At 59.1% G+C, this 57,671-nt stretch carries 48 protein-coding genes and 1 tRNA gene (1 of these 49 running past the window's edge); 20 read left to right on the plus strand and 29 right to left on the minus strand.

Features of this window, described 5'->3' with window-relative positions:
* The first annotated feature begins 179 nt into the window (after positions 1–179).
* The gene (locus HMPREF3098_RS03395) at positions 180–1,223 is read left to right on the plus strand and encodes a pseudouridine synthase (RefSeq protein ID WP_141739650.1); all 1,044 of its coding nucleotides are present in this window, start codon (positions 180–182) and stop codon (positions 1,221–1,223) included.
* Between the two features lie 33 nt (positions 1,224–1,256).
* Positions 1,257–3,599 (plus strand): bifunctional cytidylate kinase/GTPase Der, encoded by a 2,343-nt coding sequence (gene der, locus HMPREF3098_RS03400; RefSeq protein WP_070434007.1) that lies wholly within the window; start codon positions 1,257–1,259, stop codon positions 3,597–3,599.
* A 28-nt stretch (positions 3,600–3,627) separates the two neighbouring features.
* Here the strand turns inward: der and HMPREF3098_RS03405 are convergent, their stop codons facing one another.
* Positions 3,628–5,301: a formate--tetrahydrofolate ligase gene (locus tag HMPREF3098_RS03405; RefSeq protein ID WP_070434035.1), complete on the minus strand. Its 1,674-nt coding sequence runs from the start codon at positions 5,299–5,301 to the stop codon at positions 3,628–3,630.
* A gap of 238 nt (positions 5,302–5,539) precedes the next feature.
* On the opposite strand from HMPREF3098_RS03405, the gene HMPREF3098_RS03410 reads away from it, so the two are divergent.
* From HMPREF3098_RS03410 to HMPREF3098_RS03420, 3 genes are read left to right on the plus strand one after another with little or no spacing between them, the layout of a single operon-like run.
* Complete coding sequence (locus tag HMPREF3098_RS03410) at positions 5,540–6,991, plus strand: glyceraldehyde-3-phosphate dehydrogenase (RefSeq protein WP_035112776.1); 1,452 nt, start codon at positions 5,540–5,542, stop codon at positions 6,989–6,991.
* A gap of 51 nt (positions 6,992–7,042) precedes the next feature.
* Positions 7,043–8,326: an alpha/beta fold hydrolase gene (locus HMPREF3098_RS03415; RefSeq protein ID WP_070434008.1), complete on the plus strand. Its 1,284-nt coding sequence runs from the start codon at positions 7,043–7,045 to the stop codon at positions 8,324–8,326.
* A gap of 25 nt (positions 8,327–8,351) precedes the next feature.
* On the plus strand, positions 8,352–9,704 hold the full coding sequence (locus tag HMPREF3098_RS03420; protein ID WP_070434009.1) for an alpha/beta hydrolase: 1,353 nt from the start codon (positions 8,352–8,354) through the stop codon (positions 9,702–9,704).
* Between the two features lie 27 nt (positions 9,705–9,731).
* On the opposite strand, the gene HMPREF3098_RS03425 is transcribed toward HMPREF3098_RS03420, so the two are convergent.
* Positions 9,732–11,183 (minus strand): DUF5129 domain-containing protein, encoded by a 1,452-nt coding sequence (locus HMPREF3098_RS03425; protein WP_070434010.1) that lies wholly within the window; start codon positions 11,181–11,183, stop codon positions 9,732–9,734.
* 153 nt (positions 11,184–11,336) lie between these two features.
* On the opposite strand from HMPREF3098_RS03425, the gene HMPREF3098_RS11490 reads away from it, so the two are divergent.
* Positions 11,337–11,483 (plus strand): hypothetical protein, encoded by a 147-nt coding sequence (locus HMPREF3098_RS11490; RefSeq protein ID WP_168155980.1) that lies wholly within the window; start codon positions 11,337–11,339, stop codon positions 11,481–11,483.
* On the opposite strand, the gene HMPREF3098_RS03430 is transcribed toward HMPREF3098_RS11490, so the two are convergent.
* From HMPREF3098_RS03430 to HMPREF3098_RS03445, 4 genes are all read right to left on the minus strand, one after another.
* Entirely contained in the window at positions 11,480–12,226 is a 747-nt protein-coding gene (locus HMPREF3098_RS03430; RefSeq protein WP_141739651.1) for a phosphatase PAP2 family protein, read from the minus strand. The two genes, HMPREF3098_RS11490 and HMPREF3098_RS03430, sit on opposite strands and share 4 nt — an antisense overlap.
* 12 nt (positions 12,227–12,238) lie before the next feature.
* Positions 12,239–12,312: transfer RNA gene (locus HMPREF3098_RS03435), tRNA-Pro, on the minus strand.
* Positions 12,313–12,369: 57 nt separating this feature from the next.
* Positions 12,370–12,870 carry a ribonuclease E activity regulator RraA gene (gene rraA, locus HMPREF3098_RS03440; protein WP_035112771.1) on the minus strand — a complete coding sequence of 167 codons (501 nt, stop codon included), beginning with the start codon at positions 12,868–12,870 and terminating at the stop codon, positions 12,370–12,372.
* Entirely contained in the window at positions 12,867–13,712 is an 846-nt protein-coding gene (locus HMPREF3098_RS03445; protein WP_070434012.1) for an alpha/beta hydrolase family protein, read from the minus strand. The genes rraA and HMPREF3098_RS03445 overlap by 4 nt, the downstream gene beginning before the upstream one ends.
* Before the next feature lie 102 nt (positions 13,713–13,814).
* Here HMPREF3098_RS03445 and secA2 point away from each other — a divergent pair, with 102 nt between their 5' ends.
* The 5 genes from secA2 (at position 13,815) to HMPREF3098_RS03470 (ending at position 19,184) form a co-directional block, all read left to right on the plus strand.
* On the plus strand, positions 13,815–16,214 hold the full coding sequence (gene secA2, locus HMPREF3098_RS03450) for an accessory Sec system translocase SecA2 (protein ID WP_035112769.1): 2,400 nt from the start codon (positions 13,815–13,817) through the stop codon (positions 16,212–16,214).
* Between the two features lie 215 nt (positions 16,215–16,429).
* Positions 16,430–16,858, plus strand: a complete 429-nt coding sequence (gene odhI, locus HMPREF3098_RS03455) for an oxoglutarate dehydrogenase inhibitor Odhl (RefSeq protein WP_035112767.1) — start codon at positions 16,430–16,432, stop codon at positions 16,856–16,858.
* 14 nt (positions 16,859–16,872) lie between these two features.
* The gene (locus HMPREF3098_RS03460; protein ID WP_070434013.1) at positions 16,873–17,613 is read left to right on the plus strand and encodes a transcriptional regulator FtsR; all 741 of its coding nucleotides are present in this window, start codon (positions 16,873–16,875) and stop codon (positions 17,611–17,613) included.
* Complete coding sequence (locus HMPREF3098_RS03465; RefSeq protein WP_070434014.1) at positions 17,613–18,383, plus strand: hypothetical protein; 771 nt, start codon at positions 17,613–17,615, stop codon at positions 18,381–18,383. Before HMPREF3098_RS03460 ends, HMPREF3098_RS03465 begins: the two co-directional genes overlap by 1 nt.
* A gap of 264 nt (positions 18,384–18,647) precedes the next feature.
* The gene (locus tag HMPREF3098_RS03470) at positions 18,648–19,184 is read left to right on the plus strand and encodes a MerR family transcriptional regulator (RefSeq protein WP_035112762.1); all 537 of its coding nucleotides are present in this window, start codon (positions 18,648–18,650) and stop codon (positions 19,182–19,184) included.
* 45 nt (positions 19,185–19,229) lie between these two features.
* Here HMPREF3098_RS03470 and HMPREF3098_RS03475 read toward each other — a convergent pair whose 3' ends face one another.
* The 6 genes from HMPREF3098_RS03475 to gndA all read right to left on the minus strand — a co-directional run bounded on the left by HMPREF3098_RS03475 (position 19,230) and on the right by gndA (position 26,734).
* Positions 19,230–20,438: a vWA domain-containing protein gene (locus HMPREF3098_RS03475; protein ID WP_070434015.1), complete on the minus strand. Its 1,209-nt coding sequence runs from the start codon at positions 20,436–20,438 to the stop codon at positions 19,230–19,232.
* A 53-nt stretch (positions 20,439–20,491) separates the two neighbouring features.
* Positions 20,492–21,445, minus strand: a complete 954-nt coding sequence (locus HMPREF3098_RS03480) for a 3-methyladenine DNA glycosylase (RefSeq protein WP_246815830.1) — start codon at positions 21,443–21,445, stop codon at positions 20,492–20,494.
* Positions 21,435–22,499, minus strand: a complete 1,065-nt coding sequence (locus HMPREF3098_RS03485) for a hemolysin family protein (RefSeq protein ID WP_070434016.1) — start codon at positions 22,497–22,499, stop codon at positions 21,435–21,437. Before HMPREF3098_RS03485 ends, HMPREF3098_RS03480 begins: the two co-directional genes overlap by 11 nt.
* Complete coding sequence (locus HMPREF3098_RS03490; RefSeq protein WP_070434017.1) at positions 22,496–23,866, minus strand: hemolysin family protein; 1,371 nt, start codon at positions 23,864–23,866, stop codon at positions 22,496–22,498. The genes HMPREF3098_RS03485 and HMPREF3098_RS03490 overlap by 4 nt, the downstream gene beginning before the upstream one ends.
* Positions 23,866–25,026 (minus strand): DEAD/DEAH box helicase, encoded by a 1,161-nt coding sequence (locus HMPREF3098_RS03495; RefSeq protein WP_070434018.1) that lies wholly within the window; start codon positions 25,024–25,026, stop codon positions 23,866–23,868. Before HMPREF3098_RS03495 ends, HMPREF3098_RS03490 begins: the two co-directional genes overlap by 1 nt.
* A gap of 217 nt (positions 25,027–25,243) precedes the next feature.
* Positions 25,244–26,734 (minus strand): NADP-dependent phosphogluconate dehydrogenase, encoded by a 1,491-nt coding sequence (gndA, locus tag HMPREF3098_RS03500; protein WP_070434019.1) that lies wholly within the window; start codon positions 26,732–26,734, stop codon positions 25,244–25,246.
* 132 nt (positions 26,735–26,866) lie between these two features.
* Between gndA and HMPREF3098_RS03505 the strand changes: the two genes are divergently transcribed.
* Entirely contained in the window at positions 26,867–27,364 is a 498-nt protein-coding gene (locus HMPREF3098_RS03505; protein ID WP_070434020.1) for a PaaI family thioesterase, read from the plus strand.
* A gap of 64 nt (positions 27,365–27,428) precedes the next feature.
* Here the strand turns inward: HMPREF3098_RS03505 and HMPREF3098_RS03510 are convergent, their stop codons facing one another.
* Positions 27,429–28,856 carry an NAD(P)/FAD-dependent oxidoreductase gene (locus tag HMPREF3098_RS03510; RefSeq protein WP_070434021.1) on the minus strand — a complete coding sequence of 476 codons (1,428 nt, stop codon included), beginning with the start codon at positions 28,854–28,856 and terminating at the stop codon, positions 27,429–27,431.
* A gap of 264 nt (positions 28,857–29,120) precedes the next feature.
* Between HMPREF3098_RS03510 and HMPREF3098_RS03515 the strand changes: the two genes are divergently transcribed.
* A complete protein-coding gene (locus tag HMPREF3098_RS03515) occupies positions 29,121–30,407 on the plus strand; it encodes a class I SAM-dependent methyltransferase (RefSeq protein ID WP_070434022.1) in 1,287 nt (428 codons plus the stop codon).
* Positions 30,408–30,420: 13 nt separating this feature from the next.
* Here HMPREF3098_RS03515 and HMPREF3098_RS03520 read toward each other — a convergent pair whose 3' ends face one another.
* The gene (locus HMPREF3098_RS03520; RefSeq protein WP_141739652.1) at positions 30,421–31,824 is read right to left on the minus strand and encodes an MFS transporter; all 1,404 of its coding nucleotides are present in this window, start codon (positions 31,822–31,824) and stop codon (positions 30,421–30,423) included.
* A 156-nt stretch (positions 31,825–31,980) separates the two neighbouring features.
* Here HMPREF3098_RS03520 and HMPREF3098_RS03525 point away from each other — a divergent pair, with 156 nt between their 5' ends.
* From HMPREF3098_RS03525 to HMPREF3098_RS03545, 5 genes are all read left to right on the plus strand, one after another.
* A complete protein-coding gene (locus HMPREF3098_RS03525) occupies positions 31,981–33,729 on the plus strand; it encodes an FAD-binding dehydrogenase (RefSeq protein ID WP_070434023.1) in 1,749 nt (582 codons plus the stop codon).
* A complete protein-coding gene (locus HMPREF3098_RS03530; protein ID WP_070434024.1) occupies positions 33,722–35,101 on the plus strand; it encodes an amidase family protein in 1,380 nt (459 codons plus the stop codon). Before HMPREF3098_RS03525 ends, HMPREF3098_RS03530 begins: the two co-directional genes overlap by 8 nt.
* Positions 35,102–35,297: 196 nt before the next feature.
* A complete protein-coding gene (locus HMPREF3098_RS03535; protein WP_083284036.1) occupies positions 35,298–36,767 on the plus strand; it encodes a lipase family protein in 1,470 nt (489 codons plus the stop codon).
* A 338-nt stretch (positions 36,768–37,105) separates the two neighbouring features.
* A complete protein-coding gene (locus HMPREF3098_RS03540) occupies positions 37,106–38,476 on the plus strand; it encodes a TrkH family potassium uptake protein (RefSeq protein ID WP_070434025.1) in 1,371 nt (456 codons plus the stop codon).
* Positions 38,477–38,510: 34 nt separating this feature from the next.
* A complete protein-coding gene (locus tag HMPREF3098_RS03545) occupies positions 38,511–39,152 on the plus strand; it encodes a potassium channel family protein (protein WP_246815831.1) in 642 nt (213 codons plus the stop codon).
* A gap of 523 nt (positions 39,153–39,675) precedes the next feature.
* Here HMPREF3098_RS03545 and mgtE read toward each other — a convergent pair.
* Genes mgtE through HMPREF3098_RS03560 form a run of 4 tightly spaced genes read right to left on the minus strand, consistent with a single transcriptional unit; the run spans position 39,676 to position 42,421 of the window.
* On the minus strand, positions 39,676–41,061 hold the full coding sequence (gene mgtE / locus HMPREF3098_RS03550) for a magnesium transporter (RefSeq protein WP_083284038.1): 1,386 nt from the start codon (positions 41,059–41,061) through the stop codon (positions 39,676–39,678).
* Positions 41,062–41,064: 3 nt separating this feature from the next.
* Positions 41,065–41,229 carry a hypothetical protein gene (locus tag HMPREF3098_RS11495; RefSeq protein ID WP_168155981.1) on the minus strand — a complete coding sequence of 55 codons (165 nt, stop codon included), beginning with the start codon at positions 41,227–41,229 and terminating at the stop codon, positions 41,065–41,067.
* 23 nt (positions 41,230–41,252) lie between these two features.
* Positions 41,253–41,951 (minus strand): YceI family protein, encoded by a 699-nt coding sequence (locus tag HMPREF3098_RS03555; RefSeq protein ID WP_035112750.1) that lies wholly within the window; start codon positions 41,949–41,951, stop codon positions 41,253–41,255.
* 59 nt (positions 41,952–42,010) lie between these two features.
* Complete coding sequence (locus HMPREF3098_RS03560) at positions 42,011–42,421, minus strand: hypothetical protein (RefSeq protein ID WP_083284040.1); 411 nt, start codon at positions 42,419–42,421, stop codon at positions 42,011–42,013.
* Between the two features lie 110 nt (positions 42,422–42,531).
* Between HMPREF3098_RS03560 and HMPREF3098_RS03565 the strand changes: the two genes are divergently transcribed.
* Entirely contained in the window at positions 42,532–42,903 is a 372-nt protein-coding gene (locus HMPREF3098_RS03565; RefSeq protein ID WP_035112746.1) for an RNA polymerase-binding protein RbpA, read from the plus strand.
* Between the two features lie 139 nt (positions 42,904–43,042).
* Here HMPREF3098_RS03565 and HMPREF3098_RS03570 read toward each other — a convergent pair whose 3' ends face one another.
* From HMPREF3098_RS03570 to HMPREF3098_RS03580, 3 genes are read right to left on the minus strand one after another with little or no spacing between them, the layout of a single operon-like run.
* The gene (locus tag HMPREF3098_RS03570) at positions 43,043–43,837 is read right to left on the minus strand and encodes a polyprenol monophosphomannose synthase (protein ID WP_035112744.1); all 795 of its coding nucleotides are present in this window, start codon (positions 43,835–43,837) and stop codon (positions 43,043–43,045) included.
* A 22-nt stretch (positions 43,838–43,859) separates the two neighbouring features.
* Complete coding sequence (lnt, locus tag HMPREF3098_RS03575; RefSeq protein WP_083284042.1) at positions 43,860–45,581, minus strand: apolipoprotein N-acyltransferase; 1,722 nt, start codon at positions 45,579–45,581, stop codon at positions 43,860–43,862.
* Positions 45,581–46,036, minus strand: a complete 456-nt coding sequence (locus HMPREF3098_RS03580) for an FxsA family protein (protein ID WP_070434027.1) — start codon at positions 46,034–46,036, stop codon at positions 45,581–45,583. The genes lnt and HMPREF3098_RS03580 overlap by 1 nt, the downstream gene beginning before the upstream one ends.
* A 407-nt stretch (positions 46,037–46,443) precedes the next feature.
* Here HMPREF3098_RS03580 and HMPREF3098_RS03585 point away from each other — a divergent pair, with 407 nt between their 5' ends.
* Positions 46,444–46,758, plus strand: coding sequence for a hypothetical protein (locus HMPREF3098_RS03585; RefSeq protein ID WP_070434028.1), 315 nt, complete (start codon positions 46,444–46,446; stop codon positions 46,756–46,758).
* Here HMPREF3098_RS03585 and HMPREF3098_RS03590 read toward each other — a convergent pair.
* From HMPREF3098_RS03590 to dop, 8 genes are all read right to left on the minus strand, one after another.
* Positions 46,755–47,495 (minus strand): SDR family NAD(P)-dependent oxidoreductase, encoded by a 741-nt coding sequence (locus tag HMPREF3098_RS03590; RefSeq protein WP_070434029.1) that lies wholly within the window; start codon positions 47,493–47,495, stop codon positions 46,755–46,757. The two genes, HMPREF3098_RS03585 and HMPREF3098_RS03590, sit on opposite strands and share 4 nt — an antisense overlap.
* A 52-nt stretch (positions 47,496–47,547) precedes the next feature.
* Complete coding sequence (locus HMPREF3098_RS03595; protein WP_070434030.1) at positions 47,548–50,301, minus strand: DEAD/DEAH box helicase; 2,754 nt, start codon at positions 50,299–50,301, stop codon at positions 47,548–47,550.
* Complete coding sequence (gene tatC, locus HMPREF3098_RS03600) at positions 50,288–51,430, minus strand: twin-arginine translocase subunit TatC (protein WP_083284044.1); 1,143 nt, start codon at positions 51,428–51,430, stop codon at positions 50,288–50,290. The genes HMPREF3098_RS03595 and tatC overlap by 14 nt, the downstream gene beginning before the upstream one ends.
* Positions 51,431–51,474: 44 nt before the next feature.
* The gene (gene tatA / locus HMPREF3098_RS03605; RefSeq protein ID WP_035112738.1) at positions 51,475–51,777 is read right to left on the minus strand and encodes a Sec-independent protein translocase subunit TatA; all 303 of its coding nucleotides are present in this window, start codon (positions 51,775–51,777) and stop codon (positions 51,475–51,477) included.
* 179 nt (positions 51,778–51,956) lie between these two features.
* On the minus strand, positions 51,957–54,293 hold the full coding sequence (locus tag HMPREF3098_RS03610; protein ID WP_070434032.1) for a WYL domain-containing transcriptional regulator: 2,337 nt from the start codon (positions 54,291–54,293) through the stop codon (positions 51,957–51,959).
* A 72-nt stretch (positions 54,294–54,365) separates the two neighbouring features.
* Positions 54,366–55,811 carry a Pup--protein ligase gene (gene pafA / locus HMPREF3098_RS03615; RefSeq protein ID WP_035112736.1) on the minus strand — a complete coding sequence of 482 codons (1,446 nt, stop codon included), beginning with the start codon at positions 55,809–55,811 and terminating at the stop codon, positions 54,366–54,368.
* Complete coding sequence (locus tag HMPREF3098_RS03620) at positions 55,808–56,023, minus strand: ubiquitin-like protein Pup (protein WP_035112734.1); 216 nt, start codon at positions 56,021–56,023, stop codon at positions 55,808–55,810. Before HMPREF3098_RS03620 ends, pafA begins: the two co-directional genes overlap by 4 nt.
* Before the next feature lie 166 nt (positions 56,024–56,189).
* Positions 56,190–57,671: the 3' portion of a depupylase/deamidase Dop gene (dop, locus tag HMPREF3098_RS03625; protein ID WP_035112732.1), read on the minus strand. The gene runs 165 nt beyond the window's last position; only the last 1,482 of its 1,647 coding nucleotides appear in the window; its start codon lies beyond the right edge, outside the window; its stop codon occupies positions 56,190–56,192.

Genomic DNA, 57,671 nt, shown 5'->3' on the forward strand with positions numbered 1-57,671 from the left:
CGGGGGCTGGGCTAGCATGGCGGGGGCGGGGACAGAGGGGGGTGGCGTAGGAGCTGGATGGGAAGCGGCCGGGGGACAAGCAGTGGAGAAGGGGGCCCAGCTGCAATGGTTCACTATGGCTGCCCACCTGCTAGGATTTGGGAGGATATATAACACACTTCTCATGTGAGGAAACACAGTTGAATAGAACCGCTCGCCGAGACGGCACACCGGAAAATGATCGTCAACGAAATCAAGATAATTCCCGAAATGGGCAGCAGGGGTGGGGCTCGGCTGCACGCAACGGTGCACGCACCAATCCGCGCGGTGCTGCGCGGGGTGCGGGACGCGGTGCGGGACGGAACAACGCACGCAAGGCACCCGTGCCCCAGCCAATCGACAGCAACTCGCGCGACGTGGACCGCTTTGTGCCCAACGTGAACCCAGCCAAGCACCAGCATGTGTCGGAAGCTGAAGCGGCGCAGATTTTGGCGTCAGAAAAGAAAGAAAAGCAGCAGGTCAGGCTACAGAAAGTTCTTGCATCCGCCGGAGTGGCAAGCCGGCGCATGAGTGAAAAACTGATCGCTGCGGGCCGAGTCGAGGTCAACGGCGAGGTCGTGCGGCAAATGGGGTTGCGGATTGATCCGAGCGTCGATGTAGTTCGGGTGGATGGCACCCGCGTGCAGGTCAACGAGGAAATGGTGTACTTCGTGTTGAATAAACCACGCGGTGTGCACTCGACGATGCACGACGATTTAGGGCGCCCGCACGTGGGAGAGCTCGTGGAGGCGAAGTTCAATCAGGGGCAGGGGTTATTCCACGTGGGTCGATTGGATGCCGCGACAGAGGGGCTGTTGCTGCTCACGAACGACGGTGAACTGGCCAACCGACTGATGCACCCGAAGTACGAAGTCCCGAAGACGTACATGGCAACGGTGCTCGGCGAGGCGGACCGGGCGCTCATTCGTACGCTCAAAGAAGGCGTGGACCTGGAAGACGGCATCGCTAAGGCTGACTACGTGCAGATCGTGGACGTGTGGCAAGGCAAATCGCTGGTCAAGATTGAGCTGCATGAGGGGCGTAAGCACATCGTGCGTCGCATGCTGAAAGCCGCTGGTTTCCCCGTCCAAGCGCTGGTCCGCACCAAGATCCACACCGTGCAGCTAGGTGAGCAAAAGCCCGGCACCGTACGCGCACTCAATAGCTCTGAGCTGCAAAGTCTTTACAAGGCCGTGGGGCTGTAGGCCTCCCCAGAAGCATCCTGAAAGGATCGTTGAATGACTATTAACCCCACTCACGCCCTCGCCACCCACGAAAACACTGCCGGTGGCGGGTTCATCGTTGCAGTTGACGGCCCTAGCGGCACGGGTAAGTCTACTGTTTGTCGACGCCTCGCTGAGCTCGCCAACGCAAAATACTTGGACACAGGCGCGATGTATCGCGTCGCTACGCTGCACGTTCTGCGGCAGCGAATCGACCCCACCCACGCGGACGCTACGAACGCGATCATTGCCGCCACCCAGAACCTGCCACTGGAGGTCAACGAAGATCCCCGCAGCACGGAAGTCCTGCTGGACGGCCAGGACGTATCCGGGGAAATCCGCGGGCCGGAAGTCACGGCGCACGTTTCCGCCGTCTCGGCAATCCCAGAGGTACGCGAGAACCTCGTGGGGTTGCAGCGCGAGTTGGCCGAGAGGGCCAGGCGATGCGTGGTTGAGGGGCGCGATATCGGTACGGTCGTGCTGCCCGATGCACCCGTGAAGGTGTTCATGACCGCCAGCGCAGAGATTCGGGCGCGACGTCGGTTTGACCAAGACGTTGCGGCCGGACGCGACGTGGAGTTCGACGCGGTACTCGCCGACGTGCAGCGCCGCGATGAAGCGGACTCTTCCCGCGCAACGTCGCCATTGCGCCCCGCGGACGATGCCACGGTTCTGGATACCGGAGAGCTCAGCATCGACGAGGTGTTGGAGGTATTCCAAGACCTCATTCTGAGCGAGAATGGGGACGGCGAGGGGCGTCGGGAAGAAGAGGCAGTAGAACTCGACGACCTAGTGTTCCGCACCACTGACGGCGACGTGATCGGCGACGGCGAGAGCTATAGCGACGGCGAGAGCTATGAGATTGACGAAGAGAACTTCGACGAGGCCGAGTTCAGCGAAGCCGACTTTGGTGAAACTCAATTCTTCGTCGCGGGCCAGGATGCCGAGGAATTTGACCTGCTGAGCAGCGGTGAAGACCAGACTGACTGGGATGCCGTTGAGGAAGCGTTCGGGGTGTTCGGCGATGATGAAGCCGAACGCGAGGCCCTGTGCACCGTTGCCATCGTGGGGCGCCCCAACGTGGGTAAATCCACCTTGGTGAACCGCTTCATCGGGCGTCGCGAGGCAGTGGTGGAGGACTTCCCGGGTGTCACCCGCGACCGCATCAGTTACTTGGGTGAGTGGACCGGGCGTCGATTCTGGGTGCAGGATACCGGTGGCTGGGATCCCGACGCGAAGGGTATCCACGCGGCCATTGCTCGTCAGGCGGAAACTGCAATGGATACGGCCGATGTGATTGTGTTCGTCGTGGACACCAAGGTCGGCATCACTGCGACCGACGAGGTGATTGCGCGCAAGCTACAGCGCTCCAACATCCCGGTGATTCTGGTGGCCAACAAGTTCGATTCCGATTCGCAATACGCCGATATGGCCGAATTCTGGGGCTTGGGTCTGGGCGAGCCATTCCCGGTCTCCGCGCAACACGGCCGTGGCGCAGCCGATGTCTTGGATCAGGTTCTCAAGGATTTCCCTGACCAGCCACGGCAGACGTCGATTGTTTCTGGTCCGCGGCGCGTTGCGCTGGTGGGTCGTCCCAACGTGGGCAAGTCCAGCCTGCTGAACAAGGTCACGGGCGAAGAGCGCTCGGTTGTCGATAATGTCGCCGGTACCACGGTCGATCCCGTGGACTCCATCGTTGACCTGGATGAGAAGACCTGGCGCTTTGTGGACACCGCCGGAATCCGCAAGAAGACTAAAACCGCACGCGGTCACGAGTTCTACGCTTCATTGCGCACCCGGGCTGCTATTGATGCCGCAGAGGTCGCTATTTTTCTGGTTGACGCCAGCGAGCCCATCGCCGAACAGGATCAGCGAGTTCTCCGATTGATCCTCGACTCCGGTCGTGCCCTAGTGGTGGCATACAACAAGTGGGATCTCGTTGACGAGGACCGCAGGTGGGAACTGGAGCGCGAGATTGATCTGCAGTTGGCGCACGTGCCCTGGGCGCGACGCGTGAACATTTCCGCGAAGACGGGGCGCGCGCTGAAAAAGCTGGAGCCTGCGATGATCGAGGCTCTGGAGAGCTGGGATCAGCGCATCCCAACGGGCCAGCTGAATACGTGGTTGCGCGCCGTTATCGCGCAGACCCCGCCACCTATGCGCGGCGGTCGACTGCCTCGCGTATTGTTCGCTACCCAGGCCTCCACCAAGCCTCCGGTGATCGTGCTATTTACGACCGGATTCTTGGAGCACGGCTACCGGCGCTTCTTGGAGCGCAAACTGCGTGAGGCATTCGGCTTTGAAGGATCCCCGGTCCGCATTGCGGTTCGTGTGAGGGAGAAGCGCAAGCGGAAGTAGGGGTCCAAGCTCAATAGCCCTACCAAGTCTAGAAAAGCCCGCGGATCTGGCCCGACTCGTCGAGGTCGATGCCTTCCGCAGCTGGGCGCTTAGGCAGGCCGGGGAGGGTCATAACATCCCCGGTCAGGGCGACGATAAAACCCGCCCCAATGCGGGGCACCAGTTGTCGTACATGCAAAGTGTGACCACTAGGTGCACCGAGGGCCGCGGGGTCGTCGCTGAAGCTGTACTGGGTTTTCGATACACACACGGGGAGCGTGTCCCAGCCGTTGTCGCGCAGGAACTGCAGATCCTTGCGTGCTGCGTTCGATAGTTCCACGCCCTCCGCGCCATAGATCTCGGTGGCGATCGTGTGCAAGCTAGCCTCGATCCCCGCGGCTGGGTCGTACAACTGCTGGTTTTGGGTGGGCTGAGTGAGGACTTCCGCCACCGCGTCGGCCAAGTCCAACGCGCCGTCGCCGCCCTCAGACCACACTCGGGTTTCCACAACACGCACGCCGTGGTTTTGTCCCCATGTGCGCAGAATTTCGCGTTCGGCATCAGTGTCGCTGGCAAAGGAGTTCAGTGCCACCACGGGCTCCACATTGAACTTGCGGGTATTATCCACGTGACGCTCTAGGTTGACCAGCCCGGCCTCCAACGCGGCGAGGTTTTCCTCCGTGAGAGAATCCCGGGCAGCACCGCCGTTGTACTTCAGCGATCGAATGGTTGCCACCACAACCACGGCACCGACGTTGAGGTCGCCAGCGCGAGCCTTGATGTTGAAGAATTTTTCTGCTCCCAAATCAGAACCAAACCCAGCTTCGGTGAGCACCACATCGGCCAACCCCAAAGCGGTTTTGGTAGCAACGAGAGAATTGCACCCGTGCGCGATATTTGCGAAAGGCCCGCCGTGAACCAAAGCGGGTGTGCCACCCAGTGTTTGTACCAAGTTGGGATTGATGGCGTCGCGAAGCAAAACAGCCAGAGCGCCGGTGGCCTTAAGATCGGCGGCGGTGACAGGCGTGCGATCGTAGGATTGCCCAACTACTATGCGACCTAGACGCTGCTTAAGATCAGCAAAATCGCTGGCCAAACACAGGATCGCCATGATCTCGCTGGCGGCGGTGATGTCGAATCCGGCCTCGCGTGGAACTCCTTGAACGGGGCCACCTAGGCCAGTGACAATGTTGCGCAGTGCGCGGTCGTTGACGTCCAAGCAACGGCGCCACGTCACGCGACGGGGGTCGATGTTGAGCGCATTGCCGTGGTGGACATGGTTGTCGACGATGGCCGCCAGTGTGTTGGTTGCCGCTGTGATCGCATGCATATCACCGGTGAAGTGAAGATTGATGTCCTCCATGGGCACAACCTGCGCAAAACCGCCGCCGGCCGCGCCGCCCTTGATGCCCATGACGGGGCCTTGGGAGGGTTCGCGGATGGCAACGATGGAGTTGTGGCCACGCATATTCATCGCGTCGGCCAAGCCAATCAACACCGTGGATTTGCCCTCGCCCGCTGGGGTGGGGCTCATGGCGGTGACCAGCACCAGCTGACCACGTTTCTGGGGTTCTAGTGCAGCGATATCGATTTTTGCCTTCGCACGTCCAAACGGCAGCAACGCTTCAATGGGGATGTTTGCCCGGGACGCGATCTCTTCGATCGGGGTCACGTTATGCGCCTGAGCGATCTCTACATCAGTAGGTTGCGATGCGACTGACATCTGTTGTGCGGGGGATGCCTTTGGTTGTGTGGTCATAATTTCACTCTAGGTGCAGCCAGCCGAAAGACACTACACCACTAGTTACCCACGCACCCCCAATACGGGAAATGTTCCCCAATAAAGGTAGGGTAGGAGGGGTAACTGCGAAACCCCCGCACGTCGATGACGATCGTGGTCGATGGACATCGACTGATCGGGAATTGACGACGACTAACGAGAATTGACAAACGAGGAACTGATGACTTCCCACGTGCCCAACCAGAACGACTGGAACGAGCGCCTGCACCTTGCACAGGAAATGCTCCCACTGATTTCCCGCTTGCACCGCGAAAACAACGTGGTGACTAGCATCTTCGGTCGTCTATTGGTCAACGTTACCGACATTGACATCATCAAGAGCCACCGCTACGCCCGTCGTGTGGTGGAAAAGGAGCTTCCACTGAGCTCCACCCTCCCGGTTCTGCAAGAACTGGTGAAGATGGACCTGGGTACCTCCTCCATTGATATTGGATCCCTCGCATCCCGCTTTGAGAAGGCGGGCGAGACCGACCTGCGTGCCTACCTGGACAAGGAATTGGCCGACGTGATTGGCACCAACGACCACCGCGAGCCACGCGATGTGGTGCTCTACGGCTTCGGTCGCATTGGCCGTCTGCTGGCCCGTATCCTCATTTCCCGCGAAGCCACCTACGGTGGCGCCCGTCTGCGTGCCGTCGTCGTCCGTTCCAAGGGCGAGGGTGACATCATCAAGCGTGCGTCCCTCCTGCGTCGCGATTCGGTCCACGGCGCCTTCGACGGCACTATTTCCACTGACCTTGAAAACAACATCATCTGGGCCAACGGCACCCCCATCAAGATGATCTATGCCTCCAACCCCGCAGAGATTGACTACACCGAGTACGGCATCAAGGACGCAATCGTTGTGGACAACACCGGTGTGTGGCGCGACCGCGATGGCTTGAGCCAGCACCTGCAATCTAAGGGCGTGGCCAAGGTTTTGCTCACAGCTCCGGGCAAGGGCGACATCAAGAACATCGTTTACGGCATCAACCACGGGGACATCGCAGAGGACGATACGATCCTGTCCGCTGCTTCCTGTACCACTAACGGCATTACGCCAGTTCTGAAGGTCATCAACGACCGCTATGGTGTGCAGCACGGTCACGTGGAGACGGTCCACTCCTTCACCAACGACCAGAACCTGATCGACAACTTCCACAAGGGCGAGCGCCGCGGACGCGCCGCGGGCCTGAACATGGTTTTGACCGCCACCGGCGCGGCGTCGGCGGTAGCTAAGGCCCTGCCTGAGTTCAAGGGCAAGCTGACCGGCAACGCCATCCGCGTGCCAACCCCAGATGTTTCCATGGCGGTGCTCAACCTCTCGCTGAATCAGGAGGTGGATGCCGATGAGGTCAACAACTACCTGCGTCGCGTGTCCCTGCACTCCACACTGCGTCAGCAGATTGACTTCATCAAGTCCCCTGAGGTCGTCTCCACCGACTTCGTGGGCACCACCCATGCGGGTATCGTTGACGGCCTAGCCACCATCGCTTCCGGTAACCACCTCGTTCTGTACGTGTGGTACGACAACGAATTCGGCTACTCCAACCAGGTTATTCGCATCGTCGAGGAAATCGCGGGCGTGCGTCCAAAGGTTCTGCCACAGCGCGCCAAAGCCCTAGATCTCTAGGACTAGGGGGTTCGGGTCCCCCTCACCACGCCGTCGGTTAGCCTGTAGTGCATGAACACAACTCGTCACTTCAGGCACACTATCCGCGAACACACTCTCGAGGTTCCGTGGGATCACTTCGATCCAGCACACCTCGGGAGTTTTTCATTGTATGCCCGTGAGATCGTCGCTGACGGCGGGGAAAACCGTCCATACCTGGTGTACTTCCAAGGTGGACCGGGTTTTCCCGCGCCGCGCCCGGAGGGTATTTCCGGCCTTCTTGCCGAGGCATTGAAGCACTACCGGGTGCTGCTGCTGGATCAACGTGGCACCGGTCGGTCCTTTCGTCTCGACGCCGCGCTGAGCCCGGATGAGTTTTCGCCGGAGCGCCTAGAAGTTCTGCGACAGGAGCAGATCGTGGAGGACGCAGAAGCGCTTCGCCGTCACCTCGGTGTGGATTCATGGTCGGTGTTTGGCCAGAGCTTCGGTGGCTTCATCATCACCAGCTACCTTTCGCGCTATCCCGAGGCCGTGGACCGGGCCTACCTCACAGGCGGACTGCCGACCTTGGACGCGCCCGTGGACGAGTTGTACCGCACGACGTTCGCGAATCTGGAGTTTCGGCACGGACAGTTCTACCGCGAATTCCCGTGGGCGGAGCAGAGGATCCGGGAAATTGCGCACCACTTGGACAATTCCGATGAGCGCCTGCCCACCGGGGAAAGGTTGAGCTCGCGCCGATTCCGTACCATCGGCATAGATCTGGGGCGAGGCGCGGGGTTCTATTCTCTGGCATACCTGCTGGAGGAGCCTTTCCACGAGCTGCGCGGGGAAAAGCGCTTGAAACGCGACTTCCTCGCGCGCGTGGGATCTGCCGTCAGTTTCGAAGCTGGCCCGCTGTACGCCGCCATCCATGAATCCATTTATGGCGGGGTGGGTGGCCAGTCGGTCACAGGGTGGTCAGCTCACCGGGTTCGTGAGGAATTGGCCGGTTTTGAAGAAAACGCCGACCCCCAGGGCAGCGATCCGTATTACCTGACTGGTGAGCACATCTTCCCGTGGCAATTCGACGAGGATCCCGCGTTGCGGGACTTCAAGAACCCAGCGGAGGCGTTGGCTGGGAAGGAGTGGGCGTCGAGCCCATATGACGAAAAGGGCCTGCAAACTGCGACTGCAACTGCGGCGGCCGCCGTGTACGTCGATGATGTGTTTGTGCCCTATGAATACTCGATGAAAACGGCCACAGCATACAGGGATTTGCGCCCTCACATCACGAACAAATTCCAGCACGATGGTATTCGTTGGGCCGGTGGGCCAATTTTCGCCGAATTACATGGGAAGATTCGGGATCATTAACCAAGCAGCGTAGATTTATGAAATTGTGCAAGCAATTCTGGATCTGCCGTTGACCGACTTCACGGCATCGGTGGTTATTACAATCTTGTCGGTGATCGCCATTATCGCCGCTACATGGGGCTTTCGAGGGCATTCACTAGGGCGATCTATATTTCGTCCGGCGGTGTTGGCGCTAGGGATCGCGTACTTCGGCAAGCTGGTGTTCGAAAACCAATGGGGGGTTATTCCAGATAAGGTTCCATGGGAATTGACTCTGGCGGTGGCTGGCACCATCTTTGTGGTGCTGTGCGCGTTTATGCAGCGCAGGCGCCGCGTAGTGGTATCGCTGCTGGTGGTTTTCAGCGTGCTGACGACCGTGATGCAGTTTAATGCTTTCTACCAAACGTTTCCCGATTTGCAGACATTGGAAGCGAGAAGCGTTGCTGCGCAGATGGACTACGGGGAGTTTCAAAAACAAAAACGTGTTCCGAAAGTGAAGGGGCGCGAAGCTGGCGCATTGGTGGAAGTTGCGTTGAACGGCGGGGAATCCGGATGGAATCCGCGACCATCATATGCGTACCTGCCACCAGCGTACTGGACTCGTGAGGAACCGCTGCCCGTTTTGCTGTTGATGGCGGGGAATCCCGGCACGCCTGACGAGTGGATTGATTCCGGCCGTGCTGTGATGATTGCCGACGCCTACCAGCAGGCCCACGATGGAGTATCGCCCATTGTGATGACGGTCGATGCCACGGGGTCCTTCACAGGAAATCCCGGTTGCACAGATGGGCCCCGTGGTAACGTGATGCGTTATTTGACCCACGACTTGCCGAGGATTATTGGCGAGAAATTCACGGTCAATCCAGACCGCTCCACCTGGACGATAGGGGGATTGAGTTACGGGGGAACGTGCGCACTGCAAGTGGTCACGAATCACCCGGAGGTGTACGGGAATTTCCTGGATTTTTCTGGCGAGCCTGAGATGTCGATTGGATCCCGCGAGGCCACGATCGGTGAGATTTTTGGTGGCGATGCCGACGCGTTCTGGGCGCAGGACCCGCAGGCTCAACTGCGAGCTGCTATGAGGACACGCGATCCAAAATACCGCGATATCCACGGGATCTTCGCCGTGGGAGTGGATGATAAATCCGTGCGACCACTGATGGAACCCATCAGTCGGTTAGCCAACGACGCCGGGATGCATACACGTATTCATGTAGTGCCGGGCGGGCATGATTACCAGGTGTGGAGGGTGGCTTTGGCGCAGACGTTTGAATGGGTGGCGCAGCAGGGCAAGCTGGGACCGCACGCCGAGGATGCCAAAGTGGTCGGCACCAACCGCGATGCTCTCGATGGCAAACCGCATGAGGATGCATTACCTTCGGAGGATCAACGCTGATGATCACGCCCTGAGGGCGGGCTGGTCTTAGAAACTAGAGGATCCCCCGCCACCGGAAAACCCAGAACTGAAACTGGTGTTCACACCCGAACTCCCGGAACTGGAGGCAGCTGCCGTATCCGAGGAATGCCAGGTGGATAACAGCAGATACGGGTACCAGCCGTGATATCCGTAACCTGGGCGCCACGTGGAATCCCCGATATTGGGCGTGGAGTGTTCGCTGAGCTTGAGGTTCTTCATCTGCTTACTCAGTTGGTCCATGGCGTGGCCATGCTTGCGTAGAGCTAGCGCAAAGCGATCCATAAAATCCGGGGCAGCGGTAGTGCCCTCGAGGGCCCGGAGTTCCCCGTCTACTTCCTTCAATTCCGCCACCACAGTATCGAGCTGATGTCGGCCCAGTGTTTTGTTACTCAGGGTTTTATCATTCAGGGCTTCGGAGACGTCTTCACGCAAGGCGGCTAACTCGCGCCTGCGGACAACCTCATCGCCACGCTCCATCTCGAACAGCGTATTGATGTTTTGATCCGCGTTTTCTAGCGCGGAGACGGAGGCATGCGCGGTGGCGATATCTTTTCGCTTGGCGTAAAAGTCCTTATCTTGCGAATCGAGCGTCAAACCCAGACGATCCACCTGGTCGTGCACCTGCAGGAAATCATCGCGGATGGTAGCCCACTGGCTGCGCAATTCCGCATGAGCCAGGGGAGAAGAGAGGGAATTGGCGCGAATGTCGATCTGGTCCAGTCTTTGCGCGGTGTCGCCGTAGGTGGCGGAAATATGGGAGAATTGCTCCTTAGCTGTCGCGATCTTCTTCTTTCGGGATGTCGCATAGGCCCCAATGGCGATGCCTCCACCCACTACCGCCACTCCACCCCCGATGCCGCCCACCACACGTGGATCAACGTCACTGGTCTCCGGCTCTAAGGAAGGATCGGCGGCAGCCTTCGTGCCCTCCAGTAACCCGGCGGCCCATTTTTGGTCCCTCAAGCTGGGTTTCATGTCGTCGAGGGAACGTTGCAGATGGCCATCGCCCGGCGTCAACTTGAGATCAGAGCACACATCGTTGCCGCAGTAGATACCGTTGTGGCGCTTCTCGGTGGAGACAGCGACAATGAGTTCGCCCAGTTTCCAGGTGCCACCCTTATCAGTGCCGTCGGGTACTAGGTCCGGACGATTCGTGCCGATCCATTGCACGACATCATCGTTGAGGTTGTCGCTTCTCCCCTCAATTACTAAGTACGTCACGCTCTTCACGGATGGCGGGAAGTCAATCTTCTGCGTCTCCTGGATAAGAAAGCGTTCGTCGTTGGGCTTGATCGTGCCGGCCGGATTCTCCACCTTCACCTGGACACTCTCTGCCCGTGTGGACTGACTAACCGGCGCACTAGGCGCGGTCGAGAGTGCTGCAGCTGTGGGCGTCGTCCCCACAAGAGCAATAACCGCAGCAGAGAGCGTTAGTGAACGAAGTCCCAAGTGAGTCATGCTTGCCAGTCTAGAGATTTGAAGCGAAAGCTGGGCAGAGAACTAGGGTGCTTGACGTGTCACCAAAAAGAGAGTTATGCTAGCACTGTCCGGTTGGCACACCCAAGCGGGCGGTTTGAATCAGGAAAACAATCACATTGAGGAGAGTTGACCATGAAGAAGATCGCAAATCTCGCTACTGCCGTTGTTGTTGCCAGTGGTCTGGCCCTAGGTGGGGCTGCTGCAGCTAACGCCAGTGAGCCGACGACGGAGGAACTGCGTCAGCAATACGCTGACACCCTGTACCAGTACTACCGTTAGGACACAGTGATCGCCCGCGTCGAAGACCCACTTCGGTGCGGGCGATTTGCTATTCCTTGGGATAAGCACATCAGTAAGTGCCACACCAAAGGCGTTACGGTGATGGCCCATATCAACGACGCCGCGGAGTCCGTGGGGTAGTGCACGCCCCGGGTGACGACCGTCAACCAGATCGCGATCATTAACACCCCGGCCACGATTAACACCACAACATGCGCTCGGTGTGCAGTTCGAGCATTGGGGAACTCGTAGGTCATCACCAGCATGACGAGGCTTACCGCCACCACGCCGAAAAATGCGCTGTGGCCACTGGGGTAGGACCAACCGGCCTGCAATGAATCGGTAGGATTGCTCAACAGGAGCAGATCGGGGCGCGCCCGAGAGAAAACAAATTTGGCGCCCCACAGAGGGGCCCATGAGATCAAGATGGTGAAACCGCACACCCAGGGGTGCAGCGTGGGGCGGCGCAGCAGGGCGAGCACCACGATCACGATGAGTGTATAGATTGCCGCCTTCCTAGGGAGGAAGGTGACGTAAAACCAGTCCACTGTGGCGCCGAATGCGCCAGTGCGGTGATTGTTGAACCACTGGACTACGGGTAAATCGATCGCGCTGTGCTGGAGGGCGAAACCACCGGCCAGTACGAGTATTGCCCCCGCCATGGCTACTAAAACCAGGCGGGGGAAATGTGGACGGGGTGCGTCCGTATCCGGCGCAAGAGAAGATGGAATGGGATGGGACAATGTAAACCTTTGTCGGACTGACAGGATTTGAACCTGCGACCCCTACACCCCCAGTGTAGTGCGCTACCAAACTGCGCCACAGCCCGCTTGCTTAACCGTTTGGCTAAGCGTGGACTAGATTACACCATAGGGATTCGGGAATACTAATCGCCTTGCGTAACGGGTTCCTCGGTGATGATAATTCCGTCCGAATCGCAGTAAACGTAGTGGCCAGGGACGAAATCTACGCTACCCAGGCTGATGACCACGTCGCGGTCGCCCTCGCCGGTCTTGGAGGACTTTCGAGGGTTGGTGCCCAGAGCCTTGCATCCGAATTCCATGTCACCGATGACCTTGGAATCGCGGATGGGGCCGTTGACGATAACGCCCTGCCAGCCGTGTTCCTTACCCAAGCCCGCGATGATGTCACCAACCAGAGCGCTGCGCATAGAGGCCCGCCCGTCGATGACGAGCACTCCGCCTGGGTTGTCCTCACTCAGGATGGACTTCAGCAACGCATTGTCCTGGAAGCACTTCACCGTGGAGATCTTGCCGCAGAATTCCACGTTGCCACCGAAGTTGATGAACTGGGTATCGCAGGATCGCACGTCCTCTCCAATGATGTCTACGAGGTCGGCAGTGGGGATAAATTGAAGTTCGCTCATAGGAAAAGTGTACGTCGGTGGTCGGACCAGGTTGCGATGAGTTCCCCCACGCGCTGCCCACTGCCGCGGCGCTGCAGAAGATGGTCAATGTCCGGCATGGTGAGCAGACTAGAGATACGCGCAGGGGAGGAAACGAAGGAAAGGGCCTCGGCGTAATCCACCACATCATCGTCTGGGGCGTGAATCCCCAGGTGTTGGATTCCGCGCTGCTTGAGGGCTTGCATGTCGGCCTCAGGGTCAACGGAACGCAGATCGCGGAAGAATTCCGTCCCCACTGATACGCCGCGGTCCGAAATGGGAACCGTGCAGTCGTCGCGACTATCCTCCACGGCCGCTCCCAGCTCCGCCGCTACCTGGGGGATGGAATCCCACACATGGCGGGGGTCAAATGGCGTGCCAATAGTGGCCACCGCACGTACGGAATCCACCTGCGCAGCCGCCCGGATAACAGCGCACCCTCCCAAGGAATGCCCCACCAACAAGGACGGGCCCTGCGCGTGTGTTTCCAACCACGCGGCCGCAGCTAAGACATCTGCCACGTTGGAGCTGAGGGTAGTTTTCTCAAACGCGCCCCCGGACGTTCCCAAACCCGCCAGGTCGATCCGCAGGCTGGCCATCCCATGTTTGGCCAAGGTTTTGGAAATACGTGTGACCCCCACTGCCGTACGTGCACAGGTGAAACACGCCACCACGATGGCAGTGGGAACCCGGCCCTCTTGCAGCGTTTCTGCAGTCATTCCCGCTGGTGCGTCCACGGTGGCGCCTAGGTTGTAGGTGCCGTTGGGACCATGTGCCTCACCCGCGGGAATGGAAACATGGGTTGAAATGGTAGCGGGACTCATGGCGGTACCTTCTGGGGCTCGACTATCGTTGGTCTATTAGTAACAAACGCCTTGCGCCCCGCAAGGAACAGACGTCGATTATTCGAAGGGTAGGCCGCTCGCATGGCATTTGACTGGTTCTGGAAGGCAATGGGTTCCTCGCCAACGAAGAATCAGAAGAAAAGCAGGGCTGTCGTGGCGCAAGCCGGGGCGGAGCGTTTCGCGGAAGCCAGCGACGCGCAGCTGCGCGACGAGGCCGCGGCCACTATCGCCAACGCATGGCCACAGGCATCCTCGAGTGCCCACGATCCAGAAACGCTGGATGGGCCCCAGCCCACCGTTAAGGATGCACCAGCGCTGTTGGCAGTCCTGCGTGAAGCTGCGCGCCGCACATTGCACTTGGCCCCGTTCGACGTGCAGATGCAAGGCACTCTGCGATTGCTACATGGTGACGTGGTGGAAATGGCGACCGGTGAAGGAAAAACTCTCACCGGTGCAATGGCCGCGTGCGGGTACGCCCTCCAAGGCAAGCGGGTCCATGTCATCACCGTGAACTCGTACTTAGCCGGTCGTGACGACAAATGGATGGGCCCGCTTTTCGATTTCTTTGGGCTGACCCACGGGGCGATCAACGAAAACCACACTAGTGACGAACGCCGCGATATTTACTCCCGCGACATTGTTTTCGGCGCGATCAACGAGTTGGGCTTCGATGTGCTGCGCGATCAACTCATCACCCGCCAGGAAGATGCCGTCCGCACCGATGCAGACGTGGCCGTGATCGACGAAGCGGATTCCGTCATGGTGGACGAAGCACTCGTGCCCCTGGTCCTCGCGGGTTCCGAACCCGGCCCCGCCCCAGCCGGTCGCATCACGGACCTGGTGAAGTCCATGAAGGAAGGCGAGCACTTCCATATCTCCGAGGATCAACGCAACGTCTTCCTCACCGACGATGGCGCCGCTTATGTGGAACGGGAGCTTGGCATCGACTCGCTGTACGGCACTTCTGATCTCGACGCCACCACGGGCTCCGCTCAGGCCGTTGAAAAAGGGGAGGAGGCTAAGCCCGGCGACACCCTAGTGCAGGTCAACGTAGCGCTTCATGCTGAACATCTTTTGATCCGCGACGTGCATTACATCGTCCGCGACGGCAAGGTTGCCCTCATTGACGGTTCCCGTGGCCGCGTGGCCGACCTGCAGCGCTGGCCAGATGGACTGCAAGCTGCCGTGGAAGCCAAGGAAGGCCTGGATGTCACAGACGGGGGTCGCATCCTAGACCAAATCACCATTCAGGCACTGGTGGGAATGTATCCCGAGGTCTGTGGCATGACCGGTACTGCGTTGGCCGCTAGCGACCAGCTGCGGCAGTTCTACGACCTATTCGTTTCCGTCATTGAACCCAACGTACCCACGAAACGCTTCGACGAGGCCGATCGGGTGTACGTATCCGCCGAGGAACGCAACCGCGCGGTGATTGAGCACATCATCGACGTACAAAATACCGGGCAACCCCAACTGGTGGGAACTCAAGACGTCGCGGAATCCGAAGCATTGGCCGATGCTCTGGCGAAGGCCGGAGTGGACTGCAATGTGCTGAACGCCAAAAACCATGAAGCGGAAGCCGGCGTCATTGCAGAAGCGGGCCGCCCCGGCAGCGTGACCGTATCCACCCAGATGGCAGGGCGCGGTACGGACATCAAGTTGGGAGGGACCGATGAAACGGAACGCGAAGAAGTAGTGGAGACCGGTGGCCTGCATGTGGTGGGCGTGGGCCGGTACCGGTCGGCGCGATTGGACAGTCAGCTGCGCGGGCGAGCCGGGCGGCAGGGTGATCCGGGAAGTTCGGTGTTTTTCGTTGCATTGGAGGATGACGTTGTAGCCGTCGGTGGTGCGGGCGAAGAACTGCAGGCCCGCCCCGAGGACGATGGGCTGCTGCCGCAGAAGAAAGTTTTGCAGTTTGTCGATCACTGCCAGCGTGTGACCGAGGGCCAAATGCTGGATATCCACGCGACCACGTGGAAGTACAACAAGCTGATCAAGGACCAACGCGACATCATCAACGAGCGCCGCCGGCAATTGTTGACGACCGATGCCGCGTGGCAGGACCTCAGTTACCACGACGTAGATAAGGCCAACGCGTTGAAAAGCCGTGGGATTGAGCAGTCCGTACTGGAGCAGGCAGCGCGCGAAGTGATGCTGTTTCACCTAGATTCCGCGTGGAGTGACCACTTGGCGTACCTCGATGACATTCGCGAGTCGATCCACTTACGCGCCATTGCCCGCGAATCGCCCATCGATGAATTCCATCGGATGTCGATCGCGGCCTTTAAGGACCTTGCAGAGTCCGCAGTGGATAAGGCCCGCTCGACCTTCAGTGAGGTGGATATCGACGAGGAAGGTGCGCATTTGGAGGAGCTGGGGCTGCATAAGCCGAGCGCAACGTGGACCTACATGGTCAACGACAATCCGTTGTCCAGTGGCGGAGGATCCGTGGTCGGGTCGATTGCGCAGATGTTCCGCTAAGCAGGCGCTGGCGCCCTCGCTGTGAGGGCACAATTCCATAACCATTTGATCTCAGGTTGGGGTGGGGCCTACAAAATGCGCACCGGGGTAGTATGGTTGAAAGCGTTGTACGTGGAACCTGCGTGCACCAGTGGGTTCACCTCGAACGAGGGGAGCGATGGGCTGGTGAGGGCGACTAGGTTCCAAGCCCTAAACGTTCCAGAGAGGACTAGAACATGAGCGAAAACACCGGAGTTCCGGAGGCATCTGTCGAGACGACGTCTGTGTTCCGCGCTGATCTCCTGAAGGAAATGGAGTCCGGCTCTCAAACGGATGCTGCTCCTGCCGGTGTGGAGGGCCTGCCCGAAGGCTCCGCACTGCTCGTTGTGAAGCGTGGACCAAACGCCGGCTCCCGCTTCCTGTTGGACCAGGACACCACCGCTGCGGGCCGTCACCCTGACAGCGATATCTTCCTTGACGATGTCACCGTATCCCGTCGCCACGCAGAGTTCCGCCGCAATGGCGATCAGTACGAGGTTGTCGATGTGGGATCTTTGAACGGAACCTACGTTAACCGCGAGCCAAAGAACTCCTCTGTGCTCAGCAACGGCGACGAAATCCAGATCGGCAAGTTCCGCCTGGTTTTTCTTAACGGCACCAAGTAGGGAGTAGGACACAAGTGAGCGCTCAGGCCGCACGCGCGCAAGCCGCCCGCAAGGTCTCCTCATCGACCGGGGTAAGTCAGGTTCTGCCCACCTCGTCCATTGGCGATGTGCTGAAGCAGCTGAAGCCGGACTTCCCCGATGTCACTGTGTCCAAGATCCGCTTCCTCGAGTCCGAAGGGCTCATCAGCCCGCGGCGAAGCCAGTCCGGATACCGGCGTTTCTCTCCCGACGATATCGCCCGTTTGCGGTACATCCTGACTCACCAACGGGATAACTACTTGCCACTCAAGGTTATTCGCGAGCAGCTGGCCGCGATGGATTCCGGCAAGGTCACTCCGGTGAGCGCTAAGCAGGGGCGCACCGGTGCTGTGAGTGCCGATCAGTTGCGTGCTGCGGAATCTCGCCGTCTGACTCGAGCGGATGTGACTGCTCGCGCTGGTGTGAATGATTCTTTCACCGGCAGTGTAATCCGCATGGGTTTGATCAATGCCGATGGTTCGGGGTTCTATTCCGTCGATGACGTGGAAGTTGTCCAGCTAGCTCATTCGTTGACCGAATACGGGCTGGATTCCCGTCACTTGAAGTCGCTGCTGACAATCGCTAATCGTCAGTACGACATTGTGGCGCGGGTGTCTGAGCCCCTCGCACACGGCAGGGATGAGAACGCCCGTCAGCGTTCTTTGGAGACCGCGCGCGAGGTGAGCGCCTTGTTGGTGTCTCTCAACACAGCCTTGGTTAAGGGGAATCTCGGCTAGTGCGTTCCCTCAATTTCATCGGGCGCCTAAATTCGACGTTCCTCTCGGAGGCGGAGTGGAATGCAGCGAGCCCCGATGTTCTCGTTTTCGGTACTGCGGATTTCACCCATATTTTGCCGGTGTGGGTGGAGCGCACGCACAACTTTGGTGGCCGCCCCACCGATGCAGTGGTGCTGGCTACTATGTTGGCTTTAGATTCGGATGGCCCCGTGTGGTCCGCGGAGATCGCAACCGGCGCGCGCGGGCAATTCACGGCAGCGCTGACCGCGGGGGATCGATACATCGATTGCCGCCCCAGCCTCCTGGAACCATTAGTTCGTACCGGCGCGGTCCGGGAGCTTCGCATGAAGCCCGCCTTGGAATCTGCCCTCATTCCGGTCAACCGGGAGTGGTTGGAGAAGCTGCAGGCTGCTTGCGGGGAGCAGGTTTATCGCTTTATTGAACGACGCCCCGCTGCGTCCGATCCCGGCCGGGAATGGGCGGATGACCTGTTCGACGACGATAAGGGTGTGGAGGATTCCGATACTTTTGCCACACTTATTGACGAGGGCTTTGAACCCGAGCGCGTGCGATTGGTCATGGAAACCGATGATGAAATGCAGGGGCCCGGGGGAGTGTTTTTGCGGTGGTCAGGACTGAATCTGGGTGTTCCTGCGGACGTTCGCGAGGGGTTTGAGCGCATGTGGGAAGCGCTGGGGTTAGATGATGAACTCGACGCGTGGTTGTCGGACACGGTCAATGAATCCGATGGGGATGCACCGCGCGAGTAGTTTCTCTGGGAACACGATAATGAGGGCGCTTGGCGCCCTCATTTTTTTCTATGACTCACGCGCGTGTTGTTACATGCGTGAAATTTGTGACTAGTGTTAAACTGAACCCTGAAGTTGAACTCAAAGGTTAGAGTTTCACTATTTCTTCGTGCGATTTAGGCCGTGCTGTTGACGCAGGGCGAAAACTTGAAGAAGATAAACAAGAGTTGAAATTACACTCGTGGAAATTTAGCGAGTGTCACACAGCGCCAGGAGCGACGTTTTATGAGCACCAAGAACTTCGAGCCCCAACAGGATGCCCTCTTCGACATCAACGGGCCCGACGAGGAAGTGGGCTACCGCGTACCCATTGCGTGCCAAGTCGCGGGTATTACCTACCGGCAGCTGGATTACTGGGCACGGACGGGGCTCGTCCAGCCGACTATCCGCACGGCGGCGGGCTCCGGTTCCCAGCGTCTCTACTCTTTCCGTGACATTCTGGTCCTGAAGATCGTCAAAGGGCTCTTGGATACGGGCATCTCGCTGCAGAACATCCGCAAGGCAGTGGAGAAATTGGAAAACCTTGGTGTGGATGACCTCTCCGGTATCACGCTCGTATCGGATGGCACCACCGTATATGAATGTCGCTCTCCGGAAGAGGTCATCGACCTCCTCAACGGCGGTCAAGGAGTCTTCGGCATCGCAGTTCCCGGATTGATGAAGGAATTGACCGGCACGATTACCGCATTCCCATCGGAGAAGGTGGCGCAAGATCCAGCGATCGACGAGCTGGCGGAGCGCCGCCGTCGTCGGATGGCCTAGGCGAACTAACCGCAGCGTTCTATCAGCTAGCCGGAGCTATAGCCTTTATCGCAACGCTGCAGTCAGAGCGCGATCGAACTGCAAAGAATCCGGCGAGTAGTGCACTTTACCTCCCGCAGCCCCCGCAATGGTTTCCATTGCGGGGCGTTCTACGTTTGGCCCAATGGCCACCACGTCGAGGCGCACCGGGGCCTTTCCGTGCAACGCACGGATCTGCGCTGCTGCCGTGTCGAGGGTTAGCCTGCCACCATCATTGGGCCCATCCGTGATGAGAATAACGCGGGCAGGAGTTTGTGCCTTGGAGTCGCCTGCACCCGCAACGGCCGAGGCGTATGCCGCTGCAATGGACTCATAGGTGTGAGTACCGCCCTTCGCGCCCAACTGGTTTAGGATCGCCACGGCGATGGCGCCATCGTCCCGGTTCGTGATATCCACGTTATTGCGAAAAGGGGTGCGCGCCCCCTCACTCAAAGGGGATGAGTAGTTCCACAGTGCAACGGCCCCACCGCGCTGACCAACGCCGTACATTGCCTGGGCCAACGGGCCCCGGATGTTGTTCAACCGTGTAGCCGAACCTTCCACCAACGTCATTGATCCCGAAGTATCTAGGACAAACGTTACATCGCGTGGCGCTGATGCGGGGGCCTTGCGGGGGTCGGGAGTGGCACGTGATTCGGGAGTTTCACGTGGCTCAGGAGGCGCCTGTGTCGGGGTGGTCGCAGAAACGCTGTCAGCTCCGTTGTCCAAGGCGAACTGTTCAAAGTCCTGGGCTGCGCGCCTAGCTTGTTCGTCGATCCGGTCACCAGCGCTCAACAACAACAGACTGCCACCACCGATCTTGGCCATGTCTCCGGCACCGACGTGCATCCCGGCGCGATTGGCCGCGGTGATGGCGCCGTCAGTATCTGCGGGCAACCATGCCGCCACATTCCTGGGGTTTTGGAGCTTGGATTTTACGTCGGCATCGGATGCCTGGGTAAAGGAGATCGAGGTGCACTTATCGCGAACCACGCGATTGCTGGCGTTGTATTTTTCGGCGAACTGTTTGGCTGCGGCCTCCCGCTCCGGCGCTGTCCACGCCTCGAGAGTGTAGTCACCTTCCGCACATGCCGGGGTGTTGACCTCTGCCTGGTTGTCTGCGGCGATCTTCTGCCAACCGAACACTAGCGCAGCGACAGCAATGAAAGTGATGAGAACTACCCACACCCATCCGGCGAGCTGAAAGCTAGATTTGCCACTGGAATGCCGAGCCATTGATCCTCCGACTAGTCTTCACGCTTGATGTTTGTCAGCTTATCGCATGCGTGTCAGTCATCTGGCTGGGATTCAGATAACACCGGATAGGTGGCGCGCAACAGCGCGATGAGCTGGGTGCGCAGGGCCTGGCCCCGGTCCATCAGCTGCTGTTGCCTTCGTACATATTCCGCACGGCCCTGGGGTGTTTCAATCGTGACCGGTTCAAAGCCCCACGCGGTTAAATCATAAGGGCTGGCTTCCATGTCCAACTGGCGGACATCGCACGCTAACTCGAAAGTATCCAACCACAAGTCACCCGGCACCAATGGGCCCAGTTTCGTGGCCCACTTGTATACGTCCATCGTGGCGTGCAGGCACCCGGGTTGTTCCAACATGGGCTGAGTGTCCCGCGTGGGGGTGAGCTGGTTGCGCGGGGCAGCGGCGGGCGTAAAGAAGCGGAACGCATCGTAGTGCGTGCACTTTAAGTGCGACTGCTCTACCACGGCATTCGTTGCCTCCGCACCCAACCTGAGGGGTTCGGGGTGGCGGGGCGAATCGCGGTACACCATCGCCCATTCGTGTAAGCCGAAGCAACCCAGCTGTGGTGTGTGATGCAACGTTCGGGTCAGCAGGTCGTGCACGTAGCGGATGGTCGAGCCACGAGCGGCCCAGAAGGCATCAACATCGAGCATCCAGGCCTCCACTGGCAGCGCATCATGCCAACGGTAGAGGTTCTTAAACCTGGGCAACCATGAGGGTTGGGAATCATCACCAGCTGCTAACACGATCCCGCGCAACGCCCCCGGATGCCAGTGGGCCAGCTTGCCCGGGGTGATGGGGTAGTAGTCAAACATGAAATCCCACACCGGGTGGCGTTGACCACGAGCGCGGCGGGACAGGTGGTCCCGCGTGAGTCGCTCCACCCGCTGCCTATGGGCCAGCTGCTCCGCGCGGGCCTGGGTGGCGTCGAGTAAAGAAAAGCCGGAAGCCGTGCGAGTAGAACTGCGAGTGGAACTAATCGTCATGTGTCCAGTCTCGCACGGTGCCCACGAGCTCCTCAATGATGTCCTCCAAGGTCACCATGCCGATGATCGCACCCGTGGCATCCTCTACCGCCGCCACGTGGCTGGAATTGGTGCGCATGCGGCGCATGGCCACATCGAAGCTGTCTTCTGCCGTGACACGAATCAGTGGGCGCACGTCCCCGGTATCGAGGTAAGGGTTCTGATCGGACGTGCCGTCAACGACCAGATTATTGAGCGCATCCTTGACGTGGACATAGCCAATCCACGTTCCAGTGGTGTCCGTGACGGGGTAGCGGGAGAAACCAGTATCGGCCACAGCCTTTTCTACATCACCCACGCGCAGGTTACGGCCGGTCTGCTCGATGACATGAATATCCGCAATCGGGATGAGGACCTCACGCAATGTTCGACGGCTGGACTTAAGAGCGCGGTTGAGGCGTGTTGCCTCGGCTGGGGCGATCAGGCCCTCGGTGCGGGATTCCTGAATCATCGAGGCCAGCTCGCCGGCGGAGACCGTGGAATCCAATTCGTCCTTTTGCTCTACACCGAATAGCTTTAGCGTGATGCGGGCCACCCAGTTGAGGAACAACATGACCGGTCTAGTGACGCGCACGAACAACATGTGTGGGCGTACTAAGTACGTCGCGACCGTCTCAGGACCGGCCAGCGAGATATTCTTGGGAACCATTTCACCCAAAATGATGTGCAGCACCGTCACCAGCATCAACGCAATGGCGAAACCTACGGGGTGCAGTAGTTGGTCGGGCAGCCCCAGGGCGTGAAACGGCTTTTCGATCAGGTGGGCAATTGCGGGTTCGCCGACTTTACCTAGAAGCACCGACGCCAAGGTGATGCCGAATTGGGCTCCAGCCAGCATGATCGACAGATGCTCAATCGCGTACTGCACGTCTTTGGCGCGACGATTGCCCGTCGACAGCATGGATTCCAGGCGATCGCGACGCGACGAGATCAAGGCGAACTCGACGGAGACGAAGAAGGCATTGAATCCCAGGAGGACGAAGGTCAGTAGCACGCCGAAAATGTCGCCATTCATCGCTCGTCCCCCTTCACGATGGGTCGCAGAATCACGCGGTCAACGCGGCGGTTATCCATGGCCTTCACTACGGCCTCCCACCGGTTAGGGATGCCAGATTCGAAGCTATCCATGAACTCGTTATCGCCGATGGGGAGGACCACGCGGTCGCCTTCGGCTGGAATGCGCCCCAGGGTGGCCATGACCAAGCCGCCCAGGGTTTCGTAGTCACCTTCGGGGGCGGTGTAACCGACGGCGTCGACAAGCTCATCGGTGCGAACCAGGCCGGAGACCTCCCAGCTGTGGCCCGTGCGTTTGACCTCGCGGTCAGTTTCTACGTCGTCGTATTCGTCGAAGACCTCGCCAAGAATCTCCTCGACCACGTCCTCGATGGTGACGATGCCGGATGTACCGCCGTACTCGTCGGCTACCAGTACCAGCTGGGAACCCGCGCGGCGCACGTGGTTCAATACAGCATCACCGGCTAAGGAATCGGGGATAACGGGCACCTGGCGGGCCATGGTTTTCACCTTCGTGGTGGCACGTTCCTGGGCGGGAATTGCGATGGCATCCTTGACGTGGACCACACCTATAGTGTCGTCGAGGTCACCCCGTGTAACGGGGAACCGAGAGTGCCCGGTCTCTAAGGCAAGCTGAATAAGGTCCAGAGCGGTTTCATCCTGGTCCAGGGTTTGGACGGTTGATCGGGGCGTCATGATGTCCTCGGCGCTGGCATCGCCAAAGCGCAGCGATAAATCCAGGATCCGTGCCTTGGCCTGGGTGATTCCGGCGCTACCTGCGGAGTTGCGCACGAGGGCAGACAGCTCTTCGGCGGAACGGGCGGAGGCCAACTCGTCCGCAGGCTCTATACCCAGCTTGCGCACGATGCTGTTGGATACAGTATTGAGCCCCTTGATGAAATACTTTAGTGCTTTGTTGAATCCCCAGACGGGGCGAACCACGGCGCGGGCAACGGGCAGCGGCTGAGAGATAGCCCAGTTCTTGGGTACTAATTCGCCAAAAACCATGGATAGCCCGGTGGCGATTACCAAGGACAGGATCAATGCGATAGCCACAGTGGCAGAATCCGGCACGCCCACGAGGTCCAAGAGGGGAGTAAGGAAGCGCGCTAGGATCGGCTCGGCCAAATAACCCGTGGCTAGAGTGGTGATGGTGATTCCCAGCTGCGCACCGGACAAGACGAAACTTAAATCGCCGTGAGCGCGACGAACCATCTTGGCCGAGGCATCGCCGACCTCGCTCACATGGTGGTCAACCGTGGAACGCTCGAGGCCGGTGAGGGCAAACTCGATGGCCACGAATAAGCCGGTCGCACCGGTCAGTGCTATGAACCCCACGAGCCCCAGAATCGAAAGCAGAATATCCATTATCGTGCAGCCTTCTTCGCATGCGTTGCGATGTCCGGACCACTCACAACATCCGGGGTTACCCCGGCCTGTCGCATCATTTTTAGCGTGTCATTCTTAGTATCGGTGAAGGTCAACGTGATGACCGTGCCTTCGGCACCCGCACGGGCAGTACGGCCAGCCCGGTGAACATAAGACTTGTGCTCGGCGGGAGCATCGATGTGCACTACCAGCTCAACATCCCGAACATCGATACCGCGGGCGGCGATGTCCGTGGCTACCAATACGGACACCTCACCGGAAGCAAATGATTCCAGCGCTTTTGTACGCGTAGTTTGACCCTTGTTGCCATGCAATCCGACGGCGTTGACGCCCGCACGGACAAGCTTCTTGACTTGACGATCCACGGCGTACTTGGTTCGAACGAACATGACCGTGCGAAAGCCCAGCTTGCCCAGATCGAGGATGGCTTGATTCCGTCCATCGCGATCATCGAAGACTGCCAGTATGTGCTTCATCGAATCCACGCTGGCGGTTGCCTCACCCGTCGAATGGGTAATGGGGTTGTTCATGAACCGGTCCACGAGCACGTGCACATCCCCGTCCAGCGTTGCGGAGAACAACAAGTGCTGACAATCGCGCGGTAGTCGCTTGAGTAGGCGAGTGACCTGTGGTAAGAAGCCCATGTCCGCCATCTGATCGGCCTCATCCAAAGCCACCACGCGCACGTCCGAGAAATCGATGTGGCGCTGATCAAGCAAATCCTGCGCGCGACCGGGAGTGGCCACCAAGATATCTACGGGACGTGCGAGTGCCGTGATATTGCGGCTGATTTTCACCCCGCCGACGACTTCCAGGATTCGTTGGCCAGCTGCATTGGCTATGGGTTCGAGCCGTTCCCTCACCTGGGCGGCGAGCTCGCGGGTGGGCACCAGTATCAGGGCGCGGGGCTTCTTTGGTGCCGACGCCCCTCGCTGGAGCGACTCAATAATCGGCAGGCCAAAGGTAAATGTCTTACCCGAACCGGTAGGGCCCCGTCCGAGAATGTCTTTCCCTTCGATAGCCTGCGGTATTGCCGCGGCTTGGATAGGGAAAGGGTGTTTCACCCCCTCGGCGGTCAGTGCCTTAACGATCGGCAACGACAAGCCGAGGTCGGCAAAGGTGGTAGTTGTGTCTGCCATGGCGGAGAGGGCCGATTCAGGCGCAGACTGAGGGGCCGTTTTAGGCGTGGTCTTGCGTTGGTCGGGCAAAGATTGGGCGCGGCTACCGCGTCGCTGATCGCGGCGCCGCTTGGGGGATCGATCTGGTGATTGCGAACTCGAATTGTCTTCGCGTTTCACCGTGCGGGATCGGTGCCCCCGGTTAGATCGGGAGGAGCGGGATCCAGAGGATCTCAATTTATGCTTCCACCTCGCTACGATCGCCAGACCACAAGGTGTGGAAAGCACCCGGCTTGTCGATTCGGCCGTACGTGTGCGCACCGAAGAAGTCGCGCTGACCCTGGATCAATGCTGCTGGCAGGCGCTCTGCACGCAGGGAGTCGTAGTAGGACAAGCTAGAGGCGAATACCGGTACGGGCAAGCCCAAGCCGGTGGCCGTGATGACAACCTTGCGCCACGAGTCAATCAACCCCTGCAGTTCGTTGTTGAAGTAAGGAGCCAACAGCAGGGATTCTAGCTGTGGATTCTCGTCATATGCCTCAGTGATGCGGTTGAGGAAACGTGCGCGGATGATGCAACCGCCGCGCCAAATGCGAGCCATGTCCTTGGGATCCAAATCCCAGTTGTACTCTTGGGAGCCCGCCAGAATTTGGTCGAAGCCTTGGGCATAGGCGACCAACTTGGAAGCGTACAGTGCCCGGCGAACATCCTCGACGAAAGCATCCCGATCTGCCGGCTCTACGGCCGAGGCGATGCTGCCGGATGGTAGCTTCCCGAGGGTGGCGGCGCGCTGAGAACGCGCACCGGAAAGGGCGCGGGCAAAGACGGCCTCGCCAATACCGGTCACAGGAATACCCAAATCCAGCGCAGACTTCACTGTCCACCGGCCGGTTCCCTTTTGGCCAGCCGCATCCACGATGATGTCAACCAAGGGCTTGCCGGTTTCGGCATCCGTCTGAGCCAGTACCTCAGCAGTGATCTGGATAAGGTAAGAATCCAGATCGCCTGCGTTCCATTCACGGAAGACATCCGCAATCTCGGCTGGCTCCATGCCCGCTGCATTGCGCAGCAGGTGGTACGCCTCACCGATGACCTGCATGTCGGCGTACTCGATGCCGTTGTGGACCATCTTCACGAAGTGGCCAGCACCGTCGGGTCCAATGTGGGTGCAGCATGGTTCACCATCGACCTTGGCCGAGATGGACTCCAACAGCGGTCCCAGGGACTCGTAGGATTCGGCTGGGCCACCAGGCATGATGGAAGGGCCGTTCAGCGCGCCTTCCTCGCCACCAGAGATGCCCGCACCCACGAAGTGTAGGCCGCGCTCGCGAATCTCCTTTTCGCGACGGATGGTATCCGTGTACAGCGCATTACCGCCGTCGATAATGATGTCGCCCGGTTCCATGAGGTCAGCAAGCTGGCCGATGACGGCATCGGTACCCGCACCGGCTTGGACCATGATTAGAGCGCGACGGGGGCGTTCCAAGGACTGCACGAAATCCTCGATAGTCGCAGAAGCGACGAAGCTTCCGGAGTCCCCGAAATCCTCCATGAACTTGTCTGTTTTAGCCGTCGTGCGGTTGTACACAGCCACGGTGTGACCGTGGTTAGCGAAGTTGCGGGCAATGTTGGACCCCATCACGGCCAGACCAACAACTCCAATATGAGCGGTGCCAGTGGGGGTGGAAGATGCGTTCGAAGTCGAAGAAGATTCGGAAGCGGTAGTCATGGTTAAACATTCTACATTTATCAAACGACAATCCGCGGTAATGCCTGTGCGGTAACTTGTGCAGCAGCAAAAGGTGTTTTTGCCTACGCAGAAACCTCGAATTCACCGAATGAAGGAAGAAGGCGATTGATCATGGAGATCCCAGCGCAGCGTATCGAAGGGCTCAAAGCTTTGGCCACAATCAAAAAGGCCCTGGCTACGGGTACAGCAACCCAGGACATTGTCGCGGAGGCCAACAAAGAAATCGAGTTGCACCCTTCGCTGGATCGTACCCTGGGCGTGCGTTACCGCAGCCTCGCACGAGATTCTGTCACCATTGCATGCGAGGTCACATGGGAGCATACCCAGCCGGTGGGTCTTGCCAACGGTGGGCTTTTCGCCTCGTTGGGAGAAACTGCTGGTTCCATGGCAGGCTTCTTGGCCGTTGACAACAGCATGCAGGTCATGGGAACCACCAACACAACCGAGTTTTTACGCCCGGCTTTTCCGGGTGACGTGATCATCAGTTCCGCCCGGGCTATCCACCTTGGTCGAACCTCGCAGTTATGGCGGATTGAACACACTAATGAAAAGACCGGCAAGCTGCTTGCAATCACCAGCTTGCGAACAGCGGTGCGCCCAATCGGGTAGAGCGTGGCGTCGACAATGAAAAAGCCCTAGGGGCTACCTAGGGCAAAGGGGGGTTGCGCGCTGACTAATCGGAAACGGCGCGGGTGTTCCGACCCTCGCCGAAGCGCAGGTTATCGCGAACCTCGATGGAGCGCTCGTCGTTTTCGTCCTCATACGCACGCAACTTGCTGATCGCATTGCGGGCATGCAGTTGCTGGCGGGTTGCCACCAGCTGCCAACGCCGGCGAGACACGGAGTTCAAGCCCCAAGAAAACGCTGCGACAGCACGGTTGCGGAAGCCGACCATGTACAGCAGGTGGAGGACGAGCCACATGATCCAGCCGACGAAGCCCGAAACCTCGGCCTTGTTCATCTTCACCACGGCATTGAAGCGGGAAACGATGGCCATCGAGCCCTTGTCGAAGTAATCAAAGGGTTTGCGGGCCTCGGGGGACGTGCCGTTTTCTACTTCGTCGATGATGGTGCGGGCAGCGTACTGACCACCCTGCATTGCCACCTGAGCCACGCCGGGAAGGCGGTCGAGGGACATCATGTCGCCCACGATGAAGACGTGGCGGTCATCGCCAACGGTTAGGTCGCGATTGACAGGCACACGGCCGGCGCGGTCGACCTCCACACCCAGTTGCTCGGCGATGTGCTTACCCAGTGGGGAAGCAGCCACACCAGCGGACCAGATCTTGGCGTAAGAAGGCACGAATGTCTCTTCGTTGGTCTTCATGTCTTTGAATTTCACGCCCTGGCGGTTGACGTCCGTCACCATGGAGTTGAGAACTACCTCCACCCCCATGGCTTCCAGACGGTGGGAAGCCCGACGGCCTAGGCGCTTGCCGAAGGGGCCCAGAACCTGTGGTCCACCATCGACCAAGATAATGCGAGTATCGGTGGTGTTAATGCTGCGGAACTCGTTACGCAGGGTGCGGTATGCCATCTCGGCCAACTGGCCAGCCAGCTCCACACCGGTGGGACCGCCGCCTACAACCACGAAAGTCAACAGGCGCTCGCGCTCAGCGGGATCGTCGGTGATCTCGGCGCGCTCGAATGCGCCGGTGACGCGGGCGCGGATCTCTAGGGCATCGTCGATGGACTTCATACCAGGAGCGAACTCCGCGAAGTGTTCGTTACCGAAGTAGGATTGGCCCGCACCGGCAGCCACGATGAGCGAGTCGTAATCCAAAACGGCATCCTTGCCGCCCAGATCGGCGGTCACGCGCTTGGCGTTGACATCAACATCGCGAACTTCGCCCTTGACCACGCGGACATTGTCTTGGTTAGCCAAGATCTGGCGAATGGAAGGTGCGATCTCACCGGAAGACAAGATGCCCGTTGCTACTTGGTACAGCAGCGGTTGGAAGAGGTGGTGGTTCGTGCGATCAACGATGGTAACGGACACGTCTGCATCTTTGAACTTCTTCGCAGCAAACAGGCCACCGAATCCGGCGCCGATGATGACGACGCGGTGGCGGCCGCTCATGTTGCGGTGGCTATAGCTCATTAGGGGGGTTCTCCTCGGTCAACGAGTGGAAGCGATTCATTCTCAAATTTTCGCAAGTTGTACGGCCACCATCCTAACGCTTGTGAGGAATCCGCTCACATTAACCGTGGTTGGTCAGGTGAGGATGTGCCCTTTTTGCCGTATGGGGGCGATAAAAGCGTGGATAAACCGGCGATGCCTGCACTATAAGATGTGGTTTTGCTAGTAACTTCGGGGGGAGTTCCATAACGATATCGAGGAGGCTAAATACCGGTGGTGGAGAGGATGAATACGCAGTATGTTGATCCGAAGCGCTGGCCGCACCTGGTTGCGCCTCTCGATGCGCATTTTCAAGGCCGACGGGCCGAGGAGGCCTCCAAGCGGTTGGAAGCCCTCGCAGCGGAATACGATCTTTCGCTCACCGGAGCCACCACCCCTTTCCTGGATGTGCACGACGGAGAGCTGTTCGACCGCATCGTGGCCCACGAGTGGTTGGGCGTGGCAGAAAGTTACATGCTGGGGCAGTGGGATGCAGAGCCCCTGCCCGAAGTGCTAGAAATCCTGCTGCAGCAAAACTTGGAGGGGCGGCTGGGGGCATTGCTGAACCGTAAACGCAAGCACGGTAACTTCGGTGCCCCCTTACCAGGCGAGGTGCCAGATGGGTTGGTGGAGCTCTACGCCGGTGAAACGCGCGCCACGGGTGCCGCGTTATTCAAGTCCGCAGCTCGCACCACCACAACGGAGTCGGTGAGTGTGCCCGTTTCCCCCGGCGCGAAGAAAACCACCCAGCTCACGCTGGATCTAACATATTTCGGGGCGCCGGACAACGTAGATCGCCAAGACCTTGACGATGCTCAAATGCGCCGTATTGAAAGCATGCTCGACGAGGCCGGTGTGGGCCCCGGGGACCGAGTGTTGGAACTGACTAGTTCGGGCGGCACGCTGGCCATCCAAGCTGCAAAGCGTGGGGCCAGCGTGGATGTCCTTACCAGCGATGCCGAACATGCCGAGACTATCGGTGCGCGCGTCCGCGCTGCCGGAGTTGCGGGTGCCGTGCGCATTGAAAGAATCGTCGGGAGTATCCCCTCACCACGCCAATGGTCGGGCAGTTACGATGTGATCTTTTCCATTGAACGCATGGAGACGCTGGGGCGCGCCGGGATCCCTCATTTCCTGCGGGCTATTGATCGTATGTTGGCTCGCGGTGGGGTGGCGGTCGTTCAATCTATAGTTTCGACGCCAACCGCCCGCGAGACCGCCAAAGGCTCCCTAGACGTGATGCGCGCCTACGTGTGGCCCGCGCTGGAATACCCGCTGGTAGATGAGGTGCGAGCGGCCACGTTATCCGCGACGAAATTGAATCTGGTGGCGGAGAACTACTTGGGTTCGCACCTGGCTGCCACATTGCCGCTATGGCGGAGCAATTTTTTAGCGCGTGAGCGGCAGGCTGCGGCGGCCGGGTTCGACCTCATTTTCCGCCGCTTGTGGGATTACCAGCTGGCGCTGCATCAGGCGTTGATGAGCGCCGGGGATATCGACTGCGTGCAGTTCGTTTTCGAACCGCGCAGCTAAGTGGCAGGAGGACCTAGATGTCCTTCATGTCCACGTGGCTGGTTTCACGCATCAAGAGGACGGCGACCAAGGTGATTGCCGTTGCAACCCCCAAGTACAAACCAACCGCGTGTACTCCGTAGGAGGCCACGAGCGCGGTGGCGATAAAAGGTGCCACAGCTGCACCCAAGATTGAGGCCACGTTGTACGAGATGCCCGAACCGGTGTAGCGCACATTGGTGGGGAACATCTCGGGCAACACGGCCGACATTGGCCCAAAGACCAGGCCCATTAATGCCATACCGATGGCAAGCCACACACCCACGGTGAATTCAGTCGCGGTTTCTTGCTTGAGGAAGAGGGAGAAGCTGGCCGCGAAAACCAACATCAGAACGGAGATTACGGCCAAGTAGTTCTTGCGGCCGAAGCGGTCCGCCAAACGACCGGAGATTGGCACGGCGAGAGCGAAGAACCAGATGGTGATCAGCTGCAGTTTGAGGAAGTCGACATAGGGGATGCCTAGGCCCCGGGTTTTGGCCGGGTTCGCAATGCCGTAGGACAAGACCCACGTGGTCACCAGGTAGAACAACGTGTACGTCGAAAGCATGATGAACGTACCCAGAACTAACGGTCGCCACGCGACCTTGAAGACATCGAGCACGGGGGCGTCGAGCTTCTTGCCCTTATCCACGGCCTCCCGGAACACAGGGGTTTCCTCCAGCTTGAAACGCACGTACAAGCCCACGATGACCATAACAGCGGACAGCAAGAATGGCACGCGCCAACCCCACTGCATGAATGCGCCGTCGGTCTTGCCGTTTTCGTGGCCCAAGCCGATAACGAGGATGAGGAAAAGACCATTGGCCAGAATGAAGCCAAATGGTGCACCCAGCTGCGGCCACATCGCGGCGCGGGCACGTTTGCCCGGCTCGGCGTTCTCCGTAGCTAGAAGCGCGGCGCCCGACCACTCACCGCCGAGGCCCAGCCCTTGGCAGAAACGCATGAGAGCCAAGATAGCCGGGGCGATGATACCGATGCTGGCGTAGGTGGGCAGCAAACCGATGATGAAGGTAGCGATGCCCATGGTCAGGAGAGATGCAACCAAAGTCACTTTGCGGCCGGCGCGGTCACCGAAGTGGCCGAAAACGATAGAGCCCAACGGGCGAGCAACGAAGGCCAGTCCGAACGTGGCAAAAGAAGCCAAGAGGGCGACCGTGGGGTTGTCATTCTTCGGGAAGAACAGGTGAGGGAAGACGGCAACGGCTGCCGTGGCATATGCATAGAAGTCGTAGAACTCAATGGTCGTACCCACCGTGGAGGCGAGAATGATGCGACGACGCACAGTCTTGTCTGCAATGGGGGTGGCGGGTAGGGCTGGTGACGCGCCGGCTGGGTCTGGGGTGACGGGATTGCCGGTTTCCGTGGAAAACTGCGACATTCAAACCTCCTTCTTTCCTGTATGGGTTGTGAACTTAATTAGGCAAGATATGCGAACGGACGAACGCCGGAGGGAAAACGTGAATATGCATTCACAACAGGGGTAAAAACACTAATGTGTTTTGCAGAACAAACACGTCACGGAATGGAGAACAAAATGACGAATGCCAACGTTGAACGCAACCGCACCGATGCTCCGGTGATCATTGTGGGCGCCGGTCTGGCCGGACTGGTGGCAGCGCACGAAGCGGTGAAAAGTGGATTGAAAGTCCTCGTACTAGATCAGGAAAACCGCAACAATCTGGGTGGGCAGGCGTTTTGGTCTCTGGGAGGATTGTTCTACGTCAACAGCCCCGAGCAACGCCTGATGGGTGTAAAGGACAGCGAGGAATTGGCGTGGCGGGACTGGGAGAACTCCGCCGACTACGACAATGCGGACAACGACTATTGGCCACGCAAGTGGGGTAGGGAATACGTTCGCTTCGCGACCCATGAAAAACGCGACTACCTTAAGGCTCTCGGGCTACATGTAGTTCCCACTGTGGGCTGGGCCGAGCGCGGGCACGGCGATGCCTCAGCGCACGGAAACTCGGTTCCACGGTTCCATCTAACATGGGGCACCGGCCCCGAGGTGGTGCGCGTTTTCCGCGAACCTCTGGAGGAGGCCGAGCGCCAGGGCAAGATCGAGTTCCGATTCCGTCACCAGGTGGATGAGCTGTTGACTGAGCCCGACGGGGACGGTGTGCGCGTGGTCGGCGTGCGCGGTAGTGTGCTGGAACCGACGGATCTGGAGCGCGGTCAGGCGAGCTCGCGCGAGGTTGTCGGCGACTTCGAACTTCGTGCACCCGCGGTGGTCGTGACCACTGGTGGTATTGGTGGCAACTTGGATTTGGTGCGTCGCACGTGGCCCACCGAGCGCTGGGGGGAATGCCCCAAGGAATTGGTACGGGGTGTGCCAGCGCACGTCGATGGTCGCATGATTGAGATCTCGAAGCAGGCGGGCGCGCGCCTGACGAACACTGATCGAATGTGGCACTACACCGAGGGCATGATGAATTGGGATCCCATTTGGCCTACCCACGGAATCCGCATTATCCCTGGCCCCAGCTCTCTGTGGTTGGATGCCGAAGGTAACCGTCTGCCCACCACGCTTATCCCCGGTGGAGATAACCTCGCGACCCTCGAGCACATTGGTCGCACTGGGCACGGCTATTCGTGGTTTGTGCTGACCAAGGCGATCGCCGATAAGGAGTTTATCTTCTCTGGATCCGAGCAAAACCCGGATCTCACCATCAAGAAGTTCAAGAACTTGCTGTCCAAGGTTGGGCCGGGCACTCACCCTGCAATTCAAAATTTCATGGATCACGGAGAAGACTGGGTGATTGCCGATGACCTAGACAATCTGGTCGAAGGTATGAACGAGGTCACGGCGGAGGATGCCCCACGCATCGATGCCCAAAAACTACGCCGCGTGATCGAAGATCGCGACAGCCAGCTCGACAACAAGTTCTCCAAGGATTCCCAGATCAACTACATTCGTACCGCCCGCGGATACTTGGGTGACAAGATTGTCCGCTGTGCTGCCCCGCACCGGTTGCTCGATGAGTCCAAGGGACCACTGATTGCGGTGCGTATGCGCATCCTTACCCGTAAGACTCTAGGCGGTATTGAAACTGATCTGTCGGGTCGTTGCGTGCAATCCGATGGCTCGGTACTGCCTGGCCTGTACGCCGCCGGCGAGGTCTCGGGCTTCGGTGGGGGTGGAATGCATGGCAAGAATGCGCTGGAAGGTACCTTCTTGGGTGGGTGTATCCACTCGGGCAAGCGTGTGGGTGAGGCCCTGAAACCGCAGATCGAGGCCCTGCTGCGCGAATCTCAAACCGCCCGAGGCGAAGACCGTGGGTAAGCATTCCTTCGACCTTCCATGGCATGCATTCTCGGCGGCGCAGTGGCGGGAAGCGGCCATAACCGAGGGGGCCGAGGTTGGAATCCACGCTGCTCTGGAGCGCATCGATGCTAAAGACGACCTGATTAATGCTTTCACCGTAGTTCTGCGCGAGGAGGCATTGGAAGCCGCTCGGCAACTCGACCGCGCGGCCACTTCCACACCTGGCCCGCTGTTCGGCGTGCCTATCGCCATCAAGGAAGAAATCGACGTCGCCGGCACCGTGACCACGTTTGGAACCAACGCCAACACATCGGTTCGCACTACTGATTCCGAGATTGTCCGGCGCCTCCGCAACGCCGGTGCCGTCATCATCGGCAAGACTGCCATGCCGGCCTTCGGTGCATTCCCGTTCACCGAATCCGAAGCCACGGGAATCACTCGCAACCCGCGTGATCTTACCCGCACCCCAGGCGGATCCTCCGGCGGCACAGCGGCGGCAATCGCTGCGGGCATGGTGCCAGTCGCTATTGGTGGCGACGGAGGCGGATCAGTGCGCATTCCCGCTGCCCATTGCGGGCTCGTGGGCCTGAAACCAGGACGGGGGGTGCTGCCCACAGATCCTTACCCCGACCTTTGGTTATCGCTTGGGACTGCCGGGCCGCTCGGCGCTTGTGTGGCTGATGTTGCTCTGGTATTCGACGCCCTGCGTGGCAGTTATGAACATCAACCCGCAGGGTCGCGGACAGCATGGGAACGCCCCTTGCGGGTTGTCCTGGATACGCACCCTGTGAGCCCTCTCACTCCTCCCCATGAAGATCACGTGGCCGCGGTCCATAGGATTGGTGAGGAGCTTAGGGGTGCGGGGCATGGCGTCGAGAAGAAAAAGTTGAGTTACCCCGACCCCACGCCGGCCTTTCTAGCCCAGTTCTACGCTGGGATTCGCCAAGAGATCGCCGGGTTAGATCACCCCGAGAGGATCGAGCCGCGCCACAAGCGGACGGCCCTGATGGGGGTGTGGACAATGCCGCAGCGGGTGCATGATTGGGCCCGGCGGGCTTCGCAGCAGCTGGGGGACCTCATTGAACGGGAGATCTTTAGCCAGTACGACCTGATCGTAACCCCGACGGTGGCAGGTCGGCCGATAAAGGCTGGACGCTTGATGCAGATGGGAACTATTGCAGCACAGCTGGCGAGTTTGCCGTCGGTGGCGTACACCGCCACGTGGAACGTCAGTGGGCATCCCGCGATCGCCATTCCTGTAGGGGTAGGGCGCGACGGTTTGCCGGTGAGTGTGCAATTGGTGGCCTCGCGCGATGGTGGGGAAGACCTGTTATTGGACGTGGCTGCGCGCATTGAAGAAAGGATTGGTCGGTTTCACCCCGTTGCGTAGGTGGGTACCACGTCCAGGGGTGGTTATGCATAGCTAAGTACCACGTCCGGGGGGTGTTATGCATAGCTAAGTACCACGTCCGGGGGTAGTTATTAGTTTTGTAAACAGAATTTTTATTAAATCCCACCCTTCCTGTGAGTTGGATCACCATACTGAATGTGTCGATTGATTCGATTCAACTGGAAGGTGGACACTGATGAAGATTCATGCACGTCAAAGCCGTGTTTTGTGGGCGGCCTTGATGATTCCCGGGCTAGCGCTGGGCGGGGTGGGAACAGCTTTTGCTGAAGAGGACGCGCCAGGATCGGGTGCGGCAACGGCGGGGTCGTCGGGTGCTGAAGGATCGTCGGGCAGCGAGGCGCGCGTGGAAAAGGGTGATCATGACCCGTTCTATGATCTCGTGGATGTTTCCGGTAGGCGCCCAGGAGACGTGGTGAAAATCCAGGATGCGCCGTATGGTCGGGTTTTCGGGAACTTGGATTACAAGCTGCCGAATTCTGTGCACAAGATTATGTACACCTCCACCACACAAACCGGCCAGAAAGTACCCGTCACAGGTTACGTCGTGGAGCCAGTCGTGAAGTGGAAAGGCAAGGGGCCCCGGCCAACAGTAGTGGTAGGGCGTGGAACGGTGGGGCAGGGTGATCAGTGTGCGCCATCGCGCAACTGGCCACTGGATAACCAACCTAACCCTATTGCTTCGGAACGCGCCGTGGCGCTGGAAGGGATGTACGACTGGGTCTTTTCTAACCAGGGCGTGCGCGTTGTTGTCACAGATTATGTGGGCATGGGCACTGCGGGTGTGCACACCTACATGAACCGGTTGGATCAGGCGCATGCCATGATCGATGCAGCTAGGGCTACGCGCAACCTGGTGGAAGAAAAGGGTGGGAACTTCGGCAAGGTGTCATTCTATGGGCACTCGCAGGGTGGCGGAGCAGCTGCGGCTGCCATTGAAACCATCGGCGCGTATGCGCCAGAGCTGGATCCCGCGGGCGCTTATGCATCCGCTCCACCGGCCGATTTGGATGCGGTGCAGCGCAATATCGACGGATCGGACCTGGTGGGTGCGATTGGCTTTACTATCAACGGATTGCTGGAGCGCTATCCAGAGCTGCAGGCGGATTTGGAGGCCAATCTCAATGATCGAGGCAAGGTCGCACTGGAGGATCTGAAGACGATGTGTACGAACGAGATCACGGAAAAATACGGGCACCAGACGACCTCCATGTGGACGAAAGATGGGCGCAGTCTGGATGAGCTGTTGAAGTCAATGCCGAAGGCGCAGGCTGCCATGGAAGCTCAACGCATCGGAAAGTCCATACCGGCGGCGCCTGTCATGATCGTCTCCGGTCGGTACGATCTCAATGTGGAGTATCAGCAAGCCAAGGACTTGGCGCGGAAGTGGTGTGCTGCGGGGACGTCCGTCCTGTACCGAGATGACTATATGGCCAAGCTTGGCGATTACAACCACTTCGTCCAAGCGATATCCGGCGCGGAATTCGGCATTCCGTTCATTTTGGATCGCTTCAACGGTGTGCCGGTCAAGGGTGCGTGCCAAATTCCCGAAAAGGCCAATCCTATTGGCAGCGCGCAGGGGTCTGCAGAGGGCGCGGTGAACTTATCTGACGTTGCTGTGGGGTCCAGTGTGCTGGGTAGCAGCTAGCCGGGGTGGGTGCCCAGTAGCTTATTCGGGTGATATGACTCAGCGGAGCGCATCCGGCTGACATGAATGAGGGGTTGAGTTATGGGTTAGGGGGTTGAGTTTTGGGTTAGGGGGTTGGGTGCCCATAAGGGGGCCGGCGCCCCTTCATCCGCGAAGTGTCATAATATATATTATCGGCTAAAGGGCTGAACGCTCGCTATAGCTCGAGGTCATTACTGGTAGCTCATTACCTGCACAAGCTGGTGGTACGTTACCCATTAAAAAAGCGTTTAGATTTATCCGGCGAGTATCGTCGTTGTGCTAGCCATATTGCGACTCTGGGTCTAGGGTTATCCTTCGTGCAAACTAACGCAACAACACCACGGTTGCATCCCACCCAAGTGGTCGCCGTGGGTTTTATCGTACTGATCCTCATCGGTACGTTCGTCTTGATGCTGCCGGTGTCATCAACCGACGGAACGGCGACGGACTTTCTGCCGTCTCTCTTTACAGCCACAAGTGCTGTATCGCTGACGGGACTAGTCGTTGAGGATACGGCGACCCACTGGACTAGCTTCGGCCAGGTTGTCATTATTACGTTGATTCAGCTTGGCGGGTTCGGCGTCATGAGTCTGACATCCTTGGCTGCCATGATGCTGACTGGGCGCTTGAGTCTTCGCTCGCAGCTCAATACCTTGGCAGAAGGTCGAACGCAGGATGCTAGCAGCGTGCGCAAAACGCTTGTTATGACACTTGTGTTTATGGCGGGCACCGAGTTCCTTGTGGCCATTTTCCTCGCCTGTCGTTTCCACTTTGGATACGATAGGCCCTTTGGACAAGCTGTGTGGCACGGTGTATTCCACGCGATTTCCGCATTCAATAACGCGGGATTCAGCATCTACTCCGATAACCTCATTAGCCTGGCTACCGATGCTGCGGTCATCCTTCCCATCGCTTTCGCACTGATCGTTGGTGGGCTGGGTTTCCAAGTCCTGTTAGAAATCTTTAACAAGGCGCGTCGGCGAATCCTCAACCCCCGTAACCGCAGTGATAACGTGCGCTTTTCAGTAACCGCCACTGTCACCCTGTGGGGTACGGCATTTCTGCTGGTCGCAGGCTGGATTTGGTACGCGTTCTTCGAATGGAAAGCCACCCTTGCTCCCCTAGCTTTTCACGACAAAATGCTGTTGAGCTTCTTCGGATCAGCTACGGCTAGAACCGCAGGTTTCAATGCCGTTGATTACGGCATGCTGCACCCGTCTACCCTTATGGGAACGGACATCTTGATGTTCATCGGTGGCGGATCCGGTGGTACCGCTGGTGGCATCCGCATCACGACCGCGGCCATCATCTTGGCTGCGATGTTGACCGAATTTCGTGGTGAAAACAGCGTCACCATTAACCGAAGGCGCATTAGTCCCTCCACCATTCGCCGCGCACTCACCGTGGTGAGCTTCGGCGTGGCTCTCGTTGTGACGACCATCGTGCTCATCCGCACGCTGGACCCGCAGTTCACTGCAGACCAAGTAGTGCTGGAGACCCTTTCCGCCTTTTCTACCGTTGGTCTCTCCACTGGCATCACCCCTTACCTCAGCGGTGCCTCACAGGGCATCCTCATCGCCATCATGTATCTTGGCCGCATCGGGCCAATCACATTGGTCACGGCGATGGCTTTGAAAAAGTTCAAGCGTCGTTTCGAATACCCAGAAGAAAGGCCGTTCATTGGTTAGGTTCTTTGGCCCGTCCGCAAAAAATCGGGCAAAAATCAATATTCCCCCTGTTGCTGTTCTCGGGCTCGGGCGCTTCGGTTCTTCGCTCGCGAAAGAGCTGACCGCTCACGGCGTGGAAGTCTTGGGTGTCGATGCCGATGCCCGCCTCGTTGAGCAGTGCAAGAGTGAGCTCACAGATGCTGCCGTGGCGGATACCACTGATATGGATGCGCTGCAGCAGCTTGGGATCGGTGACTTTGACCGCGTGGTTCTGGGCATCGGTTCCTCCCTGGAATCGTCGATCCTTACGGCCTCGGCCCTGTTGGAGCTCGGAGTGCCCGATGTGTGGGCTAAGGCCGATTCCAAGGCGCACGCGCGCATCTTGACTCAGATCGGTGTGCACCACGTGGTGCGACCGGAGCGCGATACGGGGCGCCGCGTGGCTCACCTTTTGGGCGGGCGTTTCCAGGACTTCGCGGAGTTCGATGAGGATTTCGGCATGATCAAAATGCACCCACCTGCTTTCTTGCAGGGTGGCCCCGTGGACAACGAGGCGTTGTCCAGCCGGGCGGGTGTGCGCGTTGTTGAAGCCCGTGTTAATGGTGATTGGCAACCCATTACTTCCGATACCCGCTTGAGCTCTGAAGACCTTATCATCGTTGCCGGCGAGCTCTCGGCGCTTGAAAAATTCGGATAAAGCACCCCGAAAGGCGGCGGTTGGGCGCTCCCTCCTCTGACAAAGAACGGTGTCGGGCGGAGGTGCCCCTCCTCTGACAAAGAACGGTGCCGGGCGGAGGTGATTAGGCACCAGACCGCTCAATGTGCAGCAGAACTCTGACAAAATGACGCGTTTTTGTTGGAGTTCTGCTGCACATTTGTTTTGATTTGTTGCTCAGCGGGAGGATACGGGCGCCGGGGCGTCCGAGACTACCCCCATACCCTGTCGAACAGCCCAGACCCCGACAAATTAACCCGCAGAGGTGACGACCTATGTAAAGCAGCCCGATTCGGCACAGTTACCCCGGCATTGTTGTTGCGCACCGCCCCGGTGCCCCCATCCCTGGCATTGCTGCGCGCAACGCCCCGGTGCTCTTACCCCGGCATTGTTGTTGCGCACCACCCTGGTGCCCCCATCCCTGGCATTGCTGCGCGCACCGCCCCGGTGCCCCCATCCCCGGCGTTGCTGCATTACCCTGCTGCTGCACTACCCTGCTGCTGCACTACCCTGCCGCCGCGATCTGCTCCGCCATAATCGCCCCCGCAATGGTGAAGTAGATAATCAAACCGGTTGCATCGACCAAGGTGGAGACCACAGGGGTGGAGAACACGGCAGGGTCCACACCGAGCTTTTTAGCCACCAACGGCAACATGCCTCCGACGATGCATGCCCACGAGCAAATGCACACGATCGCCAAGGAAATTGTGGCTGCGACTTGCGGATAATACAGCAGGGCCACGATGGGGAAAATCACCGCTCCAAGGAAAACTCCCAGTAGGAATCCTACGCGCACCTCGCGCCAGATCACGCGGAAAACATCACTGGGGCGTACCTCATCAATGGCTAGGGCACGAACCACCGAACTGGCCGCCTGCGAACCCGCATTGCCACCAGTGCCGATAATCATCGGAACGAACACACTGAGCACCACCACTTTTTCCAGAGTGGATTCAAACACTTCCATGACGTTGATGGTCAAAAACGCCGCGAAAATGAGCACAATCAACCACAGCCCGCGCTTGCGGGCCAACGTGAACACCGTTGCAGTCAGGTATGGCTCGTTGAGTGGCTCTTGGCCACCGGAACGATAGGCATCCTCGGTTTCTTCGTCCTCAAGGATCTCCATGGCGTCGTCCACCGTAAGAAGCCCCAGCAGCCGGTCTTCCTCATCGACAACCGGAAGTGCCAACAAGTCAGCTTCTTGCACCAATCTGGCCGCGAATTCCTGGTCGTCATGGGCATACACGCGGTGCTTCTCGGACTGCAGCACGTCACTCACTGGAGTGCCAGCGGGCGCGGTCACGAGGTCCGCCAAGTTCACCATCCCGATTAATCGGCGGGAATTGTCGGTGACGGGGACAGTGGCAAAGGCCTCCCCACGCAGCTGGAGTTTCTCGAGCGCTTCTTCCCTATTGGAATCCGAGGATAAAACCACCGTGACAGGTAACATTACGCGCCCAGCGGACCGGGCAGGATATCCCAGCAGTACCGAGGTGGCCCGGCGATCTTCCTGCGGTAGGTCACGAAGCAGGCGCGAGGCGACTTTGGCTGGCATCTCATCCAAGAGCGCCGCGCGGTCGTCAGCAGCGATGGACCCAAACAATTCGCCTACATGCTCATCGCGGAGTGCCTCCAGCAAATCCGCCTGATGCGGTGGGTCCAAGTACTCGAACACACTGAGCGCGCGTTCCTTATCCAACAGCCGAAACGCAACCGCCTGTAACTCAGGCTTTAATCGCCCCAATTCCGCGGCGATATCAACACTGGTTTGTTCGGCAAGCCACCGCTGGGCGGATACTAGCTCGCGCTCATCACGGGAGGCCAGCAAGCGCGGCAATTCGCGGTCTTCCGGCAGGTCCTTCCTGGGATCTACCCGGGTAGCGGTCATTGCTTACTTCCTCGCCTTCGCAATTTGCCATGCTGTGAGGAGGAAAAACACCATGCACACTGCGGCAAACACCCAACCCAGCGGGTTCCCGCCGATACCGACAAACACCATGTACGCGCCGAAACCCACCAGCACAACTGCCCGCATAATGCGGGAGAGGTTCATCATTTCCGGTGACATTCTGCCTCCAATTACTTGCGCTGTTCGAAGACGAGCAGCAGGTCGATGGTGCCTTCTTCCGCGATCTTTGCGGCCACAAATTCGGGCGATTCCAATCCGAAGTCACTGCGGTGCACGGGGACATTGCCTGAGACAACGATGTTTTCCCCCGTGCGCAACACCTTGAGTGTAACTGGAACCTGTTTGGACACACCGTGCAACTTCAGATCGCCCGTCACCTGCACCTCGGCGGGCTTACCATCGTCGGGTACGTGCGAAATATCGACCGGTTTGGTTAGAGTGAAACTGGCCTCCGGGAACGCATCGGTTTCCAGGATGCGCCGGCGAACGTTGATATCGCGTTTTTCCACATCACTGGAAATCGCTGCGACCTTGACGGTTACTACGGCCTCCTCCAGTTTCCCGTCGGTCACGCGCATTTGCCCAGTCACGTTGTCGTCCTGAGCATTATCTGCACGTCCGGACGTGGTTTTGCGCTGTCCCGGCAGGATTTCGTTGAAGGTGTATCCCGCCTGTGTGCGGTTTGCGCCGGCCCCCTTCGTCACTTGCCACGAGCCATCGGTTCCGACAGTCGCCGCCGGTCCGCCTTCCGAGATATCCGCGGTCTGCAACCCCCGGTTGGACAGCAGATTGTAAGCGATGGGCCCCACGGCCATCAGGGCGAACACGATGATTCCGATGACACCCAGTGTGATTATTCCCTTACGCATACCTCCTACCCTATCCCCCGGCCCACCGGCTACCAACTGGTGCCATTGCACCACGGTTGCTACTTCTCAGCGGGCCCTTCAGCGGGCCCTTCAGCGGGCCCTAGTGCGCGGATTCGCTCGATGCTTTGTGCTAACTGCAAGACTTCGTCGGCTAGCCCCCGGATTTCGTCGTGGCTAGCCTTTTCTTCGGCGGCGGTACGGACATCTTCGGCGGCGCACCGTAGTTGGTACATCAGATCTTTTAGGTTCGACGCCGCCTTGGGCCCCAACGTTACCGTGCCACTTGGGTGCTCATTCTCCGTCGCTGAGGCGGGGTGAGTGGTGAGGTTTCGGTGTTCGTAGGCGCGTTGACGACATGCTTGGCTGCAGTAGTGGCGGCGACGTCCGCGGCTGGGTTGGTCAGTGATGGCTCGACCGCACCACTTGCAGTGGTGCGGGGAATTCGAGGAACGCGCAGAGATGCCAGCCATGGGAACAAATACTATCGGCTATCCGTTAAGCTTTATAGGTCGCGTTGCATAGTATTTTGTGCGGGGCGAAAAGAGTTTCACCAAATCTATTTATGGAGTGAGGTTTCAGGATGGCAGATCGGGTCCTGCGGGGCAGTCGTATGGGAGCGGTGTCGTATGAAACAGATCGTGATCACGATCTCGCACCGCGTCGTATCGCCCGTTACCAGACCGATAATGGCGAGGTTTACGAGGTTCCCTTCGCCGATGACGCTGAAATCCCTCAGGAATGGCAGTGCAAGAACGGCATGCTTGGCACGCTCATGGAGGGCGAAGGCCAGGAATCGAAGCCGGTCAAGCCACCACGCACCCACTGGGACATGCTGTGCGAGCGTCGCAGTATGGAAGAGTTGGACGTGCTGTTGGAAGAACGCATTGAGTTGCTGCGAAAGCGTCGGCGTCAAGCAGTCAAGCTGATGAAGGAACAAGAAGCGCAACGTTAATGTAGTGCATCGTTCGAATACAACAAGCCCGGGTAAGGAAGAAGGTTTCCTCACCCGGGCTCTTTGCGTACCCGTACTATCGCCGTAGCCACAGTCGCAACGGCCGCCGTGGCCCCCCGAGACTAGTTGAACAGCGGGATTAGTTGAACATGTTGCGAACGGTACCGGAACCGATGCGCCAGAACTCGGAAGAGAAGTTCTTGATCTGATCCGCGCGGTGTGCAAGCCCCCATTTGGTTACTTGCACCAAGGCCTCACCCACAATGTTGCCACTCATCTTGGAATCGCCGATTTCGCGCTCCGTGAATGTAATGGGAACTTCGCGTACGTCGAAGCCCGCCTCGATCGCGCGCCATGCCAGGTCGACCTGGAAAACGTAGCCGGCTGAATCGACGGCGTCTAGGTCAATGGCCTCCAGTACCTCGCGACGGTAGGCACGGTAACCACCGGTGATATCGGACAGCCCGGCCCCCAGAGCGAGCGAAGCGTAGATGTTGCCTGCACGAGATAGGATCTGGCGACTAGCTGGCCAGTTCACGGTTTTGCCACCCTTAACGTAACGGGAACCCAGGACCAGCTCCGCGCCGGCATCAATGCGATCCAGCAGCAGGTGAAGCAGCTCAGGTGCGTGAGAACCGTCGGCGTCCATCTCGCACAGCACTTCGTAACCGTTGTCGAGGCCCCAGCGGAAACCGGCGATGTAAGCACCGCCCAACCCGCCCTTGCCCTGGCGGTGTAGGACATGAATGCGGGAATCCTTGGCTGCCATCTCATCGGCAATGTCGCCGGTGCCGTCTGGGCTGGCATCGTCAACCACGAGTACGTCCACGCGCTCCGGCTCCGCCTTGAATAGGCGATCGACGATCAACGGCAGGTTCTCGCGCTCGTTGAACGTCGGAATGATGACCAGCGTTTTATCGCTGAGCTTGGCCATAGTGTGGAAACCTCTCTAGGTGTTAGTGGTTTATGGTTTTGCGGTTGCTATTTTCGCGGTGTCCGGGGTCGTTGATGTGAGACCGCCGACCATGAGATCGCGCAACAACAATTAATGCTAGAGCAGCGAGCGTGCCAATGCTGGCAATGACCCACTCGACCCAAGGACCTACCCGTGCGGACGGAGTTAGTGTATCCCGTAAGGGAACATCGGCCTGCAAAACGTCACGGGTGAATATGTTGCTGCGTTGCACCACATTTCCGTTCGGCTCCACAATAGCCGAAACTCCGGAGGTCGCAGCCACTACCACCGCGCGGTCGTACTCCATGGCGCGCATTCGGCTCATCGCCAGCTGTTGGTACGTCATTTCGGTAAAACCGAATGTGGCGTTGTTCGTGGGGCTGGTCAGTAACTGCGCTCCCCCGCGCACCGCAGAACGGAAAGCACCGTCGAAGCTCACCTCGTAACAGGTTGCCACTCCGACAGGGATAGTTGTTCCCGCTTTTTTACCTGCTTGGCTTGTCATGTGGACGACGCCATTGTCATTCCCCGGTTGAAGATTTCCAGCTTGGTCGACTAGGGGGCTGACCTTGCGCAGCAGGTCGCGCAACGGCATATATTCCCCGAATGGCTGTAGGTACTTCTTGACGTGGCTTTCCCCTGCGCCGTGCTCGTCGAACACCACCATGGTGTTGTGCTCGGGGCTGACAGTTCCAACCAGCATCGGGGCTTTCACTGCGGATTGGGAGTTCGTGATGACGGCGCGGGCATCGGCGTTGAGGAAAGGATTGATGTCTGAAGCGTTCTCGGGCCAGAACACCACGTCGGGTTGGGCAGCTTGGCCCGTCGAAACGCTGTGGACCAACTCATCCGTTGCCTTCGCATGGTTATCCAACACCGCCCGGCGCTGCGCGTTGAAGTCCAACCCCAGGCGAGGCACGTTCCCCTGGATGGCGGCGACGTTGACCAGCGTGGCGTCGTCGATAGAAGAAACTGATGAGCCCGACGAAGGGTGAGCTAGCTGCATGCCACCGCCGACCAGAATGATCACCGCGACGAGTACAGCCGACCATGCCGGACGGGCGGACGTCACGGGCGCGGCGGCAGTAACCACCCGGAGCGTGCGCCAGCGTGTGGCCAGGCGCGCCAGTGCCCACCCGATGAGGACCGATAGCAACCCGCCGGTGAAAACGACGGTGAAGGAAACTAGGGCTGGGCCACCTAGCGAGATCAAGGAGGCGAACGGACCGTCAACCTGACCCCACGCTAGGCGACCCCAAGGGAAACCACCGAAGGGCCAGTTCGACCGTAGGAATTCTGTCGCGATGAACCACGCAGCAATGAGGGCAAAGCGGAAAGGGAAAACGGCAAGTACGCGTTGGCGGGTGGCGAGCAGGCCCTTGAGGCCCACACCGAACAATAAGGAATACAGCGACTGCACCAGCGCGAGCGCAATCCACGCGGTCGCGCCAACGAATTCCCCCACCCAGGGCAGCAAGAGGGCATAGAGAACAAGACCCTGGACCCACGCCAGCACGATGCTGCGCTGTTGACTGACTGAGAAGAAGAACAGCGCCATTCCCAGTGGGGCCGCCCACCACAAGCCGGTGGGTTGGAACGAGGCGAAGAGCATGACCCCACTGAAAGCGGCCCCAAGAAAGCGAAGTAGGTCAGTGGTCCACGAGCGGACGGATTTGCCGAGGCGGGCAGGCTTAATGGGGCGGGAGATTGCGCGAGTGGACATCAACGCTTGAATTCGTCGTCGCGGTGGTCAATGACTTCACCCCAGCCGGGAACGTTCTTCGATTGTGGTGCGCCGAAACCGGAGACCGTCACGAACGACGAGCCGCCGAAGTTCTGCAGTGCACGCTGGGCTCGAACGGAGATGATGCGCCTGACCAGTGCGCGCGTGGGCGGCAGCAACAACAGCAATCCCAAGAGGCTAGAGACCAAACCGGGCAGGGCCACGAATACGGCCCCCACGCACGATAGAGCCGCATCGTCCGTCAGCGCGCCAGGGCGGTCGGTTCGCTGCGCTACCCGAGTAGCCAGAGAGCGCATCTGCCACATCGCCACGGCGATTCCCAGGATGAACAAGCCGAGGACAATCAATAAAGCCCAGCCGAACCCAACGGCCCAGCCCAGGGCGAGGAATGCTACGAGTTCAATCAGAAGGTAACCCAGTAGGAACTGAGGCATGAGGGAAGGACACTCTCCTAAGCGCCGGCGATAGCGCGGTTGGTGTGGATGGGCGGGGATACGCGCACGTGGCGCGCTATATCCCTAGATATTGTACTGAGCGGGGTGCATGTGCCTGGGTGAAGGACGTCATATACAGGACCGCCGCCTCTTATCTCTAAATATTGTACTGAGCGGGGTGCATGTGCCGGTGGATCGACACCGGATTGGGTCGGTGCTGCTTGGCTGCTGCCTGGATCACGCGGGTTCACGCCGGGTTTGGGCGATAGCAGCACGAGGGCTAAGCTGGCGATGTTACAATTGCGTAACGATTATATCTCTGCAGTGACCTGCGCTGAGCTACCGCCATTGTTGCACGGCGCCAGCATCACAGCTTCTACTGCGTCAAGCAAAGGATGACCCAACACATGAAGATGCGCCGAACTACTCTTGTCGTAGGCCTGGCCTCCGCCCTTACCATGAGCACCCTTCCAGCTGCTCAAGCGCAGAATACGGATCAGCTGTCCTCTGCGGTGGAGTCCAAGTTGAGCAGCGGTTCGAGTGAGGCAGATAAGGACAAGTTCACCAGCAGCGATTCCCTGCAGTCGTCCGAAACCGGCAATAAGACTTGGGACGAGATGCACCCCATGCTGAAGGTTCTCGTTGGCATCTTAGGGGCCACGGCGATCGTGACCGCTTTCGGTATGCTGCGCACGATCTTTTACAACTTGTTCCGCATCTAACGTGGCGCGCGGCGCCAGATAGCTCGAGGTACTGCCGGCATAATGGCCGCCAGTGCCTTGAGCTTTCGTGGTATCCACACATCCCACTGGGAACTATCGGCTATTGCATCCACGGTCGCCTGCGCAACTACATCCGGAGTGGAAGACATCGGTGCGGGATCCATTCCTTCAGTCATACGCCCGATCACGAACCCAGGCCGCACGACCAGCAGGCGTACCCCGGTGCCCCGCAGTGCATCCTGCATGCCTTGACAAAAACCGTCCAGGCCCGCCTTTGCAGAACCGTAGACGTAATTGGGTCGGCGAACGCGCGCACCCGCAATGGAGGAGTACGCCACTATGGTTCCGCTCCCCCGCTTTTTCATGCGAGACGACAGCTCCGTCAGTAAAACTGCCTGCGCGGTGAAATCCGTGTGAATAATCTTTTCCACTTCGTCGGAATCCTCTTCCGCGCGATGCTGGTCGCCGAGCACACCAAACATTGCGAGGGCAACGTCAATCGCACCAGTGGATTCGATTGCTTCTAGGAGCACACCGTGGCTTGGGCAGTCCGTGGCGTCGAAGAACAAAGTATCCACACCTGTTGCGCCGGCCTGTCGCACCTTAGCTGCCAGCCGTTCGAGAGCCTCCACCCGCCGGCCGGCGAGCACCATGTGGTTCCCCGAGGCCAGCCGGAGGGCGATCTCTCCGCCGATCTCGCTGGTTGCGCCAAAAATAGCTACTTTCTGCCCTTGCATGGGCTGTTGTTTGGGCCTCAAGGTGTGCTCCTGACTCTGGGTTGGATAGGGTTTATACCTCTAGGGCGACGACGCCCCGCTGCATCGCGGCCACTGCCTTCCGGGAGGCGGATTTAACCTCCGCGGAATAGCCCGTCTGGCGGATCTGATCTAACAGGTCGATGACACGCCGACACCACCGCACGAAGTCGCCAGGTGTAAGGATCGCGCCAGCCGCTTCAGCCGCTTGCAAGCAGTATTCCAGTGGTGCGCCGGCCGTCCACTGGTGCACCGCCGTCGCAAAGCCGAGTTCGGGTTGGCGGGTCAGTGGCACGTTGTGGCGCTGTTCGTCCGACGCCAACTCGTTGTAGATGCGCAGCGTGTGCTTTACGGCATCCTCGAGATCGTCGGTGGGAAGTGCCGCATCCCCGGAGGTTTCCTTACGGTTTTCGAATACGCACGTGCTGGCAACAGCGGCGAGTTCAGCCGGGTCCAAATTGTCCCAGATGCCGCGGCGTAGGCACTGCGCGATGAGAAGATCGGATTCGTGGTGCACGCGGGCCAAGCGTTCGCCTTCGAGGGTGATCGTGGCGTCGGTTATGTCAGGGCCAGCCTCACCCCTAGTGAGTTCCACGTAGTCCATTTCTTCCAACAGTGACAAAATGCGGTTGAACTGGGAGGATAGGCTTTCGCGGTCGGGTGTTGCCTCCTCTTGCTCGAATGCTAAGCGGCGTTGGGCCTTAATGTACAGCTCCGCGGCGCGATTCATTTCCTCGCGACCCTCCCACGCATGCACCGGGTGGGAGTGGACACGCCGGCGCAGCTCCGTCGCATGGGCGGAACCACCTCGGGCTTTGGCTTTGAGCTTGGCAGGTTTATCGAAGTGCATGCGACGCAGATTGGCGGCCACTGACCGGGCTAACCGCTTTGGGGCACGTTCCACTCCCTTGTGGAGCTTCATGTGGCCGATGTGAATGGGCGTGTTGCCGAACGTTTCCGCGGATACGCGCTCTACCCAGCCGTCTTCTGTGATGATCGTCGGGTTGGGATTGTGATGGCGGTGGTCGCTGCGGGCCACGACGGCGGTCATGGGATTGCGGCCGGTAGGCAGGGCGAGCACGTCGCCGACGGTGAGGTTGGCCAACAGCTTGGCGGTTTCCTTGTTGCGCTCCATTCCGGCATCGCGCTTGGCGCGGCGTTCCTCTTGACTGAGTTCCCGGCGCAGGCGCGCATAATCCACCACCGTAGAGGTATCGGTGTCAAGATCCTCTTCAAAACGCGCGGCCTTGCGACGGAAGTCGCTAATGACGTCGCGTAATGCCTTTTCCGCCTCGGCTAACTGCCGGCGGCGACGCTCTACGGCCTCGGCGGCTTCCACGATCGTGCCATCGGCCTGGTATTGCGCGAATGAACGCTGCAGCAGGCGGTGGGATTCCTCCAAACCCTTGGTGTTGATGAGGTTGACCGCCATGTTGTAGCCGGGGCGGAATGTCGAATCCAGAGGATACGTTCGGGTGGAAGCCAGATCGGCGACCGCGTGCGGGTCGATACCCTGTGCCCACAGCACCACCGCGTTGCCCTTGGTGTCGATGCCACGGCGGCCCGCACGACCGGTCAACTGGGTATATTGACCTGGTGTGAGGTCCACGTGGGCTTCACCGTTGAACTTAATCAGCTTCTCCAACACCACCGACCGAGCTGGCATGTTGATGCCCAAGGCCAAAGTCTCAGTGGCGAAGCACACCTTCAGGAGCCCGCGCTCGAAAAGGTCCTCAATGATGTGGCGAAATGCTGGCAGCATGCCTGCATGGTGGGCGGCGAACCCGCGGGAGACTGCCCGCCGCCATTGGCGGAAGCCCAGAACATTGAGGTCTTCTTGGGTCAGGCCTTTCACTCCCTCATCGATGGTCTCGAGGATCTCAGCGCGCTGGGCAGCTGTCGTGAACTCCACCTTGTCGGCCAACAACTGCTTCACCGCGGCATCACAGCCCACGCGGGAGAATATGAAGTAAATCGCTGGCAACATGTTGGCCGCATCCAAGTGCAGCGCCACATCTGAACGCTTAGGCCCGCGACGCTTTCCAGATTCCTCCGCCTTCGCGGCGGCCGCAACGACGGCACGGTTAACTGCTGTCCCTTGATTCATGGCAGCGGAGTGTTGTCGGGATTGCTCCGATTGGAACAGTGGCATAATCTGCCGTCCGACCATCATGAACTGAGACAGCGGGATGGGGCGGTGTTCGGTGAGGACAATGTCCGTGTGGCCACGTACCGTGGATAGCCAGCCACCGAATTCTTCCACGTTGGATACGGTTGCGGAGAGGGAAACCAAGATCACGCTGGGATCCAGGTTCAGGATCGCCTCCTCCCACACGGGGCCGCGGGATTTATCGGCGAGGAAGTGAACCTCGTCCATGACCACGTGGGTAAGCGTGCGTAACCTATCGGATCCCTGATAAATCATGTTGCGCAGCACTTCGGTTGTCATCACGACGATAGGCGCATCGCCGTTAATGGTGACATCACCGGTCAGCAGTCCCACATTGTCCTCGCCGTACTGGTCCGTGAGGTCGTGGAACTTTTGATTGCTCAGGGCTTTGATTGGCGTGGTGTAAAAACAGGTGCCTTGGTTGTGAAACGCCGTGAATACCGCGAACTCACCGACCACCGTTTTACCGGCGCCGGTGGGTGCAGCTACGAGCACTCCCCTCCCTGCGGCGATGGCATTGGACGCCTCCAGCTGGAAAGGGTCAAGGGGGAAATCGTATCGGTCCTGAAAACGCTGAACCTCGGGGTGAAGTTCCGAGGGAACCTTAGAGGACGTCATCGAAGGCTGAGCCTCCTGAGAGATTGAGATCATTCCTTCCGGTGGGTTGTGGTTGCTGAATGGGCCGAGCAGCGCTGCTACTACGCGGCGCCGGTGTGGCCTCTACCGCGTGGTAATCGGCAATGGGAGCGGGTGCATCGATAGAGGAAGAAACCGGAGCCCCAGCAGCACTATCGACTGGGCTGGCCCCTCCGATGGACGCGGCCTCATCATCGGGCACATTCATCCATTCCGCGTTGCCACGTGCCTTGCGCTTATCGTGGATACGTGCAATCTGGGTTGCAATCTCCATCATCAACGTCAGTGCCAAGGACAACAGCACCATCGAGACAGGATCCTGACCTGGGGTGACGAATGCGGCGAAAACAAACATGAACAATATCACGTAGCGTCGCTTCTCCTTGAGCTGTTGGTAGCTCAAAACACCCGCGAAGTTCAGCAACACCGTCAGTAGCGGCACTTCGAAGCTCACGCCGAACACGAGGATCAGCGTGAAGATGAAGTGGAAGTAATCCGAACCCCGCAGCGCGGCAACCTGGGTGCCGTCACCGATGGTAAGCAGGAAGTCAAAGGCATACGCGAGGACGAAGTACGCCAGGACTGCACCCAAGACGAACAGCAGACCCGCACTCAAACCGACGGTCAGGGTCCAGCGTTTTTCATTTTTCTTCAAACCCGGGGTGATGTACCCCCAAATCTGGGCCAGCCAGAATGGAGAGGTAAATACGGCTCCGGCCAAGGCTCCGACCTTCAGTCGCAGAATAAACATTTCCAGTGGGGCCGTAGCCAGTAGGCGACAATCCCCTGATGCCGAACCGAAGCGTTGTTCCGGAGGCAGAGAACAATAGGGTCGCTTCAGCAGTTCACCCAAGCTGGGAATGGGGCCAACCCCATTGCCGTACCAGAGGTAACCAACGACGGCACCAGCCCCGATGATCAGCAATGACACTACTAACCGGCGCCGGAGCTCGTTGATGTGCTCCACAATCGTCATGTCTCCCGTGGGTGACTTCTTACGACGAATTCTGGGAGCTTTGACCGTCCGTCGAGAGTTCACCCGGTGGGATTGCTCCGTCAAAGGACTGTCGGGGCTGGAGCTACCCGGTCTGAGGCTACTGGAGGTAGTCATGATAGGCCGTCAGCCAACCTTCTTTCCTGGTGGAGACTGCTTTCTTAAGGCTGTTGTGGGTGGTTGGGATCAACCGGCTGAGCCATGCCCTGTGGCTTGGGCTGTGCCTGCTGGTTCATCTGCAGGCGAGCAGCGGACTGCTCTGGAGTTTCACCAGTAACCGGCTGCTGTGGGTCCTGCGCAGCGATTCCTTTGCGCTGGTTGCTTTCGGTCTTCATCTCGTCCATCTCGGACTTGAAGATACGCATCGACCGTCCCAAACCACGTGCGGCGTTCGGCAAGCGCGTTGCTCCGAATAGTAGAAGAACGACGAGCAGGATCAGAAGCCACTCTGTTGGACCTGGCATGGGTGGTTACCTCGCATTCGAAATTTTCATGCTTTACGTGCACCTTTGGTGCATCACGCAAGAATCTGGAAAACAATGAGTTGTCACAGTCACCCTAGCACTCTCCGTGGGGAGTCCCGGGCAACAACCGGGTTGGAGCCCGGCATGTTAGCTAGCAGGCCGGGCGCGGGCGGAGCGGTTTAGTCCGTGTAGTTGGCCAACCCGCGGCGCGCCCGGCTGCGAACCCTAGCGACCAATTCTAACGGCTGTATGCACCGTACGCTCGGCGTGTACGCAATGAGAAATCTCTCAATCCAAGCCCCGGTGTCCGGCATCATCACAAGGATCTCTCCCCCGTTGGACTCCACATCGTCATCGATGACCCACATTTGTTGGTACTCCAACATCCACCGCGCCGATTCATCGATGGCCACGCGTGCCCACGGGGTCGATTCGCTCCAGCCGAACGGGTTGGCCGTATCGATGCGGGGCTGCACCCGCTTGCCCGCCGAGCCCTCTTCTCCAACTTCACGCACGTTCATCCGGCTGAGTGCATAGCGCCGCTGCCCCGGCTTGGCTTCATCAGTTTCGCGGGCCCATAGGTATGTCTCGCCGTCCACTACTCCCAAGTGATCCGGCAGCAAGGTGCGGGTGGTACGCGAATCTGAGGATAAAGAGGTGTACTCCACCGTCACCGTGCACCGGTGCCGAATGGCCTCTGTCAAACGCAGGTGAATATGCGGTTGTTCTTTCACCTTTTCTTGGTCGACGCCCTGCTGCTTGCCGAACTCGCTGACCTTTGGGTCCTGCTCATCTGCTGTGTGAGGTGGGTGCGTGGGGGCGTCGGAATGAATAGAAGAACCGACGGCCAAGCCAGCAATGGTAGCGATCAAGCCATCGACAACGTCCGCGTCGGTGGGGTCGATGACGTCGCGGATGGCGTCGAGGCTCACGCGAATTGTGGCCGTTTCGGCAGAGGTCAAGCGGATGGGCGAATCGATGCCTGCGGAGAACTGGATGGTGGCGCCAGTTTTGTGGAACTCAACTTCGATGAGCGAGCCCGGCAGGTAACCGGGGAGTCCGCAGAATTCGAGTTGCTTCAGTTCGTGTTTGATCTGGGGGACGGAGGTGCCGAGATCGCGTGCAGCCGCCATGAAGCTTCCGCCGGGGTGGTTAGCGAACCACGCGAGGAGATCCACGCAGCGGACGAATTGTTCACCGTAGGTATGTGGTTCCAACGCGTGGGATGGTTCGGACGGGGTGGCATCTGGCACCGCGAGGTCGTCGTCAGCAGCTGGAGCGGGATCGGTGGCGTTGGGTGTGGCATTGGGCGTGGCGGAATCAGCGACAGCGGTCTTTCCTGTGTGCTCCTCATCACCGCTGGCCAAGGCCACAATGTTTTGAACCTCCGCGGCTACATCGGATGGTTCAATGATCACGACATCGGTGGCGTAGGCCGCAGCGGTGCGCACTAACCATTGCCGCTGCACGCCGCGGATCATCGATACCGTGGATGCGTTGGACGCCGTACCTTCGGTGGTATCGCATCTATCCCGCAACTCCCACGCGCCAGGACCCCGGAACTCTAGCTTCGCATCGATGAGTTCCCCCGCTCGCGACAACCCGCGCCGAACCAGTGCATGGTTGCCCACTCCCCCGGGAGCCTGGTGCTCGACGAACTGTGGCAGTGCTTCTACCCCACCCAGCCGCGCTAGCCGGAATGTTCGCTGGCCCTGCTTGTCTGGATCGAAACCCGTGACATAGGTTCGTCCGCCAATTGTGGCGAATGCCCAGGGATCCAGCTGACGGCGCATTGGCTCGACTAGAGGGGCTGGGTAGTAGTCGAACTCAATGCGCAGGCCCCGATCCAGTGCTCGGAATAGGGCTTGTAGTGAGGCCTGATCCAAGTCGATGTGATCCGGCACGTTGGTGACTACTGCCTGCGAATCCAATGCAGCAACACCGGCACTAGCCAGCTTGCGGAAGGCCGTACGGGCAACCGCTTGTTGTTCGTGTCCGTGGGCCCACTGGGCTGCGGTGGCTAGGATTTCTTTTTCCTGCGCACTGAATTCCACACGGGGCATAAAGGCGGCGGCCGCTTCAAGGGTCCAGCCTTTGGCCATGTCCTTAGCGGTGCCGAATTCGCTGTCGATGGTGCTTTCAACCAATCGAATGCCGGCCACGTCGGCCAAAGTCGCCCGGTCGCGGTCGAATTGGCGCTTGACCGAGGCCGGGTCGGCTGTTGTGCTGTAGCCGTCGACATTGGTGCGGATCCATTCAAACGACCGTGGCGTGTTGGACCGTGCTAGCGCAATTACTAGGTTCATCAGTCGCGCGGTGCCTTCTCGCCACGTCACGTCCACGGGCGTGTTGCCCCGCCGTCCCCGTCTGGGGATGGGGGTGTGAAGGAGTGGTTGGGCGGACTCGACGGGTAGGGCTGGCTTCTGGGCGCCACCCTGGCGTTGGGCGTTGCCCTCCGGTTGGGTCTGGCCCTGTGGTTGGGTCTGGCCCAGCTCCGATGAGGAATCGCTAGTCACAGTGCGCTCTTTCAATCACTCTGCAATGGTCAAGGGGTTTACGGTCACGGGACAGTGATTACGCGTCAGCGATTATGCGTTGCCGGCAAGATCCGGCAAGGAGCCCAGCATCGCGTTGACATCCTCGTTGGTGTTTGCGAAAGGATCGGGCAGCACAACCTCCTGGGCGTGCTCGCCGTTGATCTTCAACCGCATCCAGTCCACGGTGTGTGGCACGTCGTACCGGCGAACGGCCTTGAGGAATTGCCCACGGATGGCCGCTCGCGTGGTGGCGGGAGCCAAAGTCCGTGCGCGCTCGATCTCGGCGGGATCTACCAAAGTGTTGGCCATGCCGCGTTTGACCAGCACATTGAATATACCTCGGTCAGGGTGAATATCGTGATACGTCAGATCGATCTGCGCCAGCCTCGGATCCGTAATATTCAGTCCACCGCGCTCTGCCATGCGGTCCAGCAAGGTCTTCTTAATCACCCAGTCAATATCGCGAGATACAGGCGTGAAGTTGCCCGTCTCAAAGCATTCCAAGACCTTGCCCCACAGTTCGACTATGGGCCGCATCTGCTCGTTCGGCGTTCCGCGCCAACCTTCGTCGCTGTAGTCGGGTTCTGGTCGTTTGGTTAACCATTCCGACGCCGCCTCGTGCAGCGCCCGCTGAATGTCCAAGGGGGAAGCCGTGGCCCCCGAACGCAGCTTCACGGGTTCGGTGCCGGTGAAATCCCGCGCGATCTCTCGAATGGAGCGGATCTCATTGGCAATCTCAAAATCGGGCAGCTTCTCCCCTGCCTCAATCATTTCCAACACCAGCAACGTCGTACCCACCTTGAGCGCGGTGGTGATCTCCGACATGTTGGAATCCCCCACAATCACGTGCAGGCGGCGGTATTTCCCGCTGTCGGCATGGGGTTCATCGCGGGTGTTGATGATGGGGCGCGAGCGGGTGGTGGCGCTACTAACGCCTTCCCACACATGGTCTGCCCGCTGGCTCATGGTGTACCCCGCGGGGAAATTCTCGTTTGGGGCACCCTTAGTGGGGATAGAGATCTTTCCTGCGCCACAGATCAATTGGCGGGTCACCAGGAACGGCAACAGCTGCGCCCCCAGGGCCTTCAGGGGAATATCGCGGCTCACCAGGTAATTCTCGTGGCAGCCGTAGGAGTTTCCCATGGAGTCTGTGTTGTTCTTCAATAGGTACACGCGACCACCAACCCCCCGCTCGGCCAACACGGTCTCTGCCTTCTCAGCTAAGTCGTGAACCGTAACGTCACCAGCCCGGTCGTAGGCAATCAGCTGATGTAAGCTATCGCACTCTGCTGTGGCGATTTCCGGGTGCGCGCCCACGTCTAAATACAAGCGGGAGCCGTTGGACGTATAGATATTGGAGGATCGGAATTCCTCCACGATCGGCGCAAATAGTTGGCGGGAGATTTCATCGGGGCCTAGGCGCCGAGCTGAGTCCATGACGTTCGTGATGCCATACTCAGTCTCCACACCCATGATGCGGCGAACAAGTGCGGTCACTGTCCACCCTTTTGCACGTAGGAACGTACGAACTCTTCGGCGTTGTTTTCCAACAGCCCATCGATCTCATCAAGCAGATCGTCAGTGCCACTGACCTGGACGTTCTCTAATCCGCCACCAGTCATTACATCATCGTTTACATCGTGATCATCGCGGCCACCCCCGCCGCTGACTTGGCTGGAACCACCTGCGGAACCTGGACCATGCGCCATAATAATTTCCCTTTCTCGTTGCCGGGGCACCCTATTTCCAGTATCCGGCCGGGCCACCGGGGCAACTGATTGGACTGTGTCGTTCGTTGGGGCCAAGCCCCGAGAACTGTGGATGGTCTCTACTGTAGCGACCTCCCAGTTCCCTTTGGTCTAAACCCTTGGAGCTCTACCCCACTCCACCAACGCGATCCGGATACCGCGCTTGCAACGCGGCAACCACTTCGGCAATGTTGTGTGCTGTATCTTCGCCGCTCAGTAGGTTTTTTACCTCGACGCCCCCACGGTCAACCGATTGCATCACCCGTTGGCTGTAACACGGGAACATGCCTTCGGTTTCTGGGGCGGTGAAGATCCTCGGATCATCCAAAACCACACGGGTGGCTTGGCGGCCGTCACTGGGTGTATCCAGGACAAGGCTGTCCCAGTTGGCCGCTAGTACATCCGAGGAATAGTTGGCTACGAGGTGCCCGCGCAGCCACGCCCGTGTATCCGCCGGAGGGCAGGTGACGGCATGGTCGATTGCCTCAGCTGGAACCAGCGTGCGCATGCGACCGCGTTTAACTAAAGCGTGGTACAAGCCGCGATCGGGATCAATGTCGGTGTATTGCAGATCGACGAGCGCCAAACGGGGATCACCCCACTCCAGACCACGTGCGCGGTACCCATTGATGAGCGCCAGCTTCGCCGTCCAATCCAACCGATCGGAGGTGCTCAGTGGGTCGCTATCTAATGCATCCAGAATGGTTTCCCAAAGGTCCAATACCTGGCGATCATCTTCGGCTGCAGGGCCATCCAGCAAACCGTGGGGATTCAAGCCGTCAATGATTCGGCGACGAATCTCGCGTTGCGTTTCAATCGCGGTGCGCTGCACATTGCCGTAGAACTTCAGTGGCTCGGAGCATGTCAGATCGCGCGATACGCGCTGTACATCCGCCACCGGTTCCAACAGTCGGAGGTCGGAAAAATCCACGTTGTACTCCACAGCCTTAAGCACTAGAGCGGTGGTTCCGAACTTTAGGTAGGCGGCGGTTTCGGACATGTTGGCGTCGTTGATAATGACGTGCAAACGGCGCCACTTCTTGGCATCCGCGTGGGGTTCGTCGCGCGTGTTGACGATGCCGCGGTTCAGCGTGGTTTCTAGGCTGATGTCCGTCTCGATGTAATCGGCGCGCTGTGAGATCTGGAAACCCGGTTCTTCCCCGGTGGCCCCCAGGCCAACACGGCCGGCACCCGTGTAAACCTGTCTGGTGACGAAGTGTGGGATTAGTGCTTGCTGAACCTGCTCGATATCCACGCTGCGGGGATACAGGTAGTTTTCGTGGCTACCGTAGGAAGCCCCTTTGCCGTCGACATTGTTTTTATAGATCTTCAGCTGTGGCTGGTCCGCGACTTGGCCACTGGCTTGCGCAGCCTGGTGCATGATCACATCGCCGGCTTTATCCCAGACCACGCAATCCCACGCACTGGTTGTTTCGGGAGAGGAATACTCAGGGTGCGCGTGGTCCACGTAGAAGCGGGCACCGGAGGATGTAATGACGTTGGCGGCACCCAGCGCGTTCGGGTCCAACACGGGAGCTGCTCCCGATCGGTATCGGCGCAGGTCGAAGCCGCGGATATCGCGAAGTGGGGATTCATTTTCGTAGTCCCA

The organism is Corynebacterium sp. HMSC28B08 (assembly GCF_001806865.1).
GTDB classification, from domain to species: domain Bacteria; phylum Actinomycetota; class Actinomycetes; order Mycobacteriales; family Mycobacteriaceae; genus Corynebacterium; species Corynebacterium auriscanis.

Bases quoted from the DNA above. Each gene is read 5' to 3' on its own strand.
- HMPREF3098_RS03595 (WP_070434030.1), bottom strand. From the start codon at position 50,301: ATGACGTCCTCTAAGGTTCCCTCGGAACTTCACCCCGAGGTTCAGCGT.
- HMPREF3098_RS03590 (WP_070434029.1), bottom strand. From the start codon at position 47,495: ATGCAAGGGCAGAAAGTAGCTATTTTTGGCGCAACCAGCGAGATCGGC.
- odhI (WP_035112767.1), top strand. From the start codon at position 16,430: ATGAGCGAAAACACCGGAGTTCCGGAGGCATCTGTCGAGACGACGTCT.
- HMPREF3098_RS03585 (WP_070434028.1), top strand. From the start codon at position 46,444: ATGAAGATGCGCCGAACTACTCTTGTCGTAGGCCTGGCCTCCGCCCTT.
- HMPREF3098_RS03525 (WP_070434023.1), top strand. From the start codon at position 31,981: ATGACGAATGCCAACGTTGAACGCAACCGCACCGATGCTCCGGTGATC.
- gndA (WP_070434019.1), bottom strand. From the start codon at position 26,734: ATGACTACCGCTTCCGAATCTTCTTCGACTTCGAACGCATCTTCCACC.
- der (WP_070434007.1), top strand. From the start codon at position 1,257: ATGACTATTAACCCCACTCACGCCCTCGCCACCCACGAAAACACTGCC.
- HMPREF3098_RS11495 (WP_168155981.1), bottom strand. From the start codon at position 41,229: ATGATGAACCTCTCCCGCATTATGCGGGCAGTTGTGCTGGTGGGTTTC.
- HMPREF3098_RS03475 (WP_070434015.1), bottom strand. From the start codon at position 20,438: ATGGCTCGGCATTCCAGTGGCAAATCTAGCTTTCAGCTCGCCGGATGG.
- rraA (WP_035112771.1), bottom strand. From the start codon at position 12,870: ATGAGCGAACTTCAATTTATCCCCACTGCCGACCTCGTAGACATCATT.
- HMPREF3098_RS03495 (WP_070434018.1), bottom strand. From the start codon at position 25,026: ATGGCAGACACAACTACCACCTTTGCCGACCTCGGCTTGTCGTTGCCG.
- HMPREF3098_RS03620 (WP_035112734.1), bottom strand. From the start codon at position 56,023: ATGGCGCATGGTCCAGGTTCCGCAGGTGGTTCCAGCCAAGTCAGCGGC.
- HMPREF3098_RS03570 (WP_035112744.1), bottom strand. From the start codon at position 43,837: ATGGCCAAGCTCAGCGATAAAACGCTGGTCATCATTCCGACGTTCAAC.
- HMPREF3098_RS03565 (WP_035112746.1), top strand. From the start codon at position 42,532: ATGGCAGATCGGGTCCTGCGGGGCAGTCGTATGGGAGCGGTGTCGTAT.
- HMPREF3098_RS11490 (WP_168155980.1), top strand. From the start codon at position 11,337: ATGAAGAAGATCGCAAATCTCGCTACTGCCGTTGTTGTTGCCAGTGGT.
- HMPREF3098_RS03490 (WP_070434017.1), bottom strand. From the start codon at position 23,866: ATGGATATTCTGCTTTCGATTCTGGGGCTCGTGGGGTTCATAGCACTG.
- HMPREF3098_RS03505 (WP_070434020.1), top strand. From the start codon at position 26,867: ATGGAGATCCCAGCGCAGCGTATCGAAGGGCTCAAAGCTTTGGCCACA.
- HMPREF3098_RS03445 (WP_070434012.1), bottom strand. From the start codon at position 13,712: ATGAGTCCCGCTACCATTTCAACCCATGTTTCCATTCCCGCGGGTGAG.
- HMPREF3098_RS03535 (WP_083284036.1), top strand. From the start codon at position 35,298: ATGAAGATTCATGCACGTCAAAGCCGTGTTTTGTGGGCGGCCTTGATG.
- tatC (WP_083284044.1), bottom strand. From the start codon at position 51,430: ATGACTACCTCCAGTAGCCTCAGACCGGGTAGCTCCAGCCCCGACAGT.
- HMPREF3098_RS03410 (WP_035112776.1), top strand. From the start codon at position 5,540: ATGACTTCCCACGTGCCCAACCAGAACGACTGGAACGAGCGCCTGCAC.
- HMPREF3098_RS03415 (WP_070434008.1), top strand. From the start codon at position 7,043: ATGAACACAACTCGTCACTTCAGGCACACTATCCGCGAACACACTCTC.
- lnt (WP_083284042.1), bottom strand. From the start codon at position 45,581: ATGTCCACTCGCGCAATCTCCCGCCCCATTAAGCCTGCCCGCCTCGGC.
- tatA (WP_035112738.1), bottom strand. From the start codon at position 51,777: ATGCCAGGTCCAACAGAGTGGCTTCTGATCCTGCTCGTCGTTCTTCTA.
- HMPREF3098_RS03580 (WP_070434027.1), bottom strand. From the start codon at position 46,036: ATGCCTCAGTTCCTACTGGGTTACCTTCTGATTGAACTCGTAGCATTC.
- HMPREF3098_RS03520 (WP_141739652.1), bottom strand. From the start codon at position 31,824: ATGTCGCAGTTTTCCACGGAAACCGGCAATCCCGTCACCCCAGACCCA.
- secA2 (WP_035112769.1), top strand. From the start codon at position 13,815: ATGGCATTTGACTGGTTCTGGAAGGCAATGGGTTCCTCGCCAACGAAG.
- HMPREF3098_RS03560 (WP_083284040.1), bottom strand. From the start codon at position 42,421: ATGGCTGGCATCTCTGCGCGTTCCTCGAATTCCCCGCACCACTGCAAG.
- HMPREF3098_RS03555 (WP_035112750.1), bottom strand. From the start codon at position 41,951: ATGCGTAAGGGAATAATCACACTGGGTGTCATCGGAATCATCGTGTTC.
- HMPREF3098_RS03510 (WP_070434021.1), bottom strand. From the start codon at position 28,856: ATGAGCTATAGCCACCGCAACATGAGCGGCCGCCACCGCGTCGTCATC.
- HMPREF3098_RS03425 (WP_070434010.1), bottom strand. From the start codon at position 11,183: ATGACTCACTTGGGACTTCGTTCACTAACGCTCTCTGCTGCGGTTATT.
- HMPREF3098_RS03470 (WP_035112762.1), top strand. From the start codon at position 18,648: ATGAGCACCAAGAACTTCGAGCCCCAACAGGATGCCCTCTTCGACATC.
- HMPREF3098_RS03515 (WP_070434022.1), top strand. From the start codon at position 29,121: ATGAATACGCAGTATGTTGATCCGAAGCGCTGGCCGCACCTGGTTGCG.
- HMPREF3098_RS03405 (WP_070434035.1), bottom strand. From the start codon at position 5,301: ATGTCAGTCGCATCGCAACCTACTGATGTAGAGATCGCTCAGGCGCAT.
- HMPREF3098_RS03480 (WP_246815830.1), bottom strand. From the start codon at position 21,445: ATGACGATTAGTTCCACTCGCAGTTCTACTCGCACGGCTTCCGGCTTT.
- HMPREF3098_RS03485 (WP_070434016.1), bottom strand. From the start codon at position 22,499: ATGAATGGCGACATTTTCGGCGTGCTACTGACCTTCGTCCTCCTGGGA.
- mgtE (WP_083284038.1), bottom strand. From the start codon at position 41,061: ATGACCGCTACCCGGGTAGATCCCAGGAAGGACCTGCCGGAAGACCGC.